This window comes from Sphaerochaeta associata (genome assembly GCF_022869165.1).
Taxonomy (GTDB): Bacteria; Spirochaetota; Spirochaetia; order Sphaerochaetales; family Sphaerochaetaceae; genus Sphaerochaeta; species Sphaerochaeta associata.
On the sequence record NZ_CP094929.1, the window covers coordinates 228,882 to 286,360 of the forward strand.

Sequence of the window (57,479 nt, forward strand, 5' to 3'; positions counted from 1 at the left end):
AATGCCGGGTAGACCTCTGGATCGGTGACGATGGTCTCGAGGACCTTCACAGCAGCATCGGGATTCTTGGTCTTGGATGAGACGACGAATGCGGTCTGGGTCGCCTCGTTGAGGCTTCCTCCGAATCCCTCGGGTCCAACAATCTTATAGACCAGGTGCATCTCGGTGTACTTGTTCGCGGCCGTGGTGTTCTGCACGTAGTTGATGTAGTTGGTGACATAGTCTATGGAGGAAGCGGCCTGGCCGGTATAGGTCTTCTCACGCATGCCGCTGTTCTCGGTGGTGATGAACTCCTGGTTCAAGACGCCGTCCACATACAGCTGGCGCAGGTAGGCAAGAGCATTCTTCATCTCAGGAGTCTGGAACCCGTCGACAAAGACGCCGTCCTGAAGATAGACCCCACCCCACGCTCCAAAGGAGTTGTAGAAGAACTGGAAGTTGTCGACTCACTTGGGGAAGTTGAAGGGAATGATTCCCTTGCCGACGAACTTCGCCATCTCGGTGCGGAACTCTTCGGTGGTCGGGGTGCTGGAAAGCTTGACGCCATACTGCTCCATCAGGTCCTTGCGGATGAAGATGGCCTTGCTCTTGGGGTAGTTGTAGGGAACAAAATAGGTCTTGCCGTCGATCTGCAGGTCCTTGAACAGGTTGGGGTCGAGCTTGGATAGGGCGGGACTGTTCTTGATGTAATCGGTCAAGTCAAGAATCTGCTCACGGGCGACCATGGTCGGAATCTTGGTCATTGCCTGGGCTACGACGAACAAGTCGGGGATGTCCCCGCTGTTTACCAGCGTGGCAAGCTTGTCGGTGTAGGAGGCAAGCGGGGGGATGATGGGGTTGATCTTGGTCCCCGTCTTCGATTCGATCAGGGCGGTAATGGCACCCTGAAGTTCCGGGTCGGTACTCAGACCGTAGGTGTTGTCGGCGGTGGCGAGTGTAAGGGTCGGGGTCTGGGCAACACTTGCATCTTTCTGTCCTGCGGCCACAACGGCGGTCAGACAGAGCAGCAGGGTTGCAAAGGTAAGCAGTAAGCGCTTGGTGTTCAACATAGGATTCCTCCTCTCTAGTTTACTCACATTGAGCAGTTGTAGGTAGTATAGGGGCCCTTTTTTCTCCAGTCGTTAGCAGAAAGGGAGAAATAGTTATACTTTTTCGTAGATACGGTATTGTTCTTGTCCGGCCATCTTTTATAGGATGTCTGCAGCAAAGCAAGGAGTATGGGCCATGTACGTACGCATTACCTCGTCAGGAAGGTTTTATTACAAGGAAGGGGAAGGCAAGAGCGAGCACCACCACCAGGACGACTATCAGATCCAGCTCGTCTATGCCGGCAAGGCACGCAACTATTTCGACGGCCAACCCTATGACCTGGAGAGCGGGGACATTGTCTTCTGCCGCAAGGGCCGCTACCACGCCTTCAGTGCAACCAGCAAGGAAGGGGTGAAAATGCTGGAGGTGAAGTTCACCTCAGCCGATGAGAGTGTACAGGAGGTACTGGGTGGCATCGACACCAAGTTCGCCGATCGTGAGAACCAGATCTATACACTGCTGTCCCGCATTGTCCTGGAGGGACAGCGTAAAGCCTTGCACTACCGTTCGATGTCCTCGGCCCTCTTGATGGAGTGCCTGCTCTCCATGAACCGCCTGTGCCTTGAACACTCGCTGCCCCTGTATGAATCGAATCCGATTCACCAGCTGCGCCGATCCTCGTTGGCAACCAAGAGCGAAGTACTGGACAGTGTCGATGCCTATATCAACAGCCATATCGGCACATCCTTCAGCCTCTCCCAGATGGCTGATGAGTGTGGATACAACCAGGACTACCTGTACCGGGTGATCAAGAAGCAGACAGGATTGTCGGCGATCAAGTACATCAACCTGGTCAAGTTCGAGCGCTCGCTCTCTCTCATCCAGAACACCGAGCTGTCGCTCAGCGAGATCGGGTGGAACCTTGGTTTTGAGAACCTTCAGTACTTCTCGCGCTTCTTCAAACAGCACGGCGGCATCGCCCCATCGGAGTATATCGAGAAGGTGAGGCGCACTACTCGTACCGACTACTAATCTACGAAAAAGGATAACTTCTGCCGGCATTCTGCCAACGACAAACGCTCTTTGAGGACGTATACTTTTGGGCAAACAGAGTATGAACGGGAGGAGCGGCATGGAAAAAAAGCGATATGCCCAAGTCGGGACCGGAGGTCGGGCCCGTATGTTCTACGAAGCAATCGCCACACGGTACCAGGACAGCAGTGCCTTGGTGGCCTTTTGTGATATGAGTCAGGTGCGGATGGACTTTTCCAATAAGATCCTGGTTGAGAAATGCAACCACAGTCCGGTTCCCACCTATAAGCATACCGAGTTCGACCGCATGATCGACGAGCAGAAGCCCGATGTAATCATCGTCACCACCGTAGACCGCACCCACGATCAGTACATCATCCGTGCGATGGAGAAGGGCTGCGACGTCATATGCGAGAAGCCCATCACCACCGACAACGAGAAGGGACAGGCGATTCTCGATGCCCAGAAGCGATACGGCAAATCCATCCGCGTCACCTTCAACTACCGCTACGCCCCCCACCACTCCAAGGTCCGCGAGCTTATCGCAAGCGGAGTAATCGGAGAGGTGTACTCCGTTCACTTCGAATGGCTGCTCAACACCGAGCATGGGGCCGACTACTACCGCCGCTGGCACCGAAACAAGGTCAACAGCGGAGGGCTTCTGGTCCACAAGTCCACCCACCACTTCGACCTGGTCAACTTCTGGCTGGGCACCCAGCCCAAGACCGTCTTCGCTTTCGGCGCCTTGAACTTCTATGGTCAGGCTGCCGCCCAGAAGCGGGGTGTTGAGAGTTTCTATGCACGTTGCCATGGCAGCGAGGCCGCCAAGGGCGACCCGTTTGCCATTGATATGGAGAACAATCCCACTCTCAAGGGGCTCTACCTCGATGCCGAGGCTGAGAGCGGCTACATCCGCGACCGCTCCGTCTTTTCCGACGATATCAGCATCGAAGACACCATGGCCGTCCTGGTCAAGTACAAGAGCGGGGCCATGCTCTCCTACTCGCTGAACTCCTACCTTCCTTGGGAAGGGTTCAACGTGGCCATAAACGGCAGCAAGGGCCGTATCGAGTATACCGCCCTCGAACGGCCGTATATCAACGCCGGCGGCAAGCAGTGCGATGAGGGGGCGACGGTCTTTCACAAGGTACGGGTCTGCCCCCTGCTCGACACCCCCTATGAGGTGGAGGTCCAGATCAAGGAAGGCGGCCATGGCGGGGGAGACCCGACCATGCTTGACGACATCTTCCTTGAGAACCCTCCCTTCGATCCTCTGCATAGAAGTGCCGATCATACCGACGGTCTGCGTTCGATCCTCACCGGTATCGCCGCCAACAAGAGCATTGCCAGCGGCCTTCCCGTAGATGTTGACACCCTCCTGCATTGGTAAGGGTATAAGGAGCTTATTCGTGTACGACGTCCTGTTATTCTCAGAAGACTTCTCCTCCTTTCCCCTCGGACCCTTTCCCTTCGACAGTGAACATTCGGCGATGGGCGAGTACCACTACTATCCCGAAACCGGCTACAAGGGGCAGTGGCACGACCCGATCGCCAACTACAACTACAAAGGCCCGTCCTGGGTGGTGACCAACCCCCTGATGGACGGGACTCATATGATGGAGCTTTCGCGCATTCAGGAGCCGGTTGAGAAGGGAACGCTTCCCACGCTGGTTTCAGGTGACACACGATGGCGGGACTGCCAACTGACCGTGCATCTGCGTCCGCTCTCAAAGGATCTTTTCAGCGGGGTGTTGGTGCGCTATCAGACGAGCCTGAGGCATTACGGCGTATTTTTCACCAAGGAAGGTCTTGAGGTGCAGAAGGTCGACCTCACCGAGCGCACCATCCTCAAGACGGCGGCGATTGATTGGTCGACCCAGGAGTTTCAGAATCTTGTGGTAACCACAACAGGTACTGTGATAACCGTCTGCTTGAACGGCCGGGAAGTGATGAGTGTTGAGGACGACCGCTATTCCCATGGGGCCATCGCCCTGTGCGGCTGCATGCCCACCCAATATGCAACCCTTGAGGTGAAAGCCACCCAGGCTGAACAGGACAGACTAACCGAACAGAAAGCAAACGAACAGAAGCGTATCCATGAGAAGCGAACGCTGTATCCTCAGCTGAAGGCCGATAGGAAAATCGACCTCAAAAACTATGGCGCCGGTCGGCAGATTCGCTTCGGTCACCTCACCGGAACCGATGAGCTCTTCTTTGTCATGGCCCAACACCAGAGGAGGGTCTACAAAGACCGTTATCCGGTCATCAGCTGCCTGACGGCGGTGAGTCTGGCTACTGGTACGATCTTGTGGCAGCTCGGTGAACCGAGACAGGACGATGATGTGGCTCAGCTTACCACCGACCTTCCCTTCCAGGTCTATGACATCGACAACGACGGTGTTGACGAAGTCATCGCCTCGTGGGATTTCAAGCTCTTCATCCTCGATGGCAGGACCGGGGAGGTGAAGAAACAGATGGACACTCCGCCCAACGAGGAGCCTGCTGATGACCTGTGCGGCGTTGAGTTCGGTCATCATGCTTTCGAGCATCTGAATATAGATGCGATCAGGATTGTGAATGTGACGGGCAAGAGCCGGCCGACAGACCTGTTGATCAAGGATCGGTATGCACGGCTTTGGATCTACGACGACCGGTTCAATCTGGTCTGGAAGTTCACCCACAACAATACCGGTCACTTCCCTTACGCCTACGACTTCAACGGCGACGGCAAGGATGAGATCTTCAGCTGCTACAATATGATCGACTGTGAAGGAAATCTTCAGTGGGAGCTGCCGATCGCCATCGACCATACCGATGAGATTGTCATCGGCCCGATCGATCCCGACCATGGAGAGCTCATCGCCATTGTCTCCGGCTGGGAGGGCTTCATGCTCCTCAAGCCGGACGGGACCATCCTCAAGCGCACAATCAACGGACATGGGCAGAGGATCAGCGTAGGCAACTACCTGCCTGACAACAAAGGTCTTGAGATTCTTACCACCACCTACTGGGGCAGCCAAGGCATCCTCTATATGCACAACTGCAAGGGCGAGGAGCTCTGGTCCAGGGAACTGCGGTGCAATGGGGCTGTCATCGCACCGGTGAACTGGGATGGGTCAGGGCAGGACCTGGTGCTGCTCAGTGCCAGTACGGAGCATGGCGGCTTGATGGATGGAGAAGGGGATACGGTAGTCCCATTCCCCGACGACGGCCATCCCGAGCTTTGCTGTGAGGTGTTGGACATCACCGGCGATGAGCGTGATGAGATTGTGGTCTGGGACCTGAAGAGCCTGTGGGTCTACACCCAGGACCGGGCAAAACCCGAGAGCGGGAAGACCTACCTTCCGATCAAATACCCGCACTACAATGCTTCCAACTACCGCGGAGAGTTCTGTTTCCCAAGGTGGATTGAAAGCTGAGGCTCTTGTTATGAACCAAATCAGATAACATTGCTTATGACACGCGACTATGTTATGTACGAGCTGCGTTCATACGCCTCACCAAAATCCAAACTTACACAGATGATCAAGAAAGGTGAGATCATTCAGATAGTTCGTACTGTGTATGCCGACTCGTTGTCGGACCCAAAGCTTGCGGCAGCTTCCATGATTCACAGCCCCTGCTATATCTCATTCGAGACGGCACTGGCATATCATCAGATGATACCCGAGCGTGTGTTTGAAGTAAAAAGCGCAGGGTTTCAACTGAAGAAGGAGAAGCACTTCGATACACCACTGGGCCGCTACAGTTTCTTATATATACCCGAAGCAGTGTTTCCTTGGGCTGTACAGCCGGCAATGGAACAAGGCCATGGTTTTCGTCTGGCTACCAAGGAGAAGGCATTGCTGGATACACTCTATAAGATACGGTCGGTTACAAGCAGGAAAGATCTACAAGAGCTGTTGTTCGATGATCTTCGATTGGAAGAAGAAGCCATCATGCAATTGGATTGGCCCCTCATCCAATCCTTGGTGCCACTGTACCACAGTACAACGCTGAATACACTGCTTCGATGGAGAAATGCTCAATAGAAGTGATTTGTAGTAGGATCCTCATTCTCCTAAGGAGAGCTGTTTTTCCGGATAGGTATGGAAATGTCTTCCATTGTGAAGTTGTTCGAGCCTTGAAAACATATGTCTTATTTAGGTTTTTAGACAAAAATGACAATAAATTACGTTAAGACTTGCGTTTTATGGTTTCTTGACATATTCTCTATACTGCAGAGGAGAATCTATGATGTTGATTTCATTTGGTGCAAGAAACTATCTGAGCTTCAAAGAAGGATTTGAAGTGTCATTGGAGCTGAGTCCTGGTTGTCCACCTGCTATTTCGGCAGGGAAGGGTGTCTCAAATGTATTGTGTATCATAGGGCCGAATGCTTCTGGAAAAACGAATGTTATTAGAGCTCTCACCTTCGTTTCGGATTTTTGTTGCAATTCATTCTCCAATAAACCCGAAGAACGTCTATCGGTCACCTCATTTGGATTTAGTACTGAAGCATCTTCCTTTTTTATGGAGTTCAGCATTGGTGATGTACGATACTATTATGAAGTTGAGCTCACGAATGCAGAAGTACTCAGCGAAACGCTGGAGAGAAAAGCATCGAGGAAAATCAAGGTGTTTTCTCGAAAGAGGCAGGAACTTGAGTACTGTATCAAAGAGCTCCAAGAATTGAAGACGATGAAACTTAGAAAAAATGTATCCGTGCTTAGTGCTGCCCATCAGTATGAAATCAGAGGGTTAGAAGAGGTATATGCATTTTTTTCTCATATTGTTTCCAATATTGATCCTTTTGCCGGTGAAGTTAAATACAATGAACAAACAGCCAATGTTTTTTCCATCTCAAAGACGTACTACGAATCCTCAGAGACGCTGGATTTCGTTCGAGAAAAACTAGCTTTATTTGATACAGGAATTAATGGAGTATCAATCGAAAAGTTGAAAGGTCCAACAGACGATGATTATTTCTTCCCATTTTTTAACCATACTACCAAGCAGGGTGATGTCACTGTACCATACTATTTAGAATCAAATGGAACACGCTCACTTTTCTCTCAACTTTCAATTTATAAGCAGGTTCTAGATTGCGGTGGGGTGCTCCTCATTGATGAATTCGACAATAACCTCCATCCGGATATTCTTGGGAAACTTGTGAACCTTTTTCTTGATCCTGAAAACAATACCAATAATGCTCAGCTGGTTTTCTGCACTCATAATACAGGAGTAATGGATACGCTGGGTAAATACAGAATTGTTTTGGTCAATAAAGAAGAAAATGAGAGCTTTCTGTATCGCATTGATGAGCTTCCAGGAAACATTGTGAGAAATGATCGTTCATTGGAAACTATTTACAAGACTGGGAAACTCGGGGGGACTCCAAATCTATGAAGAAAGGAGAGAACAGTAGAAAAGACAAGTTTCTTCGAAACTTCCCTCAACTCACTCTTGGAGATGCTGATTCAGATATTGCCTTGCGATGTAAGTTCAATTTTTCATATTTTGACAATAATCAAGAATGTGCTACAGATATTGCTGTGTGGGATGAGCAAAACCTTCGAGAATTGTTTACGAAGCTTAAAGCATTTTCTGCGAAGCCATTACAGTATTGGCAACAGCAATGTGTCGGTTCTGGTTCTCATAGACAGCATATGCTTGAAATCTATGGAGCTTTTCCTCGAAAATCAGGGTTCAGTCACCCTCCACATGTCCCGTCGGATGTTGACTGGGCAAGATTCCGTTTAGATGGAAAGAAACGGCTTATTGGTTTCACAATACCAAAGAGCTATTGCAGGCAGGATTCTCGGTTGGATGATAATACCTTTTATATTGTCTTTCTCGATTTGGAACACAATTTTTATCAGAGGTAGCTTGAAGTTTGAGTTTCTCATTGTAGCGCAGTAATGCTGTTTTTTAAGGAGAATGCATTACTGGACACACTCTATAAGATACGGTCGGTTACAAGCAGGAAAAATCTACAAGAGCTGTTGTTCGATGATCTTCGATTGGAAGAAGAAGCCATCATGCAATTGGATTGGAATGTCATCCAATCCTTGGTGCCACTGTACCACAGTACAACGCTGAATACACTGCTTCGATGGAGGGACGCAAAATGAATGCAGAAATTGAGAGGATGCTTGGGAAGTACGATATTAAATCCGTGGATAAGGCAATTCATGCATTGAAAGAGGTGAGCCAGGAAGTTGTTCTTCAGATTCTCTCGCAGACAGATTTTTTTCAACATGCAGCCTTTTATGGTGGTACAGCACTACGCATTTTTTATGGGTTGAATCGATTTTCTGAAGATATGGATTTTTCTTTACAGTCTCTTGAGCCAGACTTTTCTTTGTAGAAGCATCTCCCTGTCTTGGAACAAGGATTACATTCGTTTGGCTTTACCATGCAAGCCCAGGAGAAACAAAAACAACAGGGGGCACCGGTACAATCTGCATTTCCAAAAGGAAACACGAGGATGCACTTGTTGCATATTGCAGCATTACCGTTCCCCTATTCAGGAGTTCCGAGCAATGCGTTGCTATCAATCAAGGTTGAGATTGATACCAACCCACCTCCAGGTGCACAGTATGAAACAAAGTTCAGGCTTCTTCCTCAGCCTTACTCCGTAGTATTATATGACAAGCCCTCTCTCTTTGCTGGCAAGTTGCATGCCTTGCTATGCTGAAATTGGAAGCACCGGGAAAAAGGGAGGGATTTCTATGATTATGTTTGGTATTTGCAGGAACATATTCCTGTTAATCTGGAACATTTGCAGGCACGTATGCATCAGTCAGGCCACTGGGATTCTGAGCGTTCCCTAAGTCTACCGATAGTCATTGACCTCTTGGAACAGAGGTTTACTGAAGTTGACTATGAGTCGGTTAAAGCTGATGTTCTTCCATTTATTCCAAATGCGAATGTTCTGGATATTTGGAGCAAAGAATTTTTCATAGCAATTACAAAGGATCTTTTGACAGCCAATGCGTAGCTTGAGTAATGCAATGATTTATTAGTAAGAGCCTATATATCTTTATTGTAAGGAAATAGTATTCATCCAGTTCGCAAGATTATGGATGCTGGCCCGATACATAGCACAAGGGAGAGATTTATAGTCCCTCCCTTGGTCGTCTGATGGTTACCAACACACCAACCGGATTTTAAGTCCTGTCTGCTGAGGAATCGTTGGTTCCTCTTGCCTTATACTATAAGCCATCATTTCCGAGCGTTCAAGGATTATTTTCTTGGAAAATTTCACTAACTGGCCCGAATATGAATTCTCCCAATCATTCCTCAAATGATATATTCCTGTCAGTTTGAGACAGGTGATGTAAATCAAGAAAACTTCCACCCATCCTTGAGTTGGAAGCATATTCTTGAACACCGATGCTTGACCACACCCGCATCTGCCTGCAGTATAGCTTGTATGAAGAAGTGGAAGCGACCAGTCAAGAAAACCCTCAAACAGATGATCGTCCAGCGCGACAGCGCCCGTCTTGTACACTACCTGCTTCGCCTCGTGGTCATCCTCATCCTCATCGCCCAGGTGCTCAACAAGAACTATGAGAACGTCTTCTTGTGTATATTGACACTCATGCTCTTTGCCGTCCCTTCATTGATCGAAACCAACACCCGCATCGACATCCCCGACACTTTGGAGAACATCATTCTCTTCTTCATCTTCAGTGCAGAGATATTGGGGGAGATGCGCTCCTACTATGTGACCTATCCCTTCTGGGACACCGCCCTGCATACAGCCAACGGCTTTTTGGCGGCGGCCATCGGTTTTTCCCTGGTGGACATCCTCAACCAGAACGAACGTTTCTCCTTCCGCCTCTCCCCGATCTTCGTGGCCATCGTCGCCTTCTGCTTTTCCATGACCATCGGCGTGATTTGGGAGTTTTTCGAGTTCACCATGGACATGGTCTTCGGCATGGATATGCAGAAGGATACGGTGGTGACCACCATCCGCTCGGTCATGCTCGACCCGACTAAGAGTCAGAAGATTGTAGCGATCAAGGGCATCGAGGAAGTGGTCGTCAACGGCAAGGAACTGGGATTGGGAGGCTATCTGGACATCGGGCTCATCGACACGATGAAGGACCTTTTCGTCAATTTCATCGGCGCGGTGGTTTTCTGTATTGCCGGTTATTTTTATCTCAAGTACCGCTCCAAGAAAGCCGCCTTCATCAAGCGCTTCATTCCCACCTTGACCGATGAGAAGCCGGAGAAGGATGAGTCATAGAAATTTTCCATTGCATTATCAAACAAATAATGGTTTACTACTCTTTGTGGAGTAGTATATGCAGGAAAAACGGAATTTAATCATTGCAGGAAGCATTTTCGGCGTTCTTGCGGTAGGCCTTGTCGCCTTGGGAAACCCCGCCAACATGGGATTTTGCATCGCGTGTTTCTATCGTGACCTTGCAGGCTCGCTGGGCTTGCATTCGGCCGGGGTGGTCCAGTATGCGCGCCCTGAGATCATGGGCCTCATTCTCGGATCGTTTGTGATCAGCCTCATCAAGGGGGAGTTCAAGAGCAGGGGTGGTTCTTCTCCCGTTCTGCGTTTCATCATCGCCTTCTTCGTCATGATCGGGGCCCTGGTATTCCTTGGCTGTCCCTTCCGCATGATTTTGCGCCTTGCAGGTGGTGATCTCAATGCACTGGTGGCCCTCTTTGGGTTTGCCTCAGGTATCGGGGTAGGGGGAATTCTTTTGAACAAGGGATTCAGCCTTGGCCGCAGCTATCCCCAGGCAAGAGCCGAGGGAACAGCCTTCAGTGCCGCCGCACTTGTAATGGTCGTCATCGCCGTCTTCCTTCCAATGCTTCTGAAGGCAAGCACCTCGGGACCGGGCAGTCAGCACGCCCCTATCCTCATCTCCCTGGCCGCCGGCCTTATCGTCGGCTCGCTCGCCCAACGCACCAGATTGTGTATGGCAGGAGGAATTCGCGACCTCTTTCTCTTCAAGGACCCAACGTTGTTGCTCGGTTCGGCAGCAGTCCTGGTCGTTGCCCTTATTCTGAACCTGGCAACAGGATCCTTCAAGCTTGGCTTTACCGGCCAGCCGATTGCCCACACCCAGTGGCTGTGGAACTTCCTGGGCATGGGTCTTGTCGGATACGGCTCGGTACTGCTCGGCGGCTGTCCCTTGCGCCAGACTATTCTGGCAGGGGAAGGCAACAGCGACAGTGCCGTCACCGTACTGGGCTTTCTTGCAGGTGCTGCAGTGAGCCACAACTTCGGACTTGCCTCCTCGGGCCAGGGAGCCACCACCGCGGGCAAGATCGCAACCCTCGTCGGCTTTGCCGTCATTACCCTCATTGCTTTGGCAGTGATGAAGAAACAAGCAAGGAGCTAACACCATGCAGATAGTAGACACCCGCGGGCTTTCCTGCCCTCAGCCGGTCATAGAGACCAAGAAAGCAATCGATGCCAAGGCAGTCGAGTTGCAGGTACTTGTAGACACCATTGCCGCAAAGGAGAACGTCAGCCGGTATGCAAAGGCGGCCAAGTTCTCTGTCAGCACTGCCGAGACCGAGTACGGTTGGACCCTGGAGCTGAAAAAGCTGTGAAACAGTACATCGCCACCTTCTTCGACCATTGGGGAGCGGTGCAGTTCCGCAATCATGCCAAGGCCCGTCAGGTGGCGTGCACCCTCAAGCCCGTCCCCCGCTCCCTCTCCTCATCCTGCGGCACGTGTGCCTGGTATGAGAGCGAGGGCTGGGATATCGGATACAAGATTGAAGAACTTGAAGCCGTCTACCGTCATGAAGGTGCGCAGTTCGTCAAGGAGATATAGGTATGGATTCGGTGAAACTCACCCAGATGGTGAAGACCAGCGGTTGTGCGGCCAAGTTGCCTCCCAAGCAGCTTCATGAGGTGCTGGACAGCATAGGCTGGATGCACAGCCCCGATCTTGTCGAAGGCTTTGAGGGCAGTGACGATGCCTGTGTGTACCGCCTTCCGGTCGGAGGCGGTCAAGTAATGTTGCAGACCGTCGACTTCTTTCCTCCCATGGTCGACGATCCCTACCTGTTCGGACAGGTTGCAGCGGCGAATGCCTTAAGCGACATCTACGCCATGGGAGGGGAGCCTAAGGTTGCCCTGAACTTGGTCTGCTTTCCGTCCTGCCTGGACCTGGAAGTGCTCCGACAAATTCTCCTTGGTGGTCAGAGCAAGGTCGCCGAGAGCGGCTCTGTGATAGCCGGCGGGCATACGATCAGCGACGCGACTCCCAAGTACGGCCTCTGTGTCACCGGCTTTGCACCGGAACACAAGGTCTGGGCCAACCATGGCAGCAAGTCAGGTGATGTGCTCATTCTCACCAAGGCCTTGGGAGTGGGAATCATCAACACGGCAGTGAAGGCAGGCCTTGCAAGCAAGGAAGCCCAACAGAAAGCCATCTTGAGCATGACTACACTGAACAAGGCCGCCTATGAGGCAGCAAGGGACAAGGACGTGCATGCCGCAACCGACATCACCGGCTTTTCCCTGCTCGGTCATGCTCATGAGATGGCAACTGCCAGCAATGTCTCCTTCATCCTCAATGCGCAAAACATCCCGGTGATCGAGGAAGCGCTGGAGTATGCGTCCATGGGGCTCAATCCCGAGGGGCTGTACAACAACCGTGAGTATCTGGAGGGTTCTGTTCAGTTCAGAGGCGGGATGGAGCAATCACGCATGGACATCCTCTATGATCCACAGACTTCCGGAGGACTGCTTTTGAGCATGAGCAAAGCCGATGGGCTTCTCTACAGCCAAGAAACAGGCTTTTCAATCATAGGCGAGGTTGTTGAGAAGGCAGAAGCTCCGTTGCTGGTTGTATAAGCATTAAAACTGCTGAAGAGGTAGTTGTGCGAAGAAGGGCTTGCATACGTCGAGCCCTTTTTTGTTTAAAATTCTTGAATTCGTGATTATAAAGGGGTATGAAATGCTTGAAAACGTGATTATTTGGATACTGGATTCCTTGAATCCGTGATTGCAAGGATGGTGTCCTCTAAAAGTCTCCGTGGATTACTGGACGGTTGTTCCTGTTGGATGTCTGAGTGTTTAGCTCCATCGGAAAGATTCATTTACTTGATTGGATTGTTCCCCCAGTGATGTTTCTGTAAATAGCGATAAGTTTCACCAAGAATGCTTCTTGAAATCCCTGCATCGGATTAATGCTTGTGATTTGAGCAAGTCTGTTGAGGCGGCTTAGGACAGTATTCCTATGTACTTGGAGTATCTGTGCTGTCTTTGCGATATTGAACTCAGTGTCCATAAACACCTCAGCACAATCAAGGAGCGAAGTGTAGCCGGAAGGATCCGCTTCACGTAGTTTTTGTAAAGCGGGTTCGAGCAGTTTGTTTATGATTTGTGGTTGTAGATTATGGCAGATAGATTCCAGCAGGACGGACTCAAGATTGTAAAACTGTGATTTCTGTTTGGAGATTTTTCCGATATGCAATGTATCAATTGCTTCTTGCAGACTTTTTGCAACCGATTTGGGCCCATAATGGAGGTTCCCATATGCAATTTGGAATGAGAATGCAGGTTGTTTCTTCAAAGCTTCAACATAGCTTTGGCAGATGACATCCAGTGATAAGTAAATCCTCGATAAATCTTTCACTGGTATAAAACTTTTAATAACCACAATCGAATTGTTGGTATGATTGATTACCAAATCTTCAGCATTCAGGAATTGGTTGTTTTTTACAATATCTAAAATTTCTTGGCGGATTTTCTCTATGGATGACTGATATCCCAGGTTTAGATTGATACTGAAATACTTAGTTTGATGAAACTCCATTTCGATATAAATGACACAACGTAAGAGAGATGGATCAAGTTCCAAGCGATTCATCGTGGATAAAAGTTTATCAGGATCAGAATTCTGCTGGAGGAGTAGTTTCGCGAGGAGTGTTCGTTCATTCAATGCAGAAAAATCCTGTTGAGTATGCCGCTCGTACTCAAGAGCTGTCTCTAAAGAATACTTGATGGTGTTACCTAATATTGTAATCTGCTGTTCGGGCCCTTTTACGACTACGCTTCCCTGTAAGACCTCGTCAACAAAAACCGGAGTACAGTATGACTGGTTGTTGCCGGTCTCCGGTTGAGAATCGATGACGGTGGGTCTGCCAATTTGGATAACGTACATGGCTGTTTTGCTGGGGGTCCCTACTCGATAGTGTTGAGAGGAGACCATAATCCGTGCTTCTGCATCTGTGATATGTATCGTGCAATGAGGTGTCTCGTGACGCTTGAGTACCATTTCCAAGAATTCGACTGCAATATTCATGGTTCCTCCGAATATATAAAATGTACACTATAGTAAATATAATATGAAAAATAATGTGCAAAAAATATAAATTATCATATCAATTTTTATAAGGTGGTTACTTAGTATGGTCATTATGCATGAGTTATTTTGATTTTTAAAGAATAATATAAGAAATGCACATCCGAAATAATTTGTGGAATCACAGCAATCCTCTGATACTGTACAAAATGAAATGGTTAGGAGGTTGTCATGTATCCAGTTGTGCTCTTGGTTGTCAGCGTTGTGTTGTTGCTCGTGCTGATCTCAAAATTGCATTTGCATGCTTTTTTGTCATTGTTGCTTGTTTCTTTGCTCCTAGGGGTGGCGTCAGGTCTTTCGCTGGTTGATGTTGCCAATTTGGTAGCAGCGGGTTTTGGTGGAACGATGCAGAATATCGGTATCGTGATTGTTTGCGGTGTCATCATGGGAGAGGTGCTCGAACAAACTGGTGCCGCACAGAAAATTGCTAATTCCATCTTGCGCCTAGTCGGCATCAAACGGGCTCCCCTTGCAACGGCGATAACCGGTGGAGTTGTTTCTATTCCTACATTTTGTGATTCAGGTTTTGTAATTCTGAATCCAGTTATCAAGGAGCTCTCTCGAGTTGGAAAAATCCCCTACATGGTATTGGTCTCCGCTCTAATGGCAGGCCTCTTGACTACCCACTCCCTCGTACCCCCGACTCCGGGTCCGATAGCTGCAGCGGGCATACTGGGAGCTGATGTTGGAAAAGTCATGCTTTACGGCTTGATTATCTCGATTCCGGTAATCGTGGGTACTGCGTTGTTTAGTAACTCCAAGTTTATACGCTCCCGCTATCCTGAATTTGCCGAAGAGGATGCAACCAGTCAACAAGAAAGTGCAGCCTACAAGGCTACCGTCAAACACGCACCGAGCACCTTCATGTCTTATATGCCTATCGTTGTTCCTATCATCCTCATTGTTGTTCGTTCGTTTGTCACTCTCTACGGAGATCCCAAAGCGGCTTTGAGCATTTTCCTGACCTTTATTGGAACTCCTTACATTGCATTGCTGATAGGTACGTTCATTTCCTTCCTGCTTCCCAAGAAATTGACAGGTGAAGTCACCGATACTTGGGTATCTACAGCAATTCAGAAGAGTGCTGAGATAGTTCTCATCACCGGTATTGCAGGTTGTTTCGGCAAAATCCTTCAAGCTACTGGAGTAGGTCCTATTCTTGCTGATGCAATGGTGAAAACCGGAATGCCCTCAGTTGTTCTTCCGTTCCTGATTTCTGCGATTGTGTTGATCGCCCAAGGATCTGCAACGGTTGCACTGACAACAACTGCTGCAATTATTCTTCCGATGCTTGGCGGACTTGGAATTTCTCCCGAGCTTGCAGTTATAGCAATTGCCGGTGGATCCTTCTGTGGTGTATTCCCCCAGGGTTCCTATTTCTGGTGTGTCTCAAAACTCGCTGGGTATGATATCAAGAAAGGCTATATTGCGGTTACCCTTACTTCGTTTGTAATGGGTGGTATAGCGTTTGTCTCCATCCTGCTCATGTCTCTTGTGGTTGCATAAGGTTTTGCAGCTGTTTTGATAATACTCACCGGCTTGAAGCATCAAGCCGGTGGCTTCACACACACATTATTCTATGGAGAGGACTCATGATTGATATAGCTGAAAAAAACCAGTTGGAATCGTATTTACTTGCAAAAAAGTTGATTGATCCGGCGGATGGATACTCCATTACCTATTGCTCCGGGGGTGTTTCAGGTACTGTTGCATTTGTAATGGCGGGAAATTCACCAATGATCATCAAACAAGCGTTAGCCCAGTTAAAAGTTAAGGAAACTTGGCTTTGTGATCCCAATAGGATGAATATTGAGCAATTGAGTAATCAAGTGTATTACAAATATGTGCCGACAGCAGTTCCTAAAGTCTATTTTTATGATGAAGATAACTATATATATGGCCGTGAAGCTGCTCCGGAGTCCTGCACTATGTGGAAATCGGACTTGTTGTCCGGGCTGCTTGATTTTGAAGTGGCTCGTAAATCAATTGAAGCTTTGGCAATAGTGCATGATGCATGTTCAAGGGACATTGAAGTAGCAAAGACCTTTGAGGATAAGGATGTATTCTATAATCTGAGGATTTCACCATATATTGAATTTACTGTAGCAAAATATCCACAACTCCAAGCGTATGCACAGCCGATTATCGATGAGTTGATGCAGAGTAGTATTACTTTGGTTCACGGTGATTTCAGTCCAAAGAATATTCTGGTTCAGGATCGAGAGATTTTCATTCTTGACTTTGAAGTAGCGCATTATGGACATCCTTGCTTTGATCTTGCTTTTTTTGCCAACCATTTCATATTAAAAGCAGTTAAGACCAAAGCCTATTGTGCAGCGTATCTTAATATGCTCGAGTACATGCTGACGATTTACTTCTCCAGATGCACCTTCATGGACAAGAAGACCTTGGAAGTGTCTTTCATAAAACTGCTGGCTCTTATGCAATTGGCAAGAGTTGATGGAAAATCTCCGGCTGAGTATATAACCAGTAATGAAGATAAGGACATCGTTCGTACGATAGCCTTTTCACTTATTGAAGAACAACCGGATTGTTTTACGAATGCATTGATGATGATCCAGAACATAATACAAAAGTAGGGAGTGATATATGTCAATTTTTACTATACAAAAAGTAATCGCAAGACAGGTCTTTGATTCTCGTGCCAATCCAACGGTTGAGGTTGATATCGTGCTGGAAGGTGGGGCAATAGGAAGAGGCACAGTACCTTCCGGTGCCTCAAAGGGTTTATATGAGGCTCTTGAATTACGTGATGGAGATACCTCCAATTTGGGTGGAAAGAGTGTTCACAAGGCGATTCAGAATATCCAGACTATTCTGGCTCCAGCACTTATTGGTAAGGATGCCACCAAGCAAAGTGAAATCGATGAGCTGATGGTTTCTCTCGATGGAACCGAAAATAAAAGCAGACTTGGAGCGAATGCCATCCTTGGATGCTCGATGGCAGTTGCCAGGGCGGCCGCACAGCAGATGGGATTGCCGTTGTTTCGATACTTGGGAGGCGCCAATGCCAAAATCATCCCGGTCCCCATGGTCCAAATCATCGGCGGTGGTGCGCATGCAGCAAACTCTATTGATGTGCAGGACTTCCTGGTAATACCTATGCAAGCCGCTTCATTTGAAGATGGTTTTGCACAGGTAGTGAATGTTTACAACGCAACTAAACGAGTTTTTGAAAGGCATGGGAAGCCTCTGGCGATAGCGGATGAAGGTGGCTTTTGGCCGACAGCCTTTAAAACCAATGAAGAGGGTCTTCAGTTGCTTACCGAAGGTATTCTCGAAGCTGGTTATACTCCAGGGAAGGAGATTTGTATTGCTCTTGATATTGCCTCAAGTGAATTTTATGACAAAGAGCGAGGGACTTATCGATTTGAGCTGGAAGACAGGGAGTTCACCAGAGAGGCCTTTGTTGATTTGATTTGTTCATGGGTTGAAAACTATTCAATTATTTCGATTGAGGATGGTTGCTCGGAATTGGATTGGGAAGGCTCAGCTTTACTTACAAAGCGATTGGGAACAAAAATTCAGCTTATCGGAGATGACCTGTTTACAACACGCATTGACAGGATAGCAAAAGGTATTGAATTACATGCATGTAACTCAGTACTTATAAAAATGAATCAGATAGGTACGATTACTGAAACCCTCGATGCAATTGAGTTTACGAAGAATCATGGATACCTTCCTGTTGTTTCAGCGCGATCCGGTGAAACAGAAGATGATACTATCGTCCATTTAGCGATTGCTTCCAACGCTGGACAGTTGAAAGTCGGTTCTGTGGCACGAACCGAACGACTGGTAAAATGGAATGAATGCATTCGCATGGAACAACAGCTTGGCGATGGGGCAGTGTATCCCTCAGGAGCTCTCTTTTCTCGTGTGATCCATCAGTAGAATTAGTCAGCACGGCCAGGAAAGATTTTTGTCTTTCCTGGTTGTGTGATACTATTGAGATTAGGGAGTCTTCTTGCATGAACAGTAGGGAACGAGTATTTGCAGCAATCAAGGGAAAAGACTTTGATGTTTATCCAGCCATAACCCCCACTTCGGTAGCAACCTTGGAAGGAATGAAGGCTTCAAATGCATATTTTCCTGCAGCACATACACATCCCATGCAGATGGCGGATTTGGCGGCTGTGGGATACGAGGTGTTTGGCTTTGACTCCATTGCCCCGTATTTTTCGGTGCATTTGGAAGCTGCAGCATTAGGTGCCAAGGTGGATTTTTCAGATCCCAATACTACGCCGTTTGTTACACAACGTCCCATGAATAAAATAGACGACTTCTCTCTACCCCCCAATTTTCTTGCCAAACAAGAGTTTCAGGCTCTTCTGAAAACCATCAGCATCCTGAAGTCTCGGTACAAGCAGAGCGTTCCAATTATCGGAAAGGTTATCGGTCCCTGGACGCTGGCGTATAATTTGTATGGGGTGGAGAATCTGATACTCGACACTATACTGGAACCCGCGAAAACACAGGCACTTATTACTGAGTTGTCAAGCATCCCTCTAGCATTCGCTCTTGCTCAGTTCGATGCCGGTGCCGATATGATAACTTGGGCAGAGCATGCTACATCTGATTTGGTCAGTCCCCAGATTTATGAACGCTTCCTTTTTCCTGTCCACAAGAAAGCAGCAAATATCATACAGGTTCATGGTCCTCTGATTCTTCATATTTGCGGTAATGTCATGGACAGACTCAGTCTCATAGCCAATACTGGTATTAAGCTGTTTCACATTGATTCTCGGAATCCTTTGAAGGAAGCACTCAAGATTGCCGGTAGCTCTCTCATTCTTACCGGAGCCATCAATAATCCTGTATCTCTTGTTCAAGGCACTCCCTACTCAATTACCCAGGAAGTGATTCGAACCTTTCGTGAAGGGATCAGTCTTGTCAGCCCGGAATGTGCTCTTCCAACGAATGTCCCAACACAGAACCTGCGTGCCATTACAGAAACCGCTCACCATATGAATCCTCATACGCTTCCACCAATGTAATATCAAGAAGTTATCATTCCACTTGATTTGTGGCGTGATTGGTTGTTAGTGGGGGGTATTTCCCTTTTCATTGATGCTTTGCATCCTCCACTTAGGCTAGTCACAAAGATTTTGGGACAAGTCGCCGTGGAAGTCTCCATGGATTACAGCAAGTAAACCTGGGGATGATCGTGGAGAACATTGTGGCACAGATGTTGGTTGCAAGCGGGCACAAGCTGTATTTCTATTCCAACTCATCACGAGACGATGCTTTATCGCGTATAGAAATAGATTTTCTCATTGCCAAAAGCAAGGTCAGCAATAAACACAACATCTCACCTATAGAAGTGAAGTCCAGCAAAAATTACACCCTGACGTCCCTTCAGAAGTTCAGGGCAAAGTTTGCCCAACGCACAAGACTATGCATGGCAGGAGGAATTCGCGACATCTTTCTCTTCAAGGACCCAACGTTGCTGCTCGGTTCGGCAGCAGTCCTGGTCGTTGCCCTTATTCTGAACCTGGCAACAGGATCCTTCAAGCTTGGCTTTACCGGCCAGCCGATTGCCCACACCCAGTGGCTGTGGAACTTCCTGGGCATGGGTCTTGTCGGATACGGCTCGGTGCTGCTCGGCGGCTGTCCCCTGCGCCAGACTATTTTGGCAGGGGAAGGCAACAGCGACAGTGCCGTCACCGTACTGGGCTTTCTTGCAGGTGCTGCAGTGAGCCACAACTTCGGACTTGCCTCCTCGGGCCAGGGAGCCACCACCGCGGGCAAGATTGCAACCCTCGTCGGCTTTGCCGTCATTACCCTCATTGCTTTGGCAGTGATGAAGAAACAAGCAAGGAGCTAACACCATGCAGATAGTAGACACCCGCGGGCTTTCCTGCCCTCAGCCGGTCATAGAGACCAAGAAAGCAATCGATGCCAAGGCAGTCGAGTTGCAGGTACTTGTAGACACCATTGCCGCAAAGGAGAACGTCAGCCGGTATGCAAAGGCGGCCAAGTTCTCTGTCAGCACTGCCGAGACCGAGTACGGTTGGACCCTGGAGCTGAAAAAGCTGTGAAACAGTACATCGCCACCTTCTTCGACCATTGGGGAGCGGTGCAGTTCCGCAATCATGCCAAGGCCCGTCAGGTGGCGTGCACCCTCAAGCCCGTCCCCCGCTCCCTCTCCTCATCCTGCGGCACCTGTGCCTGGTATGAGAGCGAGGGCTGGGATATCGGATACAAGATTGAAGAACTTGAAGCCGTCTACCGTCATGAAGGTGCGCAGTTCGTCAAGGAGATATAGGTATGGATTCGGTGAAACTCACCCAGATGGTGAAGACCAGCGGTTGTGCGGCCAAGTTGCCTCCCAAGCAGCTTCATGAGGTGCTGGACAGTATAGGCTGGATGCACAGCCCCGATCTTGTAGAAGGCTTTGAGGGCAGTGACGATGCCTGTGTGTACCGCCTTCCGGTCGGAGGCGGTCAAGTAATGTTGCAGACCGTCGACTTCTTTCCTCCCATGGTCGACGATCCCTACCTGTTCGGCCAAGTTGCTGCTGCAAACGCCTTAAGTGACATCTACGCCATGGGAGGGGAGCCGAAGGTGGCATTGAACCTGGTCTGCTTTCCGTCCTGCCTGGACCTGGAAGTGCTCCGACAAATTCTCCTTGGTGGTCAGAGCAAGGTCGCCGAGAGCGGCTCTGTGATAGCCGGCGGGCATACGATCAGCGACGCGACTCCCAAGTACGGCCTCTGTGTCACCGGCTTTGCACCGGAACACAAGGTCTGGGCCAACCATGGCAGCAAGTCAGGTGATGTGCTCATTCTCACCAAGGCCTTGGGAGTGGGAATCATCAACACGGCAGTGAAGGCAGGCCTTGCAAGCAAGGAAGCCCAACAGAAAGCCATCTTGAGCATGACCACACTGAACAAGGCCGCCTATGAGGCAGCAAGGGACAAGGACGTGCATGCCGCAACCGACATCACCGGCTTTTCCCTGCTCGGTCATGCTCATGAGATGGCAACTGCCAGCAATGTCTCCTTCATCCTCAATGCGCAAAACATCCCGGTGATCGAGGAAGCGCTGGAGTATGCGTCCATGGGGCTCAATCCCGAGGGGCTGTACAACAACCGTGAGTATCTGGAGGGTTCTGTTCAGTTCAGAGGCGGGATGGAGCAATCACGCATGGACATCCTCTATGATCCACAGACTTCCGGAGGACTGCTTTTGAGCATGAGCAAAGCCGATGGGCTTCTCTACAGCCAAGAAACAGGCTTTTCAATCATAGGCGAGGTGGTTGAGAAGGCAGAAGCTCCGTTGCTGGTTGTGTGATAAGTCGGGTAAGCATTGCTTCTTGGGGCGGTATATCCATAATTGCCGTGCAGGGTTTCGGACTGTAAGAAGAAGGGTTTCGATACGTCGAACCCTTATTTTTTACTCCAGTGGTCTGTACATCTTACTTGAATTTCCTCCAGCACAAATCCCGGGGAGGTTGCGTTCTCATCGGCCTTGCTCTTTCCAGCCAATGTGCGCGTAGCGGTGGATTGTAAAGATTAATACCTTGCGTATAGCGGGTTTTTATCATAATATTACCTTGCGTATAGCGGAGGATTGAAGCCGGGGGGATGTCCTGATGGAAATTAAAAGAAACATATACAACAGAATCCTTGAGTGGAAGAAGCAGGCCAATGGAACGAAAGCTCTCTTAATTGAAGGAGCAAGGAGAATTGGGAAATCTACTGTGGTAGAGGAAATAGGAAAGAATGAATATAAATCCTTCATTATGGTTGATTTCAATAAAGCAAGCACGAAAGTCAAAGATTGTTTTAATGACTTGAATAACCTAGATCTCTTTTTTCAGACTCTTATGCTGGAATACAATCAGCGACTCTACAGAAGAGAATCCTTGATAATTTTTGATGAAATCCAAAAGTTTCCAAAGGCAAGGGAAGCCATTAAATATCTTGTTGCAGACGGAAGATATGATTACATAGAAACTGGCTCACTGATTTCCATTAGGGAGAATGTAGAAGGGATAACCCTGCCTTCGGAAGAAAGAAAGATTAAAATGCATCCTGTGGATTTTAAAGAATTCATGATGTATATGGGTGAAGGTATTCTGTTGGAATATATTGGCGACTGCTATAGGAGAAAAGTGCCGCTAGAACAGAGATTCCACAGCAAGGCAATGCATCTCTTCAAAGAGTATCTTCTTGTCGGGGGAATGCCGCAGGCTATTGTAGCTTTTGCTTCAAACGGAAGGGATTTTGAGGCTGCTGACATTGAGAAGCGGGATATCCTTTCGCTATATCGCGATGACATCAAAAAAGCGGCCAAAAAATACAGCTCTCGAGTATCCGCAGTATTTGAAAACATACCAGCTTATCTTTCAACGCATGAGAAAAGGATTGTTTTGAATGAACTCGAGAAAGATGGTCGTTTTAGTATGTATGATGAGCCTCTGTTCTGGCTGGAAGACTCGATGATGTGCAATCTCTGCTACAAGTGTAATGATCCAAATGTAGGTCTGGCCCTTAACAAGAATGATTCTTATGTGAAGTGTTATATGGGTGACACCGGTTTGCTGACTTCCTTGGCATTCAGTGAAAACGAAATCGCTGACCAGCAATTATATAAAGAAATCCTGAATGATAAGCTTTCCTTGAATGAAGGGATGCTGTATGAAAATGCTATTGCGCAGATGATTACTGCCATGGGAAGGAAACTGTACTTCTACACAAGGTATAGTAATGAAAGGCATCGAAATGACATTGAAATAGATTATTTGATTTCAAATGAACGAAAAACCAATTACAGGATTAATCCAATAGAGGTTAAGTCATCGAAAAATTACACGTCTACATCTTTAGGAAGATTCAAGGAAGTGTTTGGTAGGAAGATTGAGTATCAGATGATCATTCATCCAAAAAATTTCTCGGTTGTTGATGACATCATAAGAATTCCTCCTTATATGCTATGGGCGGCCTTTGAAAACTTTTCTTGACAGGTACAGCTTCTCTAGGAGTATTCACGAATTTCACCGATTGAAGTCTCCGAAAAACACCGAATGAAACTCACGAATTTAACCGAAAGATGTTGATGATTCCCTATCTTGCACTATACTATATGTAAAAGAGGAATAGAGATGGATCCTTCACAATATCGTCCTAGAGTGATCGATGAGCTGGTTGAACAATACTTACAGGCATTTGGAGCAATTTGTATTGAGGGTCCAAAGTGGTGTGGGAAGACGTGGACTGCACATATGCATGCAAAGAGTGCATTTCTTGTAAGTGATCCAGCGGGTAATTTTCAAAACCGGCAATTGGCACAGCTTGACCCCTCAATCGTACTGGATGGGCAGTTTCCACGATTGATTGATGAGTGGCAGGAAGTGCCTTCCCTCTGGGATGCCGTCAGGTTTAAAGTTGATGACCAGGCAGTAAAGGGACAATTCATTCTTACCGGTTCTGCAACGCCAAAGCGTAGGGGAGTGATGCATTCTGGAACCGGTCGAATAGCGCGATTGAGAATGATGTCAATGTCACTGTATGAATCCGGAGATTCCACAGGCTTCATCTCTCTTAAGGATATTTGTAACTCAGTATATGAGACAAAGTTGACAGGGGAGGTCCAATTACGGACTATTGCTGCTCTCATTCTTAGGGGAGGATGGCCTGGGAGTATTGGATTGTCTACAAAAAATGCTGTTCTGATCCCAAGGATGTACTTGAAAAACGTTGTTGATGATGATGTTGACAAGATTGATGATACCAAGAGAGACAAAGCCAAGATGAGGCTTCTGTTACGCTCTCTCGCAAGAAACGAGAGTACAACTGTAGGAAAAAAGAAGCTCAAGGACGATATAATGGGTGTAGAGAAGGATTCAATTGATGAAGACACCATAACCGATTATCTCGATGTGTTTACCAGCCTCTTCATCTTGGAGAACCAAAAACCCTATGGAGCATCGCTACGGTCATCGCTTTCTATCAGACAAGCAGAGAAACGTCATATCACTGATCCGTCATTTGCCTGCTCACTTCTAGGAATCACCCAGGAAGACAAGCTTATCGGTGATCTCCAAACGTTCGGGTTCATGTTTGAAGCGTTGTGTGTACGGGATCTTAGGATTTATGCTCAAGCGTTTGGTGGGGAGTTATACCATTATCAGGATTACGAGAACAATGAGATAGATGCAGTCATCGAAATGCCGGATGGCTCTTGGAGCGCATTTGAGATCAAGCTTGGAGCCAATCAGATTGATGCGGCTGCACAGTCGTTGTTAAAGATTCAGGCTAAATTTCTTAAGCCGGCTTCCTCCTTGTGTGTAATTTGTGGCCTTTCGAATGCAGCCTATAGACGTCCTGATGGGGTATATGTTGTACCTTTGACTGCATTGAGGCCTTGAAGACGGAAAAACCTTGAATTCGCAAGGTGAGAGTGGTTTACCGCAAGAGTCTCCAGTGGATTACCACAAGAGTCTCCAGTGGTTTACCGCAAGAGTCTCCAGTGGTTTACCGCAAGAGTCAATTTCTTTATTGATTATATTTCTATGGAGTAGTAGTATATAGTAAACAAAACTGGAGATACAATGAGCCAATATATTCCCCGTGTTATTGATACGCTATTGGAAGAGTATTTGGAAACCTTTGGAGCTGTATATATCCGAGGACCTAAATGGTGTGGGAAAACAACCACAGCGGAGCAGAAAGCAAAGAGCATTGTCAGATTTCAAGACCCTAAAACCGGGGAATCCAACCGGATGATGGCGGAAATTGATCCCTCACTATTATTGAAAGGGGATAATCCAAGATTACTAGATGAATGGCAAGTCGTCCCAAAAATCTGGGATGCAGTAAGGCTGCAGGTTGATGATTTGAAAGTTGAAGGTTTATTCATTCTAACGGGTTCAACCGTTCCTGTCGATGATGATCAACGGCATTCTGGAACTGGGCGAATCAGTAGGTTGACTATGAGACCAATGAGTCTCATGGAATCCGGAGAGTCCAATGGGAAAGTCTCCTTATCTTCTTTGTTTCTTGGTAAGGCGATTGAACCAGGGATGCTATCCAGCTTGGCAATACCTCAGTTGGCGTATGTCATGGTTCGGGGTGGGTGGCCGGCTTCAATTGGAAAATCAGAAAGAGCCGCAGGACTCATAGCACAAGAATATTTGGTTTCTTTGGCGGAAAGTGATGTGTCAAGGACTACAAAGACTCAAAAAAACCCAGAGAGAGTACATGCACTTCTCAGAAGCTATGCACGAAACGTTTCAACCTTGGCTACGAATGAGAATATTATGAGAGATATCTCAGAAAATGACATGTCATTTTCTGAATCTCTTTATTATGAGTATCTCAATGCGTTGCAAAGGTTGTATGTCATTGAAGACGTTTCTGCGTGGAAACCTTCAATCCGTTCAAAAACTGCAATTCGGTCACGCCCGAAGCGGGAATTTGTCGATCCTTCACTTGCCGTCGCAGCAATAGGTTTAAGCTCGGCTATGTTGCTTGAAAACCTAGAGTACATGGGTTTTGTATTTGAGACCCTTTGTATCCGAGACTTGCGAGTATATTCACAACCGTTGGGAGGAACGGTCTCGTACTATCATGACAGGTATGACCTTGAGTGTGATTGTGTGCTCCATCTCAGGGATGGACGATATGCTCTCATTGAATGCAAGTTGGGTGGCAGCAGGATAGATGAAGGTGCTGCTCACCTTCTTGAGTTGAATTCACTCATTAAGCAACATGGAATGAAGAAACCATCTTTCCTCATGGTACTTACAGCAACAAACACTGCCTATGCAAGACCTGATGGTGTATTGGTTGTTCCTATTGGATGTCTGGGAATTTAGTTTTACCTCAGCTTGGCTGCTACCATGAATAAGCTTGAGTTAGAGGTTCATAAATACTAAAGAGCCTGTCCTGGCCGAAGTTCAGACAGGCTCTTTAGTGTCAATGCATTTTGATTTTCACAACATAGAGTGGGCTGCAAATCATCTCTCATGAACTATCTTCGGCATAAACGTCGGGCAACCGCGTTCTCCTCTGTCGGATATTGCAGCTAGCTCCTCCTTCACGGCCTTGCTGCTCACTGTTTTCGTTCGAAGTTATTACGCAAGTACTTTGCTTCACAGCCCACTTGTAAAAAACTTCACAAATCCATTGAGTTTCGAATTTGAGAAGATTCAAGGCAATTTGAGAAGATTTAAAATAATTTGAGAATAATTTGCGAATTTGAAATTTGATTTATGATAATATTTCTGAGATTTGAGAAGTTTATTGATTTGTTACTCTGCATATGCCATAATATCAAAATAGGAGGGAATCCATATGCTGCCAAGTGAACTTGTATCTTTGGTTGATGACATCGTTCATCTGCGCTGTGAAACCCAGCACATCGAATTAAAGCGCTCACAGACCGAAGCTCCAAAGCGCCTCTACGGAACCTTGTCGAGTTTTTCCAATCAGAAAGATGGTGGCATCATCATCTTCGGTATTTATGAGCATGATAATTATTCCATACCTGGTGTTGATGACCCTCAGGCTGTCCAGCAGCAGGTAAACAACCAAGCCAAACAGATGGTCCCGATTGTCAGACCTGTGTTCACGGTGGCAGAGATTGATGGTAAGAAGGTCGTGAGTGCAGAGATTGCAGAGTGTCCCATCATGGAGAAGCCATGTTATTATGCTGGAGCCGGGCGTTTGAAAGGCTCTTATGTCAGAGTCGGTGATTCTGATGAACCCATGACCGAGTATGAAGTTTACAGTTACGAAGCTTTTCGTCAGAACACCCAGGATGAAAAACATCCTGTATTGAATGCAACCATGCATGATCTGAGCGGTGACAGGCTGACTGAGTACATGCTGAAAATCAAAAGGTTCAAGGAGAATCTTTCCCAGCTTCCACTGGAAAAGGTGCTACGACTTCAGGGCATCACAGCTGATGGAGTGCCTACAATAGCCGGGTTAATGCTTTTCGGAGAATACCCCCAGGCATTCTTTCCGCAGCTCAGCATAACAGCCATGGTTATCGCAGGCAATACGTATTCTGATATCGGTCAAAATGATGAACGCTTCATTGATAACAAGCGCATCGAGGGCACTATACGGCAGATGTATGAAAGTGCCATGAATTTCATAAGCCGCAATACCCGGCAAGCAACAATCATCAACGAGAACGGAGAGCGCATCGACAGGCCGGAATATCCGCCCAAGGCAGTCCGCGAATTGGTGCTGAATGCCCTGATTCACCGTGACTACAGCATTCACACCATTAATTCGCCGATACGCATTCTGTTGTTTAAAAACCGCTTGGAAATTGAGAATCCAGGAGGCCTCTATGGCCGGATTACCATTGATGAGCTGGGAAAAATGTCTGCAGATACCCGCAATCCATTCATCGCGGGTGCTCTTGAAGTTTTAATAGAGACAGAAAACCGGTTTTCCGGTATACCTACCATTTATGCTGAGATGGAGAAGGCTAGTCTGCTTCCTCCTGTATTTGAGAGTCAACGTGGTATATTCAGGGCTACGCTCTATAATCAGGGTAGTGTATCGATGACTGCTGATGTTGCTGCTGATGATAGTGAATCTGCAATCATGAAAAAGATTCTTTCATTTTGCACTGAGCCGCGTTCAAAAGATGAAATTGCAAAGCATATCGGCCTTTCTTCTGTGTATTACATCACTTCGAGGTATCTTCAACCCTTGCTGGAAAGCTCTCAGCTGAGAATGACTCTGCCCGATAGGCCAAAGAGCAAGCATCAACGTTATATTGCAGCGCAGAACAGGTTTTGACTTTACGAGTGCATGGCGAAGGTCGGCCTCTTCAGAATCAAGTGATTTTAAAACTGCGGGCCTTCATTGTAGATTACAACTGATTGAAGATTGAGCACACGAGAACCACCTACAAGCGCTAACGGTGTACTGGTTGTCTTGGTATCTGATATCCGTACGTCCTGTTTCTTGAATCCTCTTCGGCATAAACGTCGGGCAACCGCGTTCTCCTCTGTCGGATATTGCAGCTAGCTTCTCCTTCACGGCCTTGCTGCTCACTGTTTTCGCTCGAAGGTATTACGCAAGTACTTGGCTTCACAGCCCACTTGTAAAAAACTTCACAAATCCATTGGGTTTCGTATTTGAGAAGATCCAAGGTAATTTGAGAAGAATTTGCGATTTTGAACGTGTATATGTTACTTTTTACTCAGTTTGGACGTCTGCAGTCCTAACGTTCCCTCAGCCTTGCTATGGACTTATTCAAAGTAGGTCTGAGAATCTTCTGATAACAAATGCCATGTGTCCTTTGTTGTGCTTCTGGATACTCAGCAAAAAAACTGTCCGGGTCGTCATAGGTCCCCAGCGTACCTGCACGAGCCTTGCTCTGGATGAAGGTATCCCCTTCCTCCCAGCGGATCGGAGGGTTGCGGAAGTTCAAAACAGCAATGCCATAGCCGTAGAAACTGCCCATGTAGTCGGGGTACTTTGCCTGGAGCTTTTGCAGATAGGGACGATCGACGATGTGTCCCCCGATCTCAATCCACTTGCCGTTGTACAGCATGTTCACCCACCCATGGTAGAGGAAATCAGGGCTGAGGCGATAGGCCAGTGGACCCAGAAGGCCGCGATGGAGGACCTTGTCCATCATGCTTGCCTTCATGCGGCAGGGGACACCTATTGCCCTGAGCAGCGTCATGAGCAATGTGGTTTTGGTCAGGCAGTTGCCATACCCTGTCGTAAGCACGTGTGAACCGCTGATGGAAAAGCTCCTGGAATATCCATAGAGAATCTCATCCCTTACAAACGTATACACAGCATCAATCTGTGCTGATCGTGAACCGAGGCTATGCCAGCCTTTCTGCTGTACAAGGGCTTTTATCTCAGGGTTGTCATAGTCGAGCAGCAACGTAGGACGAAGGTATTGATTTGCTTCTTCAGATTCCACAACACATCCTCATGTTCGTAGTGTTATACTAAGCATATGCTTCCTTTTGTATTTTATCTAGCATGTTTTGCTAGGATGGTTATAGTAATTTTTTACCATAGTTAGACATATTTTTTAATTTGTCTTATAATAGAGCTAAGGAGAGAGACATGGATAGGAAAACAAGTCTACAGGCTCTCATGAAAGGACCGCTTTCCCCGTTGTACTTTTGCATCGGCAGTCCCGTGGTGGGTAATCCAACCCAGCATATGATGGAAACAGCCTTCGATGCTCTCGGCTATTCGGGCAGGTACCTGACCATCGAAGTGGACCCCGAAGAGTTGGAACCCAGTATATGGGGGCTGTTGGCGATGCGTTTTCAAGGTGGAAACGTAACCGCACCATTCAAGCAAGAAGTGCTCACCTATCTCGATGAACTTACTGAAAGTGCCAGCCTGTGTGACGCGGTGAACTGCATCACGCGCAAGGAGGACGGTACCTACGTCGGGGACAACACCGACGGCAAGGGCTTTCTGCAATCACTGGTCGAGATTGCCCCCGATCTGAAGAAGCGCAAGGTCGTGGTGTTCGGAAGCGGAGGGGCCGCCTCGGCAATCGTCACCGAATTGGCCCTGTACGGTGTTCGACAGGTCATGGTGGTCAACCGCACCCTTGCCCACAGCAAAAAACTGGTAACCAACCTGGAGGGAATTTCCAAGACCGTTCTTGGCTATGAACCTTGGGAACGAACCTACCAGATACGGGAGAACGATCTGGTGGTGGTACAGGCCACCAGTGTTGGCTTGTTTGCACCTCATGAGTGCATCAACGTGGCCTTTGCCCCCGACTTGAACAACGTCATCGCCTGCGATGTCGTGTTCAATCCCGTGGAGACGGCGTTTTTGAAGAAGGCCAAGCTGGCAGGATGTAAAACCCTCGACGGGCTGGGTATGCTGGTCAACCAAGGAGCCATCGCAGTAAAGCTCTGGACGGACAGGGACCCAGACCGGGCTTTGATGCGTGCAAGCCTGGAAGAAGCGTTTGCTGTGTGCTGACAAGAAGAAAGAAATATCCTACTATGAGCGACTATGAACTACTACTTCATTGCATGTAGAACCGGCGGGGAAGAGAAAGTCCGGGCTCACTTGAACAAGTTCTTCACCAGAGAGCTGGGTGAGGTGCATGATGTGTTCATCTTCATCCCCATGCGCCGCATGATCGACCGGTGCAAGGGAAAGAAGATAATGACCGACCACCCCATACTTCCCGGCTACCTGCTGGTCTCCAGTGAAGAGGACCTTGCAAATTTCTCACTCGATGTGCATCGGCTTCCCGGTTGCTACGGCTTTCTCCACAACCTGGACAAAACCATTGAGCTCAAGGGACCAGACCATGAGTATGCCGCTTGGATCATGCACAACAAGGGGACGATCAAGCCGTCGAAGGTGGTCTACAAGCAAGGAGAGCCGATCAAGGTGGTGGAAGGACCGTTGAAGGACTTTATGGGAACGATCATCTCGGTCGACTACCGTCATAGTAGGGTGATGGTGGAGTTCCAGTTCGCCGATGTCATCCGCAAGGTGAGCATGCCCGTTGAGTTCATTCAGCCCGACAAGGAGAACTACGATCTGGACTGAAGGGAACAATTCCTACAAGGCAGGCACCATAAAAGTGATGACACGACTGCCTGTGTGTGGTATGAAGATAGCTACTGATGTTCTATCTTCAACCGATGCAATAGCTGGGGCCAAGGAGAATCAGATATCCACGCAATTTGAAGCGATCGGATGTTCAAGCATCAGGAAATAGCGAGGTGAATGTGGGTGGAAGTGTCAGGAACCGGATTCAGAGACAACTTCTCTTGATGGGTATCGATGCAGTATTGCTGGTCCTGTGCTCCATGGTATCTATGTGGATCGTCTTCACTTCTTATGACGCAACTGTGGTCCTATTCACCGTCATCGCCTCCATGATTCTTCTGCTCTCCCTCTCCTTGACCCGTTTTTACCTCATCCGTGTCAGTGAAGGTTCGCTCGATTTGGTCAACAGGGCGTTTGCAGGGTTTCTGCTTCCTTCCCTTGTTTCCATTCTTATTCCTCTGTTTCTGGAAAGCATCCACTCCTATTGGATCCCCTATTTTATTGTATTCTGGGGCTCGTCCTTCCTTACCATGCTCGGAGTGCGTTTCGCCTACCGCGGCTTTCGGACCTACTATACCAAACAGACCCACAACAACAATCCCCGCACAGTAATCTACGGTGCAGGGGAACTGGGAAACGCCTTGGTGCGCCAGTACCAGCGGGGCAAGCTTCCCTACCATATTTCCGCCTTCATCGATGATAATGCCTCGCTGAAAGGCACCTATCTGTTGGGAATCAAGGTATGGGGTACCATCGACGACATGGCCGAGACGCTCATCCAAGTCCGGGCAAAAGTGCTTATCATCGCCATCACCCACATCGACCAGGAGCGCATGCTCAAGGCCGTCGATGCCGCCAAGGAGCTCGGCGTCGACATAAAGGTCATACCCTCCCTCTTTGAGATGCAGCAGGGGGCCAAGGAGATGGACCTGAGAAACCTCGACTACGGCGACCTCCTGGGCAGGCCCTTGATCAGCATCGAGAAGGAACCGATTATGAGGATGGTCGTACAGAAGCGGGTGCTGGTCACCGGAGCCGGCGGCTCCATCGGCAGTGAGATCTGCAAGCAGCTGTTAAGCTACGGCCCCTCCCAGCTCATTCTTTTGGACATCGATGAGACCGAGCTGCACGACCTGTCCCTGAGGCTGCACAACTACCAGAAGGAGTGGAGCGACCTGATCGTCCCGGTGGTGTGCGACATCAAGAACCGCAAGAAGGTCGACAGGATCATGGAGCAGTACCGTCCTCAGCTGGTCTTCCACGCGGCCGCCTACAAGCACGTGCCGCTGCAGGAGCTCTATCCCGAGGAGGCCATCACGACCAACATCCTTGGCTCCTATGCAGTCCTCAAGAGTGCAAAAGAGAGAGGCGTGGAGAAGGTGGTGGTCATCTCCACCGACAAGGCGGTCAACCCGACGAACGTCATGGGGGCGACCAAGCGCGTGGTCGAGCTCATGGCGGGCATGCTCAACTCCAAGGAGACCGAGATGGTCTGCGTGCGCTTCGGCAACGTATTGGGAAGCAGGGGGAGCATGCTGCCCCTGTTCATGGAGCAGATCAAGGCGGGGGTTCCGATCACCGTCACCCACAAGGACATCATCCGCTACTTCATGGCCATTCCCGAGGCTGTAGGCCTGGTCTTCAAGGCTGCCTCGATGGCAAAGGGCGGGGAGGTCATGGTGCTGGACATGGGCCAGCCGGTGCGCATCTACGACTTTGCCCAGAAACTGGTCAAGTACTACGGCGACGGGCGCAGCCAGGTGATCGTAACCGGCCTCAGGCCCGGCGAGAAGCTCTATGAGGAGCTGTTGGCCAACAAGGACACCACCATAGCCACCGAGGACAGTCTGGTCTTCAAGGCGCGGGTAAGCAACCATGAGCTCTCCGAGCTCACCTTCCTCAACCACTATCTTTCGACCTTCCAAAATGGAAGCCCCCAGGAGATGCTCAGAATGCTGCATGAGCTGGTGCCGGAGTTCAATAGTCCGAAGATGTAGCTTACCTGTATGAGAAAAGCATCCATGCAATCAGTTGCCTTGGAGCGCTTCTGTCAATGCATGAACAAGCGCGTCTCGGAAGGTACGGAAACTTGAACACTGAGCTGAGATGTTTTTGGGGCTGATGGTTCCCTCGTCGATTAACTGCACAAGATATTCCCGTGATGGATGGCCTTCGATCAGCAACTCCAACTGCGCTTTCATGTCGAATGAACTTGCTCTGTTTCCCGTTCTTGTTTCATAGGTTTCAGATGGGTTTTCTTGGTTCATATGAGCTTGAAGCAGCCATGCTTCAGACTTAGGTCGGGGGACCATGGGTACGCCAAAGTTGAAATCTTCCAATGCAAATCCACGCACGATGGAATCCCATTTTTCCTGCCACTCATCTTTTGACCGGGAACCATCCCCATCGCGGAAGAGGACAGCAATATAGGGACAATTTTCTTCATGCATTTTTTGATTTGCAATACTGCCGAGTACTTAGGCATTTGCTGTGAAAAAGCTTCTATTCTTTCCGTATTTCTTACCAGCTAGTTTGGTTATTCCCGGCTTCCCCCGATCAAGTAATTCCTGTTTACTGCAAAGCACAAGAATATCTTCATGCTCTCCCTCAATGTCACGAGGAGAGTATCCAAGAACTGGGGTTGCAAGGATGTCAATAAAGCATGTCATGGGACCATGCAGAAATGTGTTGTCTTGTGATCTTGTGCCGATATCAGTAGGGCCTTCACCTGATAGGAGGAGTTTCATGTGATCTCATGCTCCAAATCAGAGGACACCTCTTGCATGGTTGTATCGACAAATACTTCTCCCGGACCCAGCAACCTGAGTTTTTCCCTAGTGCGATTGCTTTGGAAATAACGACCACAGCGGGTATATCCGGCTGCATTTCGGTAGACAAGGAAAATGCCATCCTTGGCTACTTGGTCGTCCAGATAGTTGAGAACCATAGGGCTGTGTGTAGTGACAATCACCTGTTTGTTGCTGCTTACCAAATAATCCATCAAGCGTTCAACCAATTCCGGGTTGATTCCATTTTCGATTTCATCAAGCAACAGGCATGTATGGCTTGTTTGCATCTGTGTGATGATAGTCAGGATTCTCAGCATTCCATCATTAAGATGGGTTGTTTCGGTTTCCAGTCGGTTCTTGTTGCCGGTATCGAATGATTCACTTACTGTGATGGTCTTCCAACCAGCTCTGAGAGAGGATGAGAGAATGGATGTCACCTGTGGGTAAAATTCCTGCAGTTGCGTAAGGATTGTTTTCTTTTGTTCGAAGGAAAGCCCATGGAAAAAGGCAGTAAGCTTTTCTCCCCCGATACCCACGTCGGCGGCTGCTCTACTGCGGGTTTTAATCAATTGAGGATTGAGGAGCTCCAAAGACTTCATTCCTTGAGAAAAATCCAGAATGGCACCGATGGCGGGAACTTTCAGCACATCAAACTTATACACACTGAGAATGGACCCTTGATAGAGCAGGTCTTTTACGGGAAGCGTAGAAATTTCTGTCGGACTCACTATGTTCAATTTGCCATCTTGAACCAAAAAGATGGTTTTGCCATCTTCTGTCACCTTTTCCTGGGTACATCGGATGGTTTGCTTATTGTATGTACCGCTCCAAACTATTGATTTCCCTTGATGCAATAAAGAGATGCTGAACGTAATGGTGGTTTTCTTGGTAAATTTGCTGGTAAGCTCTTCGTGTTTCCAACCACGCGTTTCAAGCCAGGAATCTATGCGTCCTTGGGGAAGCTGAGCAAGAAAACCGAATGCCTGCAGGATTGTGGATTTACCGCAACCATTCAGCCCAACAAGGCATGAGAACGCTGGAATGCCTTTGGCATCCTTTTGCGGCGGAAATGAAAAATCTATAAGAGACTTGAAATTATCAAGATACACTCTGCTAAGCATGCTCCAACCTCGGTACACAAAAGTATACCAGAAAGCATGAGGGATTGGAACAAATAGTGGCTAATCGACACCTCAAGAATGCTAGTACAGTTGCTCATCAGTAAGAAACTGGTACAACCCTATATGCCGTATCCCCTCAATGGTGTCCTGGAAGTGAGGATCCATCGTCACCACAAATTTAGGGTAGGAATCCCGGATACTAAGCAGTGGAGAGAACTCCCTTTGTACCGTTTCTTCACTTTCCAGTTTGAAGGCAACTTGCACATAGAGTTTTTTCGGCTCTTGCTCCGCAATGAAGTCGACTTCCTGGGTGTCCGTCTTACCAATGTAAACCTTGTATCCTCGTCTGACCAATTCACGGTACACGATGTTTTCCAAAATACCGGTTATATTGGAAGCTTTCCCTTCACAAAGAGCATGCTGAAGACCAGAATCTGCAAGGTAATACTTTGCCTGGGTCTTGAGCACATGTTTCTGTTTGATGTCATATCGATGTACTGTAGCGATCAGATACGAGCTCTCTAGCGCATCCAGATATGTATAGATTGTGCCGGGATCGACGGGTGTGAAATAATCGGCTATGCGTTTAGCAGAAATGGTACTTCCGACCGTTTCGGCGATAAAGTTCAGAATTCTTCGCAGCAGCTCTACATCCCGTATCTTGTATCGTTGGACTACATCACGCAGAACGATTGAATCGAAGATGTCATGAATTATCATATATGTTGCTTTCTCATCGTAATCGTCAGTCAGATGGACAACAGGAAACCCTCCTCGCCTGATATAGAGCCAAAGCAGGTTTTCTTGGGCTTCTTGTTGGTCCGATCTGAACCCCAGCATCTCTGTAAAAGACAACACCTGCATCTCGATATGAATGAAGCGGCCGGTGAGCAAGGTAGAGAGTTCGGATGAAAGCAGCTGTGAGTTGGAAATGGTGATGTACATATCTATCTGGAAATCGAGGAACAAGGAGTTTACTGCCTCTTCCCACTTCTCTACGATTTGGATTTCATCGAAGAACACATATGCGGGGCTCTCCATTGTTTTTAGAAGGCCAGACACGTAGGTATATAACGCAAGTGAAGTACGCAAATGGTAATACCTCATGCTCTCAAAGTTGATGGAGATGATCTGTTTTCCCGCAACTCCTTCTTCCTTCAAAAGCTGTTGTATCAGCAGCATCATGGTCGATTTTCCGCATCGACGTATCCCTGTAATCACTATAATGAAGGGCCTAATCTTCTCGTAATACAATGGTCGATTAAGCATGAACATAGACCTCTTGATAAGAGTATACCCAGTAAAACTACGTAAGAAAGGAAAGTTTTTAGGGTTATACCCATAAAAACTCTTCTATGGACACCCCTTTTCATGGGTATAACCCTATATACTTCACGCTATGAAAGTGAAATACCCGCCTTCCTGCTGTTCCTCTTCACTCTGCGTCTACGCTTATACCGCGCAAATGCAGAGACGATGGAAGAAGTATTCCACTGCTTTTTGGGCGTAATCTGTGCATCAGAGGAAAGATATGCAGAACCATGCTTTGCAAATGTGTGCATGAACCTGCGATAGTCATGCTGCCCCTCTTGTGTCCAAAAGGACTCGGCACCGGCAATCAGGCGTGGGAATAGATGGAAGTCCCTCTCTTCCCTGGTTGCAATGTACTCGGTCCAGAGCATGAACTCCGACCCGTACAGAGAGGAGTACTTCTGAGTCTGCAGCTGCTTGCCGTAGCGGTAGACCACCGGTAGGGGAAGCAGCGTATGGTCCATATCCAGATACGTATGGAAATAGTCGCTCATGATCACCGGATGTGTCAAAGCCGATGCATCCAGCAGCGGGTTCCACACCTGGGTGATAATCTTTTTGTCATACCCTTCGTCCACATAGTCATTGTAGAGAATCACCTGCTTTCCCAAGCCTCGTGCATACGAAGTCATCTCATTTAAGAACCATCGCAACAAGGCTTTCTCGTCGGACAAGCGCAGTACTCTCTTTCTCTTCTGGCAATCGGGACAGTCGACCCAGCGGTCCAGGGGAATCTCATCGCCTCCCAGATGGATGTACGGGGCAGGGAAGAGTGAAGCTGTCTCCTCGATGATCTGCTTCACGAAAGAGAGAGCTTCGTCCTTTCCCACGCACAGGATGTCTGAAAATATTCCTTCTCCCGTAGGGATCGTGAACGGACCGCCTGTGCAGCTAAGCTTGGGATAGGAAGCCAGCGCTGCTGTGAAGTGGCCGGGCATGTCGATCTCAGGGATGACCATGATATGGCGGGCCTGGGCATACGCCACCAAGTCCTTGATCTCTTGTTTCGAATACCGACCGGACTCTCCCTCTCCGAGCTTCGGGTAGCTCTCCGAGGCGATTCTCCAGCCCTGGTCGTCACTGAGATGGAGGTGCAGGACATTCATTTTGAACGAGGCGAGGATGTCGATGATTCTCTTTCCTTCCTCGACCGGACAGAACGACCTCGCTACATCCAGCATGAAAGCCCTCCACAGGAGGGCGGGCTTATCCTCGATGCGGCAGCAGGGAACTGCTTCAGGGTAGGCAAGCAAGAGCTGACGCAGTGTTTGCACTGCATAAAACACTCCCTGCAGGGTTATCGCTTCAATCCTGCACTCCTTTGGGTTCACTTCCAAGCGGTAAGCCTGCTCCTCCGTAGCGTCTGCAGCTGCGGTAATAATCAGATCGGGTGATTGTCCACCCTCTTGTGCTTCCATGCCAAGCTGCTCTCTGACGTAGAGCAGGACGCATTCAGCGTCAAAGGAGGGGTCAAGAGCAATTACCAAGCGAGAGGGTTTGGAGAATGTGCCACCGAGCATTGCAACGGCACCTGAAGGATAGGGAATGAGAGGGAGCTTTTCTGTCATATGAATGGTATTATTCCTTTAACGCCCCGGCTGCGAAGCCTTGGGCGATTTTGTCTTTGAATATCAGATAGAAGATGATCATCGGGACCGTCCCGATGACCAATGCAGCAAACTGCAGGCCGTAGTCGCGGGACATTCCTCCCGCAAAGCTGTTGATCCCGACCGGCAGCGAGCGTACGGTAAGGTCGCTGGTCAGCGTCAATACGAGTATGAACTCATTCCAGTTCCCCAAGAACGTATAGATGAACATCGTGGAGATGATGGGGGTGGCAACGGGGATGATGATTTTCAGGAACACCTGGATGAACGTAGCCCCGTCGATGATAGCCGACTCCTGCATGGCATCGGGAATTCCCTTGATGTACGTAGTAGCAAGAAAAACCTGGAACGGAAGCCCGAATGCAATATAGGGCAGGATTACCCCCAACCGTGTATTAGATAGGCCCAGTTTTGTCTCCATGATGAACAGCGGTACGATGACCGAGTGTACGGTAATGAGCAGCCCCAGCGTATAGAGCAGGGAGACGAAGCGGCTGCTCTTGTAGTGAAACTTGGAGAGGGCATAGCCGCTGCTCATGGCAAAGAGCACGGTAAAGAAGGTGGCAACCAAAGAGTAAATGGTGCTGTTGATAAAGTAGATGCCCAAATGCCCCTGTGTCCAGGCAAGGGTGAAGTTTTCAATATACCAGCTCACCGGCGGTGAAAGCGGGTGGCGGACAATGAGGGCATGCGGCTTGAAGGCGCTGAGGATCATCCACGTCAGCGGGATGATCGTCAGCAGGGTGAAGGTAATCATAAGCAGGTAGGAGAGGCCTTTTCCCAGGGTAATGGTTTTTTTCATAGCTTCCCCCTACTCGAACCGACGTTCGAACTTCCTGCTGACGTATTGCAGGATGAGTATCAGGCCGACTGCCAAGAGAACGATGATCATGGAGGCGGCACTGCCGAAGCCGTATTTGTAGTACTTGAAGGTGTTGATGTACATGTAGATGGCAATCACTTCGGTGAAGTGGGCAGGCCCGCCGCCGGTCATGGAATAGATGAGGTCAAAGGCCTTCAAGCTTCCAGAGATTGCAAATATCGCAGTGGTTGCAATGGTGCCCACCATGCCAGGAAGTATGATTCTCCCCAGCATCTGCGATTCGCTGGCTCCATCGATTTGCGCTGCCTCCAGCAGCGAAGGCGTCATTTTCTGCAGGTTCGCAAAGAAAATAATCATATACGTACCGGTATGCATCCACAAAAGGACAAACAGGATCGGATAGATGGCCATTTGTCGGTTCTCGAAAATCTTCATCACATACTGAGGTTGGTCGGTCAGGTTTCTGATTATGGCTACCACCATACCCGAGGAGGAGAAGATTTGGTTCCATAACAGGGCAACCACGACAGGGGAGATGGTGATGGGCAGGAAAATCATGGTCTGGTAGAAATTGCCGTTGCGGACCATCTTGCGGTGCAAGAGAAATGCCAAAAGAAAGCCCAAGGGAATCTGGCCGAACACCGAGACGGCTACGATCAAGAGGTTGTTTCTCAGGGAGTGGAGAAACACTTCGTCGCCGAGTATTTTTACATAGTTCTCCAAGCCGATGAACGCAGGCTTCCCGTACCCTCCAAAAGAGGTGAAGCTCAGCGACAAGCTGTAGGCAACAGGAAATATAATGATCGAGGCAAACAAAAGCAGGCCTGGGGCCAGCAAGAGATAGTAACTCATCCGTTTTTGTTGTGAGAACGTCATGACTCTCCTCGTGTTCCAAGGAAGGCTCTTACCCCGGTTGGGGAAAGAGCCTTGCATAGGATGTTACCGACCGATGGCTGTAACCATGGCTTCCAGCTCCTGGGAAATCTGCTTGGGCGTCTTTGTACCAAACATCATATTCTGAAGGTTGATATTGAACGTTCCAATGGGCTCTGCAGCGAGCACTGAATCCATGACATACCCCATGGGCACCTTGCCTGCATAGGCAACAAGCTTCTGGATCATCGGATCAGCATCCTTGGGCTCGTCAAGGTTGTAGGCGGGCAATCGGCCGAATTTCTGCCTGATCGCCGAACCCTCGGGACCTGAGTAGAACCATATCCACTTCCAAGCGGCTTCCGACTCTGCTTTGGTGAGCTTCGCATTCATGCCAAAGCCCTGGCCGGCGGTTGCCGAGGTAGAGAGGCTCTTGCCTTTCTGCCTGGGAATGTCGGGGAATGACTCCAGGCTCATGTACTCTTTCTGCTCGGCGGTCAGTTCTCCAATCATGTTGTTTACCGTCCATCCGCCATCGATGAAGTACACAGCCTTTTCCTGGACGAAATCGTCCAGACCTTGGCCGTAGGCCAGTTGGTTTGTTCCCGGTGAGAACATCTGTTTGTCAGTGAGTTCCTTGATTATCTCCATGGCATAGACGAACTCGGCATCGTCAAAGCGAGCCTCTCCGGCGATTGCCTTGTCGAACCACTGTAGTCCACAGGCTCTCTCGACCAGCATGCCTGCTACGCAGGACTGCATCGGCCACGCATCCTTGTTGGCGATGGAGATGGGAATGAGTCCTGCCGCCCTGATCTTCGGACCTTGGGCCAGCAGCTCTTCATAGGTCTTGGGAAGGGTGAGGCCCAGCTGCTTGAGCAGGCGGTTGTTGGTGAACATGATCGAGGTTATGCTGATGTCCTCGGGCAGTTCCCAGATCTCTCCGTTCTTTCCTTGGCCCTGCATTGCCATATCGGCAAACTCGTTCTCGTGTCCTGCAAGGTACGGACGCAAGTCCTGTACCAGACCGGCATTGGTGACCTGGCTTGTTCTCTCTCCCGGATAGAGCAGTACGATATCAGGCAGCTGGCCGCTCATCGCCATGGTTTGCAGCTTGTCGTGGAAGGCTTCACCGTAGCCATACTCAAAGGTGAGTTTGATGGTTGGATTGGCTTTTTCGAATACATCCACCAGATACTGGAAATTGGGAGCGGTGGTTTTATCCGTCTGATCGAGGAAGTGATATACAGACAAGGTTGTTACACCATCCCCTGTATCCTTGGCTTGTTCTTTGGTCCCTGCTGCAAACAGCAAGACGGGAACCAGGAACAACGAAATGAAAACAATGCTGAAGAGCCGTTTCATGTTCATAGTAATCCTCCATTGTATCGTATCCTTCACAGGAAGGAATCATCGAATTATGCCAAGAGATGAAAGAGGGGAAGCACTTTCTGCGTTGCATAGTCTGAAAGTGGTTCCAGGTTCATCAACACTTTGTCCAGTACCAACGCCGCCGCCCCGAACGAGACGGCTTGGTAGCCGAGGGAAGAGAACTGTATCTGCGTCCCTCCGTCACTGTGGTCCAGCGAGTTCGCCCGCAGCGCTGATCGCAGCATATCGGGCATGACAGACTCGATGGTCTCTACATTTCCCCCGATGAAGACGTGTGCGATGTCCAGGGTGTTGATCAGGAATGCGAGGTTCTCGCACACCTCGCCCAGGTATGCGAGCAGCGCTTCCCTGTTCTCGGTTACCGAGATGGCGCTGTCCACCACTACTTGCTCCGACGAGGTGATGTCGCGGTTGAGTACGCTCTTGAACTCACCTGCTCGATTGTTGCTGCCTCGATGGATTTTCCCGTCGAAGCCGAAGCCCAGGCCGACAGTCGGCCTGGCTAGGCCTGTTTGTACGTCATAGGCTTTCCAGAACTCAATCAGGACGAAGAGGAAGTTTCGAAGCTTCCGCTTTCGTTGAAATATGACCTCCCCCCATGCCCCGCAGTTTGCATCGTTCTCCAAAAAGACGGGATAGGGAAAAGCTGAAGCTATTTCGGTATAGAAGTCAAAGGGCTTGGTGAAATCGAGGGAGACGGAGCGAATGATCATCTGCCTCTCTGCATCCACGATGCCTGAAAAGCCTATTCCCACTCCCAACAGGTGCCGCCCCATGTGATCCAATCTCTGAGTGATCGTCTGGATGAACGAGAGCATCTCTTCTTTAAAGGTGTTTGCCGTGAAGCCTTTTGGTTGTGTCTCCGAGAAGAGTACCGTGCCTTCCAGGTCGATGGAGAGGGCGGTGTAGGAGTCGGAGCGGATCTCAATGCCGATGACATGGAAGTACTCTTTGTTCAAGGTGATGCCGATGGCTCTTCTTCCGCCTTTCGGACCGGGATCTATGGTCTCATTCTCCTTGACAATGCCCCTCTGCATAAGGTCTGCTACAATGTTGGAGACTGAAGAGCGGTTCAGTCCCAACCGAGCGGCAAGCTCGGCTCGGCTGAGTTCATCTTCTATCCACAGGCGATGAATGATGCGGGAGGAATTGATGAGTCTGGTTCTGTGAGGACTGTCCATGGACAACTCCTATACTTGGTTTGTTTGTTTTTGTACCAACCTAAGTCCAGTATAGGGGCCTGAAAATGGAAGTCAAGAAGAATAACATTGCTATATATTATAAAGAAATAAATGGAACTTGGACTAACGTGTTGAGAGGAGGAGGTGAAGAACGTACACGAAGATTACATTACCATTCCGTGTTTATGAGTCAGAGCCGGCTCTGATTTCTTTCAAACTTGCTGTGTCCCTTGTGTTTCCCTGTGCCCCATGGTAGAACGTGTTCAGGGTGAGTGTATGTTGTATAGGAGAAAAGTGTTTCTCAATCTAGTCCTCAGACATAAGAAGCCCCTATCTCTGGTTAGGCTTCAAGCCCTGATGTTTCTACTCGTTAAATCAACGGGGAATGCATACTACGACTTTATTCCCCATACCTATGGATGCTATTCAATAAGTCTCTATAACGACCAGGAAGCTTTGACGAAACAGGATGTTGTGATTGAAGCAAGAGGGGATTCCCCATTCAACTCATTCCTTTCTGTCGACAACCAGCGGGTTGAACTGGATTCGATACTCCTCAAGGACGAAGATTCCCCACTACTTGATAAGCTTATCTGTGACAGCGAACATCAAAGTGATGACGATTTACTTGAAAGAGTGTTAAAGGCCTATCCTTTTTATGCAATCAGAAGCTTACTTCTTGATAGATTCTCTTCCGATCAGGTTTTTATAAGCAAAATCCAAACAATCAGGGATCACGTTACGAGTGCTCCCCGGTACCTATACACAATCGGATACGAGGGATTATCTATTGATGGATTTCTCCAATCATTGATTCTCCAGAATATTAAAACTCTTGTTGATGTCAGAAAAAGTGCATTCTCCATGAGGCCAGAGTTCAGGAAAAAGAATCTCGAAGCAGCTCTTATGGAGGCAGGTATACAGTACTACCCTATGCCAGAAGTAGGGATACCAGCCTCCAATAGAAAAGAGTTGTTGCCATCAGGAAGAAGATGTGATTTATTTAAGTGGTACTCAGAGAATACGCTGCCTCTCTGTGAGAGGTATGCGTCTGTTGTTGCCAGATTAGTATCTAGGGAAAATATTGCTCTCATGTGTTACGAAAAAGACCCTAAGGATTGCCACAGATCTTTATTTGCAGAGTATTGCCAACGAGTGCAACCCTCTATTCCAGGGATTAAACACTTAGGAGAAGCTGGGGTTTATACCAGTTCCAATGTATCCAACACCTGGAGTATTTAATTGCCCTCGATTTGCTCCCGTGTAAAACTTTCAGACTTCACCATGCAATCACTCCTTAACCAACGATTCTATCGTTGTCTGGTCCCTAAGGAATCCAAACACAGCTTTCGCTTTATTCCTTCTGCGCGCATACCGCCGCATTGAGACCTGGTCAATGCGGTATCTTAAGAGCATCAACCCAAGAGGGGAAGGAAGGTCAGCCTGAACGAGCAGGCCGTCAATGCCTACATCGACAGCTACAGCGGGTTCTGGATCATCCTCACCAATGCACAGAAAGATGCATCGAAGGCACTGGAGCACTACAACCGCAGGTGCGACACCGAGTTCCACTTCGACGACATGAAGAACCTCTTGGACTGCAACAGGCTCAACGTGCACACAGAGAAGACCATGAAGGGCAGGCTTTTCGTCAACTTCATCACCCTCATCCTGCTCAACGACCTGAGGGGCAAGGTCTCGGCCATCAAGCCCAGGGACAGGAAGTACTGGGATTTCAAGGACATGTTGAACAAGGTGTCCACCTATTCCAGAATCCACTTCACCGGCACCTACAAGGACCTGTGGACGGTGCCGACCAAGGCCCAGAGGCTGATCTTCAACCTCTTAAAGATAGAGTACCATTGGAAGGGAAAGATAGTGAATCTTGAGAAGCCAATAGAGCCTGAAGATAATGGCGAACAGGAAGACGAGGAGCCCTAGATATAATTAGGTCGGGAATTTGAGAAAGACTGTTCATTTCAAGTTGCCTGTGGCATACGATGGGAAATCGGTATATGAGTCTTGGACACCAAAATCAACAACCGATGAGACATTGGTCCTTTTAAGCAGTGATTAGGTCGATGGCTATTTCAATAGTGATTGGGATGTTTAAGAGCTTGTAATTCCTGTCATACATGGTGCTTATAATGAAATCAAGGTTTTTGCCAGGGTTAGAGGTCTCTTCCCTTTACATTGCCCAAGGTAAGAAAAAAGCTGGAATTCGCGAATGGGAGAGCTATCCAGCATACATGCCTTTACTGCTACTGAAGAGTGGCAATAAGGTAGCAAATAAAAGTAGAAAAAAGAGTAGCAGAAACGCTGAGATATGGAGTACTCCGGGAAAGCTGATGATTGGAGAGCGGCCATGAAAAATCTCGGAACAGAGACCGAAACCCTCGAATTTAAGAAGACAACTGGTGAACTTAAAGAGGGCATCATATCACTTTCTTCGATGCTGAATAAAAACGGACACGGGGTATTATACTTTGGTGTGAAAGACAGCGGTGATGTTGGGGGACAGCAGCTCGGAGATAGAACGCTGCGTGAAATATCCCAGGCAATTGCGAACTTTGTTAAACCGCAGATTATTCCGTCGATTTCTTCGGAACTTATTGATGGGAAAAATGTAATCAAAGTCGAGGTCCAAGGCTCTGATAAGCCATACTCTGCCTATGGAAGATATTATATGCGGTCCGCAGATGAAGACAGAGAGCTCAGTCCAACAGAGCTGAAGAAACTAATGAATCAAAAAACGGCTGCAGATCCAATAACGATCATGGAAGCTCCGGCTCAAGATCTTTCGTTTACCAAACTGAGGATATCTTTCGTTTCTTCCGGTTTAACCGTTGACCAGGAAACCTTTGAGAATAATACCGGGCTGAAAACAAGTTCTGGAAAATACAATCTCATGGCATACCTTCTGGCGGATGTGAATGACATTTCCATAAAAGTCGTTACTTTCGCAGGGAAGGATAAGACAAATATCATCAAAAGGAATGAGTATGGAGGCACCTGTCTTGTGACTTCCATGGACAAAGTACTTGATTATATGGATTCGATTAATGAAACAAGAGTCACTATGGGAAACCACAAAAGGGAAGAGGAAAAGCTATTCGATGCGGCTAGTTTCAAAGAAGCCTGGCAGAACGCATGTCTGCATACAAAATGGGAAAAAGGCAACCCGCCCGCAGTATGTGTTTTTTCAGACAGAATAGAAATAATATCTACCGGAGGACTTCCGGCTGATCTGACTAAGGATGAATTTTTCAAGGGGATCAGTAAGCCGGTCAATGCTAAACTACAAAAGATATTCGGGCAGCTTGGGTATGTAGAACAGACAGGACATGGTGTGCCTTTGATCATCAGCAGTTATGGACGACAGGCATTTGATATCATGGAAAATTTTGTCAATGTTGCCATACCGTTCAATTACCAAAAAGGCATTTCAGAAGAGATATTGAAAGGTATCAAAATTATCCTGACCCAGGCTGAAAAAGCAGTGATTGAAGAGATCAACAATAATCCTCATATCACGATTCGTGAGCTTGTTACGGCTACTGGATATTCGGATGGATATGTAAGGAAAATCCTTACTCAGCTGAAGGGGAAAGGTGTCGTACAAAGGCAAGGCGGGAGAAAAGCAGGAACCTGGATTGTCATGAATGAGTGATTTGAGATAGAACTCGCTTGCCCAAAGAAAACGACGTCGGGACAGTAGTTTTGATGACAAAGATTTGAAACAGCCGGTATTCTCATTGTTTTCTCTATAGAAAGGATGGAGACAAGGAAAAGGCGAGTGACCATTCGCTCTACAAGGTGCTGTATGATGAGTCAAATCTTATCCGGAAAAGACGGGATGACATGCTAGCCTGAAGACTCTCAAATTCCCGTCTCAGTTATATCTGGGGAATGGATAATTCTTTTAAATAGTTGCAGATAATGTATAGGGTATACCCCAATAAAATCACCTGCTTGTTCCTTGGAAGGTTGTTCCAGCCTAGAGACACACTCCCTGGAATGCCGTCCCTCTTGCAGTAATGCTCTGAAGTTCTGGAAGTGCTTCTCTCAATGCTTGAATGAACAGAGGTCGTACGAGTGGATTTTGTTTGGTTCTGAAAAGAAAACGAGAGGTCTCTCGGCCATTTTTTGCTCCTGTTACATCTATGAATTTTAATGCATGGATAGAGAAGAGTCCTGGTTCAGTCGGAACTTGGTAAGGGCCTTGGTGTCAGTAATAAAACCTTTCAAGATATATTGGCGATAGATGGAGAGAGCGAACTCTTCAACTTCGGCATAGCTCCTTCCTAGCAACCGCTTCGCCAGGTTGCTTAGCTGAATGTTGAAGGAAAACCTCATTCTCTTCTCAAAGGAGGTCAACCAGCACTGGATATCATCGATTGATGGTTTGCCAAGCTCAATTTTTACCTGAAACCTTCTCCATGCAGCAATATCAAGCAATGCTTCATGATTGGTAGCGGCAATGACGACAACATAACTGGGTAAGGCGTCTATATTCATAAGCAGGGAGCTTACCACCCGTTTGATCTCTCCGGTCTCATGGCGGTCTCCCCGTTCTTTACCTAGAGTCTCGAACTCATCAAAGAACAACACACATTGCCTTGTTTTCGCGTATTCAAATAGTTTTGCAAGATTGGAGGCAGTCTCGCCGAGATATGCTCCGATGAGAGTATCGTACGTAACCATATACAAGGGGACCATCAACGCATTGGCAATCGCCTCGGCAAGCGAAGTTTTTCCATTTCCAGGAGGCCCATAAAGAAGGATTTTGTTACGTGGTTCAATGCCATATGAGCGTAACAACTCCGATCGCATCTGCTCCTCTATAACCTCAGTGCAAATTTTGACTGTTGTTTCAGTAAGTACCAGTTGAGTGAGACGCTTGCTTGGGTTGATCTCTTGATACAAAGAAGCTCCATTCAGTGTTCTTAAACCGAACGGTTTGGGTGCAACTTCCCTTGTTTCAAGGGACTGTGAATCCTGCTCCAACAATTCTTCCAGTTTTTTTGCGAGTATCACATGCTGTTTTGCGCGTTCCTCAGCACAAATAGCTTCTGCTGCCAAACGAAAACTGGCTTTTTCTCCAGCTAACCCATGTTGTATTAATTCGTAGAGCAAGTCTGCTCGCGCCATTCAATCCTCCACAACTATGTGACCAGCACTCGTGTATTAGAGCTGCTTCAGGAATGCTTCCTGAATGAAGTTACTCTCACAGAAATCATAGAACATTCTCTGTGCAAGAGGGCTTGGTAGTACTTTTGCATTCTCCCATCTATTGATAGTTGCAAAACTCACATGTAATGCGTCGGCAAGTTGCTTCTGGCTCAATTGCAAAGTGGTCCTTACATGTTTTACCTGATGATGGAATTCCATAATTTTTCCCCTATTATAACATCTGCTAGGTACAAGTATAACACATGTCATACTATAGGAGGTAGTTCTTTCAATGAAATTGTATAGAGGATATAACCCTGAGCATTCTTTGCTATCAAGTACCAACCAACGATTCTATCGTTGTCTGGTTCCTAAGGAATCCAAACACAGCTTTCGCTTTATTTCTTCTTCGTGCGTACCGCCGCATTGAGATCTGGTCAATGCGGTATCTACAGAACATTATCTCGATTGCAGAAGGAAAATCACCTTTGGAGAGCATCAAGTTCTTTTTTGCAAACAGATCAACAATCAATTTCTCCAAAGGTACCTGATACGGCTCACCGTCTGACTTGGGAGCCTCCGTAATAAGTGGGTCGATGATGATTCCGTCATCGATGCCATAGTGCAGTAGCTCTTGAGCTTTGGGTCTCAGCAGTACCCTGCCTGGTAATTCCTCTGCAAGCGCGGAGAACACAAAATCACAACCGTCCTTCTCCACTTCAAGAAATATCTGATTGCGTGCAATCAGGTGATTGAAGAATTCATTCAACCATGAGAGTTCCCACACCCGAAAGGAAATCAGGGGAAACTGCTCTTGCATGTACTTGATCACCTGCAGGGCAGCATTGGAATATACTCCGGTAAAGACGCTTTTCTGCGGCTCCTTCTCAACTTTCTTGTATTGGTTGCGACCAACGCGAAGCATCAGATTGGAACCAAGCAGGGTTCCCATCAAGTGTCTGAGTTGAGTCTCCTTGAAAGAGGCATCAATAGTACGAGCCGCATCCAGGATTTCCTGTCTTGAGAAGGGACCTTCAGGCAGTGAATGAATAATTGCATCTTTTCTCATAGGTTTAGCCTCCTCAGCCTTTTCGGCAATTTTTCGATATTTTGCCGTTCTGGCTGAATCAGTATAATAAACAAACTCATTAATGTCATCAGCCACTTCGGCAAATATTGAGTATTTTGCCGATATGGCTGATTACATCCCGAATGAATTCACTGATGTTCTTCTTTTCATCAGCCATGTAGTACGGAGGCTGATTTTGTAATCAATGTATGTGCTTGTAGAGGATCTTGCTGTAGTGGTGCATGGCGAAAACCATAGTTGAGTTGAAGACAACACAACAAAGCTCATGAGTCTGCATGGAAGAATCACCTTGCTCCAAAGGAGCCTATGAGAACTTGGTAATGGCCAGCAAACACGCACCATCCAACGCCGTCCCCCTTGCCTTGATGATCCGAAGCTCAGGAAGGACTTTTTTCAGTTCCTCTTCAAACAGCGGTCTTACCACCGGGTCCTTTTCCAGTACTCCACCAGCCAGCACCAGCTCCTTGGCAGTAATGGCAGGGTTCTGTACCGACACTACCAAGGCCACCAACTCCTTGGCTGCACACAGGAGAATGTCGTTTGCCAAAGCGTCGCCCTCCTTGGCAAACACCGTCACCAAGGGTGCCAGCTTGGCAATATCGGCCTTGGTGGCCTGGTGGTGTACATAGGCGATGAGGTCCTCTGCCTTGGAGAGGGAGCAGCCTTCCAGCAGCGAAGGGAGCATATGGGTGTTCAAGTCCCTGCCCTCCAAAGAGCGCAGTGAACGCCTCAGGGCCTGGTGTGCAATCCAATAGGCGGAGCCTTCGTCGCCGAGCATGTAGCCGTATCCGCCGGCGCGCTTAAGAGAGCCATCGGAGCTTCTGCTCAGGGCGAGGCTTCCTGTCCCGCTGATCAGCGCATAGCCTTCCAGGCCTGCAAGGCCTCCCACCAACAGAATTTCTCCGTCACTGCAGAGGTACACCGGTACTGAAGGCAGCAGGGAGGAGAGCATGTCTCTGAAAAGGACTTTCTCCCGTTCTCTTCCCAGCCCGGCCGAACCGATGCATCCACCAGCAAAAAGGAAGTACTGCTCAACCTGTGAGAACAAGGCCTTCAGGTTTAGGGAAACCTGATCAGGCTTGCCGGTATAGAGGTTGGTGGCTCCGCCATACACCTCTTCTACAACCTTGCCTGTCCTATCACACACAGCCAGACGGCTTTGGGTCCCTCCACCGTCCAGACCGAAGAAGTAGTTGCTCACACGCTCACCCCTTTCTTGTCCAGCGCCCGGTTTATGCTTCCATCACTCTCATCCAAAAGTCTTCTTGCCTCAGGGGCATCGACTTTGAGCATGTGCATCAATGATGCAATGCGGATGTTGCCCTTGCTCAGCTTGTAAAGCTCCTCGGCTTCGGCTCTGGTGCAGCCGGTCACCTCGATAATGAGGCGTTTGGCCCGGTCGACAAGCTTTGCATTCAGCGGAAGCAAATCCACCATGAGGTTGTTATACACCTTGCCGATACGAATCATGCTGGCGGTGGTGATCATATTCAGCACGAGTTTCTGAGCGGTACCTGACTTCATACGCGTCGAACCGGTGATGATCTCCGCCCCCACCGCCACATGGATTTTATGGTCGGCATGGTCGAACACCTTCGAGTGTTCGTTGCAGCTGATCGCTCCCACCTTGGCCCCAATACTCTGAGCCCAGGCCATGGCCCCGATCACATAGGGAGCCTGGCCGCTGGCGGTGATGCCCACCAGCACATCATCCTTGGTGAAGGAGCGTGCCTGAAGCTCGGCTACTCCTGCCGTTGGATTGTCCTCCGCCGACTCTATCGCATTGGTAAGGGCCGGCAGGCCCCCTGCGATGATGCCCTGCACCATCGTAGGAGGAACCCCGAAGGTGGGAGGACACTCGGAGGCATCGAGCACACCAAGCCTTCCCGACGTACCGGCACCGATATAAAAGAGCCTGCCGCCTTTCTTGAACGAGACCACGACATCGTCGACAAGGTTGGCGATGACCGGAAGACACGCTTCAACCGCAAGAGGAACTTTTCGGTCCTCCTCGTTGATGATGGACAGGATTTCGAGGGTGGACTTGGTATCGATACGGTAGGAAGCCGGGTTTCGTTGTTCGGTGGTGGGCAGTGATGATTGCAAGGTTTTCTCTCCTATTTTACCGCGCCTGCGGTCATTCCCTTGTATCTCCTTTTGTGTAATAAGTAGCCTCGTGTAAATTGTTACCCTGCTCCAAACTGTTGTCAAGGAAAATCAAAAATGAATTCCAAGAAATTAATTTCAATACTAAAAAATTATTTCATTTATTATTAGACCTAATTATGCTATGCTTTGGGTATGAGTGGATGCCTTTATTTAATCAAGCAGTTTCTTCCCAATCTGGCACCGAGTGAACGCAAGGTGGCTGACTTCCTGTTGGCCAACCCGACGCAGGCTGTCTCCATGGGCGTACAGGATGTGGCCAAGGCCACCGGTTCCAGTGCAGCGGCATGCATCCGGTTTGCAAGCCGCCTGGGCTTTGCCGGATATACCGAGCTTCGCATGGCCTTGGCCAAGGAAGTGTTCTCCTCCGAACGTGTGGCGGAGGAGCAGAAGGTAAGGGAAGTAACTGAGAAAACCAGTGCAGGGGAGCTTGTCCACTTGGTCGTAGGCAGTACGTGTGAGAGCTTGAGGGGTCTTGAGAGTGTCATCGATCCCAAAGCCGTGGAAGCTTCGGTGGAAGCGATCCTTCATGCTTCGCACCTTCTGATCAGCGGAGTCGGGGCTAGCGGAGTTGTTGCCATAGACCTGCAGCAAAAGCTCGCACGATTAGGGCTGAAGGCGGTCTTCACCGCCGACAGTGACATGCAGATTGTAGAAGCGTGTGCCTTGTGCAAGCAGGACGTACTCATTGCCATCTCCTACTCAGGGGAGACCAGCAGTGTGCTCAAGGTTGCGCGGGAAGCTAAGAAGAACGAGGCTACTGTAATTGCCATCACCCGTATCGGGGGCAACTCGCTGACCAAGCTTGCCGATATTACGCTGAATGTCGTGAACAGCGAGTCGCTCTTCCGTGAGGGTGCAACCCTCTCACGCCTGGGACAACTCTTGGTGGTCGACTTCATCTACACGATGATCTTGGCCCGTTGCCAGAAGCAGATAGAGCCGCTGCTCAAGCGTAGCTGGGAAGCAGTGGCGCATGTGTCGGGGTGAAAGCGATTCATAGTATATTACACTGATACAGATACCTCACTTGTCAGCCTGATGTTGTCATGCCAGAAATTATTGAGATCTAAGGCTTGTGTGACAGCATCATATACAGCGACTTGCTTTTCCGGGTCTCTGATTGTCATGACTAAACACAATTCCTGGGAGAGGTTTCTTGACTCAAAAGCAGCTTTCTGTTCAGTATGGTTTCTATAGAGTCCTTTCAACTGTAAATACCACAGCTTCTCTTGAGTAAGATACTTATGCTTGTTTGTATCGGACATGTCATCGAAATCAACAGCGTATTTTTTAACTGGATAATACTTGTCGGCATACTTGATCAGTAAACGTTCTTTAAGTGCAAAACTGTCCTGATTACTCCGCATTTTGGTCCTACTATACATGGTGTCTACCAATAAATTTTGAGCCCCAGCATGTCCAACTGGATTCAGTATAGTTGGTTTGCTAATATCTCTGCTTGCTTTCTCGTCGTAGGATCCGAATTTTATATCAATATTTGACTGGCAATATTCTGGCCCTTGTGTTGCATCAAGAATTGGTTCGTATACCAATGTTGCGATAACTTGTCCGGTATACAACCCATCCCGTATCAATCCCTGAGGCATTGGGAAATCCATGATATCAATAAAATGCCTCTTATAAAGAGTTTCTCGAAGAATGAGGGTTACCTCATATGGGTCATTAAATAGTATTTCTTGGATGTTTTTGGGGACACCAAATCCTAATTGTTTGCTACGTTCAGTCTCAGGAATCTTTAAATTCTTAGAATACGATGCAGAATGTATAATCAGGGCTTTGAGAAGTAAAGGATCAAATTCACTATCTAGCTTTTGATATAACCCAGTTGCTAATGATGCTATGCGTGGAGTTGAAAAACTTGTTCCACAATCAGTAGCTAAATTGCCTTTTGCCGTAAACGATGTAACTCCAGTTGTGGAAAGCTTTCCATTGGGGAAAATACCGGCATTTCCTCCATAATGAGATACTTCAGGCTTGATTATGAATTCTGGGCCTGGACCAATACGCGTAAATGGGGAAGGATTATCAATGTCAGAAATGTCATGAAGTCCTTTCTTGTGAGCCAGAGAGCCAACAACTAACGATCGGACAGAATCCGCTCCTTCATAGATTCTTCCCTTTGGTTTACCATGCAAGAAATTATCACAATTTCCTGTGGATTTGCAAATGAGAATATTGTATCTATCTTGAAGATTGTCGAGAGCAAGTGCAAAATCAGAAAACCTATTGTCCTTAACCGGATGTGTGATGCTTATCGAGATGTTCCATATTTTTACATCGGTTTGGTTGGCTGTAATAGCTTCTTGAATATTGTGGATTAATTCATCTTCCTCGAGCCCTTCTTTGGAAGTATCCGGGACTACAGTAGCATCAAAGAGCTTGATGCCTGAATGTCCTATCCAATCATGTTCTTCACAAGTGTCACCATAAAGAGCTATTCCTGCAATAAATGTCCCATGATCTTTATTGATTGCAGACGATGGGTATGGACTCCAACTTTTTTCTGATAACCAGGGAGCTATATGCGGGATACCGGCGATTCCACTATCCAGAATCCCTAAAGTTTTATAATTAACATCAGGTTTTGGTGTTAGGATAGCAATGTCACTATCTTGGCTCAATGAATCGAGAGAAATTGTGTATCGGGGCATAGGCTCAATTGAGAATATCATGTCGTATGTATCATCGTGCTGGAAGGAATCCAGTACTGTTGATGCAATGTTCCCTACTTTATATATCGGTAGCTGGCTTGTATACAACGTTTTATTAAATTCAATGGAACTTGTTTGAAGAGTCTGTTCAAATTGTCTTTGTATGGCCAGATTCAGTTCATAATCTTGATAATCGATCAGCTTGACTTTATAGGAGCACGAAGATTCTTCTTCCGATTTATACAGTATAGGGGAAAAATCTAAAAAGGATTCGATGCAAGAAAGGGCTCTGCGGTTACTTTGGTAGTCGTTAATTTTACTCTGAATGGTCCTGTCATGGTCGGAAGAATCCAGCTTTACTAAAAGCTTGTCGGTATCAACAAGACCGATAATGCTGTTCTTACGTTCATCCTGAAATAAATCGACTATGTATGCACGTCTGGATTTTGCAGTTGCTTTCTCGAATAATTTTACCAAAAACACAAAGGGAACAGTTGATTGATCCTTCATACGCTTACTGAATTGGTTGGAGAAGCTTTGAAATTCAGTGAGCAATTTTTTTGAATGAGGGATAAGCATTTCGTCGGGTAAAAGCCATTTTGGAGGAGTATTATCTCCTCTCCCTTCCGTGCGTTGCTCATCGATTTTCCTATGCGAGAAGCGAATAATCGGCAGTTTCTCTGGTTTCATGATTTAACACTCCTTCTTTTTGAAACATTCTGGATTGTTCTTAATGGGATATTGGCTTCCTCGTTGATCTCCCTGTGAGTTGCTCCATGCTCAAGGAGAAAGTCGATAAAACCATGCTCATCCTCGATTGCATGGTAGGTATGGAAGTAAATCTGCTTGAGGACGTCACAACTAGATAAGCATGACCTATCACTCAGAATCATATGTTTCAGAGCCATGTGAATAATCGTTTTGATTTCTGAATGACTGAATCCTTGGAGAGCAGACACGATGGCTTCCTTCTTTTTGGGGTTCTGCATAAAGTTGGTTTCCTTGGTCTCAAGCAGAGCCTTCAGTAATGATGCTATCTCTTCCTTCTGTGGCCTTCCCAAGGTAATAACCGTTGAAAACCTTCTCCATATGGCGCTATCCAACATTTCATGATGGTTTGTAGCAGCGATTAAGATACTGTTATTGCTGAACATGTCAATATTTTGGATGAGACTGTTGACGACCCGTTTCAGTTCCCCAAGTTCATTCTTATCGTCTCGCAGTTTTGCGATGACATCGAATTCATCAAGGAATAGGATGCAATCTCTCTGTGAGGCATAGTCGAATAGTTTCCTGATATTCTTTGCTGTACTGCCCAGCAATGAGGAGACAAGTCCATCCAGTCGAGCAGTAACCAAAGGAAGAGATGTGATGCTGGATATATAATGAGCCATAGTAGTCTTCCCACAACCCGGGGGGCCATACAGTAAAAGTGAATTTGGAACATCGAGCCCGGCTTTCAATAGAGCATCCCTGGACCTGTAGCTTGCAATAAAGGTATCCATTGCCTCCTTTGCATATGTGTTGAGTATCATCTGTTCTGGTAGTCCGGTGGGCATCGTTATCTCAACAATATCCATCCGACTTTCAGTATCTACCGGCTTTGTTGAGAAGCTGTCGAGTGTCGTAAAGGTACCTTGTTTCTTTTGTAGTATTGTCTCAATCCTGTGTGCAATCGACGCATCGCCGCTTTGCTTTAGGTTGTTTGCCAGAACATTGGCATAATTGATAATTTTCTCTCTATCGTTTGCCAAGCCGCCTTCAATGATCTTGATGATTTCTGTATACATAGTATTTCTCACTTGTCGATTCTATGCATACGCTACCAGACAATGGAAGTGAAAGCAATGGTATTGTTATTAAAATACAGATAAGCGTTGGCAAGTATCAATTAAGCGTTATTAAAACTGCAATACGTGATTACATGGTTATCAGAGACTGAAGACTCTCACCGAGCATCCAGTCCAGCACTGGGGCTTCTGTATTCCTTTCTCAAACGACCCCTCTTAGTATAGATTCCTGCATCCTGAAGGAACTTGCGGGCTTTCTCCTTGGAAGTAATGACACTTGCCATATAGGATTCGAACTCTGCAATGAATGAAGTAATTGCCTTCTCGTCCATAGATTAACCCCCTCTTGGACTCACCCCATACCAAGTATACAGCATTCCATAAACCAAATTGCAGCTGATCCTGTTGAGAACCATGAATGCCCTACGTTTACAATGCCATTCATGCCACGTAAGGGGAGAATTACGCCATATTACTTTCATCAAGAAGATTTTTTTGGCTAAATCAATTCTGTTTGGGTTCTTCTATTTTTTTCATGGGGCAACCCTACCACCATCTCATTCTGTTCGGACTTTTTTGTTTTTTACGTGGGGTCAATCCTACCGCCACTGACTGCATACATTGTATCGGGTATAATCAACCAAGAGTCAAGGCTTTGATGGTTTCAATATCGCCTTGAACAGCTGGAGCTGGTGGGAAAAGCATGCTGTTATGAATGTCTGATCATTGTCCAAAGATAGGTGGACGTGGACAATGAGTGATGTGTACGGTAAGCAGCATGCAGAACCAAAAAGCGGAAAGAAGAGAGCAATCTTGAATGTAGTAGTACGAACATGGGGTGATGGCTTAGGCCTACAAATTCCTTCTGCATTCATTGAAGCCATGGACTTGCACGATGGCTCACTTGTCGAGGTATCCCTGAATGTAGAAGGACTCCTGATTACGAAGAGCCGCCAGGAGCAATTGGAAGAACTAATAACTCGCATTACGCCACAAAACATGCATGGCGAGCACTTTTTTGGAACAATCGGCAAGGAAGTCTGATTGATTTCAAGCAGTGATGAACGGGCACGAGTTTAATACGAAAGGCCGGTTTCTTATACAAGACGGAGGCGTCTTTTATACAAACCTGCCGTTTCTTATAAAACTCAATTGCTCAGTAGCCCTGCCATACCCCTTTGGTCTATCATAGGGTGTTGTCTGCATGCTCTTTCGAGCGAAAGGGCAGCAGGATGAGACTGAGGAGGCGAGGCTGTCGCCGATGGCCGAGCCGACGAAACATGAAGAAAGGAAAGGTATGGCAGCAAACAATGTCCTGGTAGTCAGCGCCCATGCAGCAGACTACTGTACCCGAAGCGGGGGAACAATACTCAACTTAGTGCAACAAGGCTTTAGCGTACACGTCCTGGCTCTTACCTGCGGAGTCCGCGGTGAGTCGGGCGGATATTGGAAGAATAATCCAGAGGGGAGTTATGAAGCTTGTTCAGAGCTCCGAAAGAGAGAATCCACAGAAGCAGCAAAAACCTTAGGAGCCACCATTGAGTTTCTTGACTGGGACGACTACCCCTTGGTGATCGATGTCGAGCGTACGCGCTATCTCATAAAACGGGTGCTTCAGATCAGGCCCGAGATTATTCTCACCCATTGGACGGTCGACCCCACCAACCCCGACCATGCCAATACTGGCAACGCCGTGGTAATGGCCTGCAACAGTGCATCACAGCTCGGTGCTCTGCCAGGTACCCCGGCCCATTACTACCCGAACATCTACTTCTTCGAGCCTACGGTTCCCATGAGTGAGTTCAACAAGTTCGACCCTGACTTCTATGTCGACATCTCTGCCAACCAAGAGAAGAAAATGCAGGCCATAGCAAAGTTCGGCTGCCAGCCTCAGCTGGGAGACTTCTATGTGCATTTTGCCAAGCACCGTGCCTTCCAGGCACGCATCTGGACAAAGCTGAACATTGAGTACGCAGAGGGCTTCAAGCGCTTTGTGCCGTATGTAGGGAAGGGATTACCCATCACTGTGCGGTCATGAACGCAATTTCTTCTGCTCATACAGGTCTTGGTCGGCTTCGTCGATCAAGTCCTGTAGAGTCTTTCCCTTCTCCCACATTGCCGTCCCGATGCTCACCGACACCCGGTATCCATGCAGCTCATCGATGGTAAGCGCCTCGATCTCCTCATGAATCGCAGCTCTGGACAACTCAACAGTGGATGGTGATGCATTTACAAGCAGGATTGCGAATTCGTCACCTCCATAACGGAAGCAGCCTCTTGGCGACTCCATGGCTGCAGCCAAAGCCCCGGCAATGTGCTTCAGCACAGCATCGCCGGCAGGGTGGCCGAACGTGTCATTGATCTGCTTGAATCTGTTTACATCGATCATCAGCAGCGCAAAAGCTCTGTTGGAGTGCTGCGCATCGCGAAACAGAGCTTCCACGGTATGGCTGAACGAGCGTTTATTGCCCAGCTTGGTCAAATAATCGGTTGCTGACTTCTTATGAATCGCCACAATCACATAGTAGAGGATGACCGTCATA

At 47.9% G+C, this 57,479-nt stretch carries 58 protein-coding genes (1 of these 58 only partly in view); 35 read left to right on the forward strand and 23 right to left on the reverse strand.

The window, feature by feature from the left end:
• Positions 1-350 carry the 5' portion of a type 2 periplasmic-binding domain-containing protein gene (locus tag MUG09_RS01040; protein WP_244772728.1) on the reverse strand. 430 nt of this gene lie to the left of the window's left edge, so the window shows 350 of its 780 coding nt (coding positions 1-350); its start codon is at positions 348-350; the stop codon falls past the left edge of the window.
• Between the two features lie 96 nt (positions 351-446).
• Complete coding sequence (locus MUG09_RS01045; RefSeq protein WP_244772729.1) at positions 447-1,049, reverse strand: ABC transporter substrate-binding protein; 603 nt, start codon at positions 1,047-1,049, stop codon at positions 447-449.
• Between the two features lie 175 nt (positions 1,050-1,224).
• Between MUG09_RS01045 and MUG09_RS01050 the strand changes: the two genes are divergently transcribed.
• The 14 genes from MUG09_RS01050 to selD (MUG09_RS01115) all read left to right on the forward strand — a co-directional run bounded on the left by MUG09_RS01050 (position 1,225) and on the right by selD (MUG09_RS01115) (position 12,880).
• Positions 1,225-2,061, forward strand: a complete 837-nt coding sequence (locus MUG09_RS01050; RefSeq protein ID WP_244772730.1) for an AraC family transcriptional regulator — start codon at positions 1,225-1,227, stop codon at positions 2,059-2,061.
• 100 nt (positions 2,062-2,161) lie between these two features.
• A complete protein-coding gene (locus MUG09_RS01055; RefSeq protein ID WP_244772731.1) occupies positions 2,162-3,451 on the forward strand; it encodes a Gfo/Idh/MocA family protein in 1,290 nt (429 codons plus the stop codon).
• Between the two features lie 19 nt (positions 3,452-3,470).
• Positions 3,471-5,480: a hypothetical protein gene (locus MUG09_RS01060; protein ID WP_244772732.1), complete on the forward strand. Its 2,010-nt coding sequence runs from the start codon at positions 3,471-3,473 to the stop codon at positions 5,478-5,480.
• 102 nt (positions 5,481-5,582) lie between these two features.
• A complete protein-coding gene (locus MUG09_RS01065; protein WP_244772733.1) occupies positions 5,583-6,092 on the forward strand; it encodes a type IV toxin-antitoxin system AbiEi family antitoxin domain-containing protein in 510 nt (169 codons plus the stop codon).
• A gap of 202 nt (positions 6,093-6,294) precedes the next feature.
• Positions 6,295-7,449, forward strand: a complete 1,155-nt coding sequence (locus tag MUG09_RS01070) for an ATP-binding protein (RefSeq protein ID WP_244772734.1) — start codon at positions 6,295-6,297, stop codon at positions 7,447-7,449.
• Complete coding sequence (locus MUG09_RS01075) at positions 7,446-7,928, forward strand: hypothetical protein (protein WP_244772735.1); 483 nt, start codon at positions 7,446-7,448, stop codon at positions 7,926-7,928. The genes MUG09_RS01070 and MUG09_RS01075 overlap by 4 nt, the downstream gene beginning before the upstream one ends.
• A 33-nt stretch (positions 7,929-7,961) precedes the next feature.
• Entirely contained in the window at positions 7,962-8,174 is a 213-nt protein-coding gene (locus MUG09_RS01080) for a hypothetical protein (RefSeq protein WP_244772736.1), read from the forward strand.
• Complete coding sequence (locus MUG09_RS01085; protein WP_244772737.1) at positions 8,171-8,410, forward strand: nucleotidyl transferase AbiEii/AbiGii toxin family protein; 240 nt, start codon at positions 8,171-8,173, stop codon at positions 8,408-8,410. The genes MUG09_RS01080 and MUG09_RS01085 overlap by 4 nt, the downstream gene beginning before the upstream one ends.
• Positions 8,411-8,791: 381 nt before the next feature.
• The gene (locus MUG09_RS01090) at positions 8,792-9,043 is read left to right on the forward strand and encodes a hypothetical protein (protein ID WP_244772738.1); all 252 of its coding nucleotides are present in this window, start codon (positions 8,792-8,794) and stop codon (positions 9,041-9,043) included.
• A 435-nt stretch (positions 9,044-9,478) separates the two neighbouring features.
• Complete coding sequence (locus tag MUG09_RS01095; RefSeq protein ID WP_244772739.1) at positions 9,479-10,297, forward strand: DUF2238 domain-containing protein; 819 nt, start codon at positions 9,479-9,481, stop codon at positions 10,295-10,297.
• Positions 10,298-10,355: 58 nt separating this feature from the next.
• On the forward strand, positions 10,356-11,411 hold the full coding sequence (gene yedE, locus MUG09_RS01100; protein WP_244772740.1) for a YedE family putative selenium transporter: 1,056 nt from the start codon (positions 10,356-10,358) through the stop codon (positions 11,409-11,411).
• 4 nt (positions 11,412-11,415) lie between these two features.
• Complete coding sequence (locus tag MUG09_RS01105; RefSeq protein ID WP_244772741.1) at positions 11,416-11,625, forward strand: sulfurtransferase TusA family protein; 210 nt, start codon at positions 11,416-11,418, stop codon at positions 11,623-11,625.
• Positions 11,622-11,852 carry a putative Se/S carrier protein gene (locus tag MUG09_RS01110; protein WP_244772742.1) on the forward strand — a complete coding sequence of 77 codons (231 nt, stop codon included), beginning with the start codon at positions 11,622-11,624 and terminating at the stop codon, positions 11,850-11,852. Before MUG09_RS01105 ends, MUG09_RS01110 begins: the two co-directional genes overlap by 4 nt.
• A 2-nt stretch (positions 11,853-11,854) precedes the next feature.
• Complete coding sequence (gene selD / locus MUG09_RS01115; protein WP_244772743.1) at positions 11,855-12,880, forward strand: selenide, water dikinase SelD; 1,026 nt, start codon at positions 11,855-11,857, stop codon at positions 12,878-12,880.
• A gap of 241 nt (positions 12,881-13,121) precedes the next feature.
• On the opposite strand, the gene MUG09_RS01120 is transcribed toward selD (MUG09_RS01115), so the two are convergent.
• Positions 13,122-14,333 (reverse strand): PucR family transcriptional regulator, encoded by a 1,212-nt coding sequence (locus MUG09_RS01120; protein ID WP_244772744.1) that lies wholly within the window; start codon positions 14,331-14,333, stop codon positions 13,122-13,124.
• A gap of 231 nt (positions 14,334-14,564) precedes the next feature.
• On the opposite strand from MUG09_RS01120, the gene MUG09_RS01125 reads away from it, so the two are divergent.
• The 12 genes from MUG09_RS01125 (at position 14,565) to MUG09_RS01180 (ending at position 28,183) form a co-directional block, all read left to right on the forward strand.
• Complete coding sequence (locus tag MUG09_RS01125; protein WP_244772745.1) at positions 14,565-15,899, forward strand: GntP family permease; 1,335 nt, start codon at positions 14,565-14,567, stop codon at positions 15,897-15,899.
• A gap of 86 nt (positions 15,900-15,985) precedes the next feature.
• Positions 15,986-16,993, forward strand: coding sequence for a phosphotransferase family protein (locus MUG09_RS01130; protein WP_244772746.1), 1,008 nt, complete (start codon positions 15,986-15,988; stop codon positions 16,991-16,993).
• Positions 16,994-17,003: 10 nt separating this feature from the next.
• Entirely contained in the window at positions 17,004-18,308 is a 1,305-nt protein-coding gene (gene eno, locus MUG09_RS01135) for a phosphopyruvate hydratase (RefSeq protein ID WP_244772747.1), read from the forward strand.
• 77 nt (positions 18,309-18,385) lie between these two features.
• On the forward strand, positions 18,386-19,411 hold the full coding sequence (locus MUG09_RS01140) for an MtaA/CmuA family methyltransferase (RefSeq protein WP_244772748.1): 1,026 nt from the start codon (positions 18,386-18,388) through the stop codon (positions 19,409-19,411).
• A gap of 158 nt (positions 19,412-19,569) precedes the next feature.
• On the forward strand, positions 19,570-20,241 hold the full coding sequence (locus tag MUG09_RS01145; protein ID WP_425314091.1) for a YeeE/YedE thiosulfate transporter family protein: 672 nt from the start codon (positions 19,570-19,572) through the stop codon (positions 20,239-20,241).
• A 4-nt stretch (positions 20,242-20,245) separates the two neighbouring features.
• Positions 20,246-20,455 (forward strand): sulfurtransferase TusA family protein, encoded by a 210-nt coding sequence (locus MUG09_RS01150; protein ID WP_244772741.1) that lies wholly within the window; start codon positions 20,246-20,248, stop codon positions 20,453-20,455.
• The gene (locus tag MUG09_RS01155; protein ID WP_244772742.1) at positions 20,452-20,682 is read left to right on the forward strand and encodes a putative Se/S carrier protein; all 231 of its coding nucleotides are present in this window, start codon (positions 20,452-20,454) and stop codon (positions 20,680-20,682) included. Before MUG09_RS01150 ends, MUG09_RS01155 begins: the two co-directional genes overlap by 4 nt.
• A gap of 2 nt (positions 20,683-20,684) precedes the next feature.
• On the forward strand, positions 20,685-21,710 hold the full coding sequence (selD, locus tag MUG09_RS01160; RefSeq protein WP_244772743.1) for a selenide, water dikinase SelD: 1,026 nt from the start codon (positions 20,685-20,687) through the stop codon (positions 21,708-21,710).
• 301 nt (positions 21,711-22,011) lie between these two features.
• Entirely contained in the window at positions 22,012-23,382 is a 1,371-nt protein-coding gene (locus tag MUG09_RS01165; RefSeq protein ID WP_244772749.1) for an ATP-binding protein, read from the forward strand.
• A gap of 168 nt (positions 23,383-23,550) precedes the next feature.
• Entirely contained in the window at positions 23,551-24,789 is a 1,239-nt protein-coding gene (locus MUG09_RS01170; RefSeq protein WP_244772750.1) for an ATP-binding protein, read from the forward strand.
• Positions 24,790-24,972: 183 nt separating this feature from the next.
• Entirely contained in the window at positions 24,973-26,238 is a 1,266-nt protein-coding gene (locus tag MUG09_RS01175) for an ATP-binding protein (RefSeq protein ID WP_244772751.1), read from the forward strand.
• A gap of 478 nt (positions 26,239-26,716) precedes the next feature.
• The gene (locus MUG09_RS01180; protein WP_244772752.1) at positions 26,717-28,183 is read left to right on the forward strand and encodes an ATP-binding protein; all 1,467 of its coding nucleotides are present in this window, start codon (positions 26,717-26,719) and stop codon (positions 28,181-28,183) included.
• 427 nt (positions 28,184-28,610) lie between these two features.
• Here the strand turns inward: MUG09_RS01180 and MUG09_RS01185 are convergent, their stop codons facing one another.
• Positions 28,611-29,327 (reverse strand): transglutaminase domain-containing protein, encoded by a 717-nt coding sequence (locus tag MUG09_RS01185; protein WP_244772753.1) that lies wholly within the window; start codon positions 29,325-29,327, stop codon positions 28,611-28,613.
• A gap of 149 nt (positions 29,328-29,476) precedes the next feature.
• On the opposite strand from MUG09_RS01185, the gene MUG09_RS01190 reads away from it, so the two are divergent.
• The 3 genes from MUG09_RS01190 (at position 29,477) to MUG09_RS01200 (ending at position 32,943) form a co-directional block, all read left to right on the forward strand.
• Positions 29,477-30,361: a shikimate dehydrogenase family protein gene (locus MUG09_RS01190; protein ID WP_244772754.1), complete on the forward strand. Its 885-nt coding sequence runs from the start codon at positions 29,477-29,479 to the stop codon at positions 30,359-30,361.
• Between the two features lie 33 nt (positions 30,362-30,394).
• On the forward strand, positions 30,395-30,943 hold the full coding sequence (gene nusG, locus MUG09_RS01195) for a transcription termination/antitermination protein NusG (RefSeq protein ID WP_244772755.1): 549 nt from the start codon (positions 30,395-30,397) through the stop codon (positions 30,941-30,943).
• A 137-nt stretch (positions 30,944-31,080) separates the two neighbouring features.
• Entirely contained in the window at positions 31,081-32,943 is a 1,863-nt protein-coding gene (locus tag MUG09_RS01200; RefSeq protein WP_244772756.1) for a polysaccharide biosynthesis protein, read from the forward strand.
• A 30-nt stretch (positions 32,944-32,973) separates the two neighbouring features.
• Here MUG09_RS01200 and MUG09_RS01205 read toward each other — a convergent pair whose 3' ends face one another.
• The 9 genes from MUG09_RS01205 to MUG09_RS01245 form a co-directional block, all read right to left on the reverse strand.
• Positions 32,974-33,396, reverse strand: a complete 423-nt coding sequence (locus MUG09_RS01205) for a hypothetical protein (protein WP_244772757.1) — start codon at positions 33,394-33,396, stop codon at positions 32,974-32,976.
• 27 nt (positions 33,397-33,423) lie between these two features.
• On the reverse strand, positions 33,424-33,693 hold the full coding sequence (locus MUG09_RS01210; RefSeq protein WP_244772758.1) for a hypothetical protein: 270 nt from the start codon (positions 33,691-33,693) through the stop codon (positions 33,424-33,426).
• Positions 33,690-34,856 (reverse strand): AAA family ATPase, encoded by a 1,167-nt coding sequence (locus MUG09_RS01215; RefSeq protein ID WP_244772759.1) that lies wholly within the window; start codon positions 34,854-34,856, stop codon positions 33,690-33,692. The genes MUG09_RS01210 and MUG09_RS01215 overlap by 4 nt, the downstream gene beginning before the upstream one ends.
• Positions 34,857-34,937: 81 nt before the next feature.
• A complete protein-coding gene (locus MUG09_RS01220) occupies positions 34,938-36,131 on the reverse strand; it encodes an ATP-binding protein (RefSeq protein WP_342345919.1) in 1,194 nt (397 codons plus the stop codon).
• Positions 36,132-36,253: 122 nt separating this feature from the next.
• Entirely contained in the window at positions 36,254-37,735 is a 1,482-nt protein-coding gene (locus MUG09_RS01225; protein WP_244772761.1) for a beta-N-acetylhexosaminidase, read from the reverse strand.
• Positions 37,736-37,745: 10 nt separating this feature from the next.
• Entirely contained in the window at positions 37,746-38,576 is an 831-nt protein-coding gene (locus tag MUG09_RS01230) for a carbohydrate ABC transporter permease (RefSeq protein WP_244772762.1), read from the reverse strand.
• A gap of 9 nt (positions 38,577-38,585) precedes the next feature.
• Entirely contained in the window at positions 38,586-39,473 is an 888-nt protein-coding gene (locus MUG09_RS01235) for a carbohydrate ABC transporter permease (RefSeq protein ID WP_244772763.1), read from the reverse strand.
• Positions 39,474-39,536: 63 nt separating this feature from the next.
• Positions 39,537-40,841 carry an ABC transporter substrate-binding protein gene (locus MUG09_RS01240; RefSeq protein ID WP_244772764.1) on the reverse strand — a complete coding sequence of 435 codons (1,305 nt, stop codon included), beginning with the start codon at positions 40,839-40,841 and terminating at the stop codon, positions 39,537-39,539.
• Between the two features lie 47 nt (positions 40,842-40,888).
• Entirely contained in the window at positions 40,889-42,043 is a 1,155-nt protein-coding gene (locus MUG09_RS01245; RefSeq protein WP_244772765.1) for an ROK family transcriptional regulator, read from the reverse strand.
• A 249-nt stretch (positions 42,044-42,292) separates the two neighbouring features.
• Between MUG09_RS01245 and MUG09_RS01250 the strand changes: the two genes are divergently transcribed.
• Positions 42,293-43,285: a DUF488 domain-containing protein gene (locus MUG09_RS01250; protein WP_244772766.1), complete on the forward strand. Its 993-nt coding sequence runs from the start codon at positions 42,293-42,295 to the stop codon at positions 43,283-43,285.
• Positions 43,286-43,333: 48 nt separating this feature from the next.
• Here MUG09_RS01250 and MUG09_RS01255 read toward each other — a convergent pair whose 3' ends face one another.
• Positions 43,334-43,663 (reverse strand): hypothetical protein, encoded by a 330-nt coding sequence (locus MUG09_RS01255; RefSeq protein ID WP_244772767.1) that lies wholly within the window; start codon positions 43,661-43,663, stop codon positions 43,334-43,336.
• Between MUG09_RS01255 and MUG09_RS01260 the strand changes: the two genes are divergently transcribed.
• Together MUG09_RS01260 and MUG09_RS01265 are read left to right on the forward strand one after the other, a co-directional pair.
• Positions 43,658-43,984 carry a hypothetical protein gene (locus MUG09_RS01260; protein ID WP_244772768.1) on the forward strand — a complete coding sequence of 109 codons (327 nt, stop codon included), beginning with the start codon at positions 43,658-43,660 and terminating at the stop codon, positions 43,982-43,984. The two genes, MUG09_RS01255 and MUG09_RS01260, sit on opposite strands and share 6 nt — an antisense overlap.
• A 424-nt stretch (positions 43,985-44,408) precedes the next feature.
• Positions 44,409-45,713, forward strand: coding sequence for an RNA-binding domain-containing protein (locus MUG09_RS01265; protein ID WP_244772769.1), 1,305 nt, complete (start codon positions 44,409-44,411; stop codon positions 45,711-45,713).
• A 500-nt stretch (positions 45,714-46,213) separates the two neighbouring features.
• Here MUG09_RS01265 and MUG09_RS01270 read toward each other — a convergent pair whose 3' ends face one another.
• From MUG09_RS01270 to murQ, 5 genes are all read right to left on the reverse strand, one after another.
• On the reverse strand, positions 46,214-47,194 hold the full coding sequence (locus MUG09_RS01270) for an AAA family ATPase (protein ID WP_244772770.1): 981 nt from the start codon (positions 47,192-47,194) through the stop codon (positions 46,214-46,216).
• A gap of 36 nt (positions 47,195-47,230) precedes the next feature.
• On the reverse strand, positions 47,231-47,485 hold the full coding sequence (locus MUG09_RS16520; RefSeq protein ID WP_342345924.1) for a helix-turn-helix domain-containing protein: 255 nt from the start codon (positions 47,483-47,485) through the stop codon (positions 47,231-47,233).
• A gap of 64 nt (positions 47,486-47,549) precedes the next feature.
• Positions 47,550-48,284: a DUF6577 family protein gene (locus MUG09_RS01275; protein WP_244772771.1), complete on the reverse strand. Its 735-nt coding sequence runs from the start codon at positions 48,282-48,284 to the stop codon at positions 47,550-47,552.
• Between the two features lie 325 nt (positions 48,285-48,609).
• On the reverse strand, positions 48,610-49,506 hold the full coding sequence (locus MUG09_RS01280) for an N-acetylglucosamine kinase (RefSeq protein ID WP_244772772.1): 897 nt from the start codon (positions 49,504-49,506) through the stop codon (positions 48,610-48,612).
• The gene (gene murQ, locus MUG09_RS01285; protein WP_244772773.1) at positions 49,503-50,411 is read right to left on the reverse strand and encodes an N-acetylmuramic acid 6-phosphate etherase; all 909 of its coding nucleotides are present in this window, start codon (positions 50,409-50,411) and stop codon (positions 49,503-49,505) included. Before murQ ends, MUG09_RS01280 begins: the two co-directional genes overlap by 4 nt.
• Positions 50,412-50,606: 195 nt before the next feature.
• Here murQ and MUG09_RS01290 point away from each other — a divergent pair, with 195 nt between their 5' ends.
• A complete protein-coding gene (locus MUG09_RS01290; RefSeq protein WP_244772774.1) occupies positions 50,607-51,461 on the forward strand; it encodes a MurR/RpiR family transcriptional regulator in 855 nt (284 codons plus the stop codon).
• 17 nt (positions 51,462-51,478) lie between these two features.
• Here the strand turns inward: MUG09_RS01290 and MUG09_RS01295 are convergent, their stop codons facing one another.
• The 3 genes from MUG09_RS01295 to MUG09_RS01305 form a co-directional block, all read right to left on the reverse strand.
• Positions 51,479-53,836, reverse strand: a complete 2,358-nt coding sequence (locus MUG09_RS01295) for a S8 family peptidase (RefSeq protein ID WP_244772775.1) — start codon at positions 53,834-53,836, stop codon at positions 51,479-51,481.
• Positions 53,833-54,936 carry an AAA family ATPase gene (locus MUG09_RS01300; RefSeq protein WP_244772776.1) on the reverse strand — a complete coding sequence of 368 codons (1,104 nt, stop codon included), beginning with the start codon at positions 54,934-54,936 and terminating at the stop codon, positions 53,833-53,835. Before MUG09_RS01300 ends, MUG09_RS01295 begins: the two co-directional genes overlap by 4 nt.
• Positions 54,937-55,094: 158 nt before the next feature.
• A complete protein-coding gene (locus MUG09_RS01305) occupies positions 55,095-55,268 on the reverse strand; it encodes a hypothetical protein (RefSeq protein ID WP_244772777.1) in 174 nt (57 codons plus the stop codon).
• Positions 55,269-55,689: 421 nt separating this feature from the next.
• Here MUG09_RS01305 and MUG09_RS01310 point away from each other — a divergent pair, with 421 nt between their 5' ends.
• Together MUG09_RS01310 and MUG09_RS01315 are read left to right on the forward strand one after the other, a co-directional pair.
• Positions 55,690-55,980: an AbrB/MazE/SpoVT family DNA-binding domain-containing protein gene (locus MUG09_RS01310; protein WP_244772778.1), complete on the forward strand. Its 291-nt coding sequence runs from the start codon at positions 55,690-55,692 to the stop codon at positions 55,978-55,980.
• 160 nt (positions 55,981-56,140) lie between these two features.
• The gene (locus tag MUG09_RS01315; RefSeq protein WP_244772779.1) at positions 56,141-56,974 is read left to right on the forward strand and encodes a PIG-L deacetylase family protein; all 834 of its coding nucleotides are present in this window, start codon (positions 56,141-56,143) and stop codon (positions 56,972-56,974) included.
• Here MUG09_RS01315 and MUG09_RS01320 read toward each other — a convergent pair.
• Entirely contained in the window at positions 56,969-57,478 is a 510-nt protein-coding gene (locus tag MUG09_RS01320; protein ID WP_244772780.1) for a GGDEF domain-containing protein, read from the reverse strand. The genes MUG09_RS01315 and MUG09_RS01320 overlap by 6 nt on opposite strands.
• Between the last annotated feature and the right edge of the window lies 1 nt (position 57,479).

What these genes read in the sequence shown, in the direction of transcription:
- MUG09_RS01290 (WP_244772774.1), top strand. Translation starts at nt 50,607, where the DNA reads ATGAGTGGATGCCTTTATTTAATCAAGCAGTTTCTTCCCAATCTGGCA.
- MUG09_RS01070 (WP_244772734.1), top strand. Translation starts at nt 6,295, where the DNA reads ATGATGTTGATTTCATTTGGTGCAAGAAACTATCTGAGCTTCAAAGAA.
- MUG09_RS01225 (WP_244772761.1), bottom strand. Translation starts at nt 37,735, where the DNA reads ATGACAGAAAAGCTCCCTCTCATTCCCTATCCTTCAGGTGCCGTTGCA.
- MUG09_RS01075 (WP_244772735.1), top strand. Translation starts at nt 7,446, where the DNA reads ATGAAGAAAGGAGAGAACAGTAGAAAAGACAAGTTTCTTCGAAACTTC.
- MUG09_RS01095 (WP_244772739.1), top strand. Translation starts at nt 9,479, where the DNA reads ATGAAGAAGTGGAAGCGACCAGTCAAGAAAACCCTCAAACAGATGATC.
- MUG09_RS01190 (WP_244772754.1), top strand. Translation starts at nt 29,477, where the DNA reads ATGGATAGGAAAACAAGTCTACAGGCTCTCATGAAAGGACCGCTTTCC.
- MUG09_RS01320 (WP_244772780.1), bottom strand. Translation starts at nt 57,478, where the DNA reads ATGACGGTCATCCTCTACTATGTGATTGTGGCGATTCATAAGAAGTCA.
- MUG09_RS01210 (WP_244772758.1), bottom strand. Translation starts at nt 33,693, where the DNA reads ATGAAACTCCTCCTATCAGGTGAAGGCCCTACTGATATCGGCACAAGA.
- MUG09_RS01305 (WP_244772777.1), bottom strand. Translation starts at nt 55,268, where the DNA reads ATGGACGAGAAGGCAATTACTTCATTCATTGCAGAGTTCGAATCCTAT.
- MUG09_RS16520 (WP_342345924.1), bottom strand. Translation starts at nt 47,485, where the DNA reads ATGACATGTGTTATACTTGTACCTAGCAGATGTTATAATAGGGGAAAA.
- MUG09_RS01245 (WP_244772765.1), bottom strand. Translation starts at nt 42,043, where the DNA reads ATGGACAGTCCTCACAGAACCAGACTCATCAATTCCTCCCGCATCATT.
- MUG09_RS01125 (WP_244772745.1), top strand. Translation starts at nt 14,565, where the DNA reads ATGTATCCAGTTGTGCTCTTGGTTGTCAGCGTTGTGTTGTTGCTCGTG.
- eno (WP_244772747.1), top strand. Translation starts at nt 17,004, where the DNA reads ATGTCAATTTTTACTATACAAAAAGTAATCGCAAGACAGGTCTTTGAT.
- MUG09_RS01310 (WP_244772778.1), top strand. Translation starts at nt 55,690, where the DNA reads ATGAGTGATGTGTACGGTAAGCAGCATGCAGAACCAAAAAGCGGAAAG.
- MUG09_RS01250 (WP_244772766.1), top strand. Translation starts at nt 42,293, where the DNA reads ATGGTAGAACGTGTTCAGGGTGAGTGTATGTTGTATAGGAGAAAAGTG.
- MUG09_RS01085 (WP_244772737.1), top strand. Translation starts at nt 8,171, where the DNA reads ATGAATGCAGAAATTGAGAGGATGCTTGGGAAGTACGATATTAAATCC.
- MUG09_RS01240 (WP_244772764.1), bottom strand. Translation starts at nt 40,841, where the DNA reads ATGAACATGAAACGGCTCTTCAGCATTGTTTTCATTTCGTTGTTCCTG.
- MUG09_RS01105 (WP_244772741.1), top strand. Translation starts at nt 11,416, where the DNA reads ATGCAGATAGTAGACACCCGCGGGCTTTCCTGCCCTCAGCCGGTCATA.
- MUG09_RS01130 (WP_244772746.1), top strand. Translation starts at nt 15,986, where the DNA reads ATGATTGATATAGCTGAAAAAAACCAGTTGGAATCGTATTTACTTGCA.
- MUG09_RS01315 (WP_244772779.1), top strand. Translation starts at nt 56,141, where the DNA reads ATGCTCTTTCGAGCGAAAGGGCAGCAGGATGAGACTGAGGAGGCGAGG.
- nusG (WP_244772755.1), top strand. Translation starts at nt 30,395, where the DNA reads ATGAACTACTACTTCATTGCATGTAGAACCGGCGGGGAAGAGAAAGTC.
- MUG09_RS01235 (WP_244772763.1), bottom strand. Translation starts at nt 39,473, where the DNA reads ATGACGTTCTCACAACAAAAACGGATGAGTTACTATCTCTTGCTGGCC.
- selD (WP_244772743.1), top strand. Translation starts at nt 20,685, where the DNA reads ATGGATTCGGTGAAACTCACCCAGATGGTGAAGACCAGCGGTTGTGCG.
- MUG09_RS01215 (WP_244772759.1), bottom strand. Translation starts at nt 34,856, where the DNA reads ATGCTTAGCAGAGTGTATCTTGATAATTTCAAGTCTCTTATAGATTTT.
- selD (WP_244772743.1), top strand. Translation starts at nt 11,855, where the DNA reads ATGGATTCGGTGAAACTCACCCAGATGGTGAAGACCAGCGGTTGTGCG.
- MUG09_RS01175 (WP_244772751.1), top strand. Translation starts at nt 24,973, where the DNA reads ATGAGCCAATATATTCCCCGTGTTATTGATACGCTATTGGAAGAGTAT.
- MUG09_RS01270 (WP_244772770.1), bottom strand. Translation starts at nt 47,194, where the DNA reads ATGGCGCGAGCAGACTTGCTCTACGAATTAATACAACATGGGTTAGCT.
- MUG09_RS01065 (WP_244772733.1), top strand. Translation starts at nt 5,583, where the DNA reads ATGATCAAGAAAGGTGAGATCATTCAGATAGTTCGTACTGTGTATGCC.
- MUG09_RS01045 (WP_244772729.1), bottom strand. Translation starts at nt 1,049, where the DNA reads ATGTTGAACACCAAGCGCTTACTGCTTACCTTTGCAACCCTGCTGCTC.
- MUG09_RS01295 (WP_244772775.1), bottom strand. Translation starts at nt 53,836, where the DNA reads ATGAAACCAGAGAAACTGCCGATTATTCGCTTCTCGCATAGGAAAATC.
- MUG09_RS01050 (WP_244772730.1), top strand. Translation starts at nt 1,225, where the DNA reads ATGTACGTACGCATTACCTCGTCAGGAAGGTTTTATTACAAGGAAGGG.
- MUG09_RS01275 (WP_244772771.1), bottom strand. Translation starts at nt 48,284, where the DNA reads ATGAGAAAAGATGCAATTATTCATTCACTGCCTGAAGGTCCCTTCTCA.
- MUG09_RS01265 (WP_244772769.1), top strand. Translation starts at nt 44,409, where the DNA reads ATGAAAAATCTCGGAACAGAGACCGAAACCCTCGAATTTAAGAAGACA.
- MUG09_RS01220 (WP_342345919.1), bottom strand. Translation starts at nt 36,131, where the DNA reads ATGTTCATGCTTAATCGACCATTGTATTACGAGAAGATTAGGCCCTTC.
- MUG09_RS01080 (WP_244772736.1), top strand. Translation starts at nt 7,962, where the DNA reads ATGCTGTTTTTTAAGGAGAATGCATTACTGGACACACTCTATAAGATA.
- MUG09_RS01120 (WP_244772744.1), bottom strand. Translation starts at nt 14,333, where the DNA reads ATGAATATTGCAGTCGAATTCTTGGAAATGGTACTCAAGCGTCACGAG.
- MUG09_RS01140 (WP_244772748.1), top strand. Translation starts at nt 18,386, where the DNA reads ATGAACAGTAGGGAACGAGTATTTGCAGCAATCAAGGGAAAAGACTTT.
- MUG09_RS01205 (WP_244772757.1), bottom strand. Translation starts at nt 33,396, where the DNA reads ATGCATGAAGAAAATTGTCCCTATATTGCTGTCCTCTTCCGCGATGGG.
- MUG09_RS01300 (WP_244772776.1), bottom strand. Translation starts at nt 54,936, where the DNA reads ATGTATACAGAAATCATCAAGATCATTGAAGGCGGCTTGGCAAACGAT.
- MUG09_RS01150 (WP_244772741.1), top strand. Translation starts at nt 20,246, where the DNA reads ATGCAGATAGTAGACACCCGCGGGCTTTCCTGCCCTCAGCCGGTCATA.
- MUG09_RS01055 (WP_244772731.1), top strand. Translation starts at nt 2,162, where the DNA reads ATGGAAAAAAAGCGATATGCCCAAGTCGGGACCGGAGGTCGGGCCCGT.
- MUG09_RS01230 (WP_244772762.1), bottom strand. Translation starts at nt 38,576, where the DNA reads ATGAAAAAAACCATTACCCTGGGAAAAGGCCTCTCCTACCTGCTTATG.
- MUG09_RS01180 (WP_244772752.1), top strand. Translation starts at nt 26,717, where the DNA reads ATGCTGCCAAGTGAACTTGTATCTTTGGTTGATGACATCGTTCATCTG.
- yedE (WP_244772740.1), top strand. Translation starts at nt 10,356, where the DNA reads ATGCAGGAAAAACGGAATTTAATCATTGCAGGAAGCATTTTCGGCGTT.
- MUG09_RS01165 (WP_244772749.1), top strand. Translation starts at nt 22,012, where the DNA reads ATGGAAATTAAAAGAAACATATACAACAGAATCCTTGAGTGGAAGAAG.